Source organism: uncultured Algibacter sp. (assembly GCF_947487575.1).
Classification (GTDB): domain Bacteria; phylum Bacteroidota; class Bacteroidia; order Flavobacteriales; family Flavobacteriaceae; genus Algibacter_B.
In genome coordinates this window covers 173014-230684 of record NZ_CANKXG010000008.1, presented here as the reverse complement: position 1 = coordinate 230684, position 57671 = coordinate 173014, and the positions used below count along the sequence as shown (strand labels likewise).

At 32.5% G+C, this 57671-nt stretch carries 58 protein-coding genes and 1 tRNA gene (2 of these 59 only partly in view); 38 read left to right on the top strand and 21 right to left on the bottom strand.

The annotated features are described in order from the left end of the window. A protein-coding gene (locus Q0870_RS11065; protein WP_298555535.1) for a Pycsar system effector family protein crosses the window boundary here: on the bottom strand, window positions 1–36 show its beginning. Its footprint begins 1161 nt before the window's first position; 36 of the gene's 1197 nt are visible here — the first part of the coding sequence; its start codon is at window positions 34–36; its stop codon lies beyond the left edge, outside the window. A 213-nt stretch (window positions 37–249) separates the two neighbouring features. On the opposite strand from Q0870_RS11065, the gene msrB reads away from it, so the two are divergent. The 10 genes from msrB to trxA all read left to right on the top strand — a co-directional run bounded on the left by msrB (window position 250) and on the right by trxA (window position 10515). Then, window positions 250–711 (top strand): peptide-methionine (R)-S-oxide reductase MsrB, encoded by a 462-nt coding sequence (gene msrB / locus Q0870_RS11060; RefSeq protein WP_298555534.1) that lies wholly within the window; start codon window positions 250–252, stop codon window positions 709–711. Window positions 712–782: 71 nt separating this feature from the next. After that, a complete protein-coding gene (locus Q0870_RS11055; RefSeq protein WP_298555533.1) occupies window positions 783–1271 on the top strand; it encodes a TlpA disulfide reductase family protein in 489 nt (162 codons plus the stop codon). Window positions 1272–1274: 3 nt separating this feature from the next. Beyond that, window positions 1275–1523, top strand: a complete 249-nt coding sequence (locus tag Q0870_RS11050; RefSeq protein ID WP_298555532.1) for a glutaredoxin domain-containing protein — start codon at window positions 1275–1277, stop codon at window positions 1521–1523. A gap of 54 nt (window positions 1524–1577) precedes the next feature. Then, on the top strand, window positions 1578–3134 hold the full coding sequence (locus tag Q0870_RS11045) for a protein adenylyltransferase SelO (protein ID WP_298555531.1): 1557 nt from the start codon (window positions 1578–1580) through the stop codon (window positions 3132–3134). A 43-nt stretch (window positions 3135–3177) separates the two neighbouring features. After that, window positions 3178–3672 carry a peptide-methionine (S)-S-oxide reductase MsrA gene (gene msrA / locus Q0870_RS11040; protein WP_298555530.1) on the top strand — a complete coding sequence of 165 codons (495 nt, stop codon included), beginning with the start codon at window positions 3178–3180 and terminating at the stop codon, window positions 3670–3672. 11 nt (window positions 3673–3683) lie between these two features. Further along, window positions 3684–4226, top strand: a complete 543-nt coding sequence (locus Q0870_RS11035; RefSeq protein WP_298555529.1) for a peptide-methionine (S)-S-oxide reductase — start codon at window positions 3684–3686, stop codon at window positions 4224–4226. Beyond that, window positions 4195–5415 carry a bifunctional alpha/beta hydrolase/OsmC family protein gene (locus tag Q0870_RS11030; protein WP_298555528.1) on the top strand — a complete coding sequence of 407 codons (1221 nt, stop codon included), beginning with the start codon at window positions 4195–4197 and terminating at the stop codon, window positions 5413–5415. The genes Q0870_RS11035 and Q0870_RS11030 overlap by 32 nt, the downstream gene beginning before the upstream one ends. Next, window positions 5415–6377 carry an aldo/keto reductase gene (locus Q0870_RS11025; protein WP_298555527.1) on the top strand — a complete coding sequence of 321 codons (963 nt, stop codon included), beginning with the start codon at window positions 5415–5417 and terminating at the stop codon, window positions 6375–6377. The genes Q0870_RS11030 and Q0870_RS11025 overlap by 1 nt, the downstream gene beginning before the upstream one ends. Window positions 6378–6421: 44 nt before the next feature. Then, on the top strand, window positions 6422–10117 hold the full coding sequence (locus Q0870_RS11020; RefSeq protein ID WP_298555526.1) for a metallophosphoesterase: 3696 nt from the start codon (window positions 6422–6424) through the stop codon (window positions 10115–10117). 98 nt (window positions 10118–10215) lie between these two features. Then, window positions 10216–10515, top strand: a complete 300-nt coding sequence (gene trxA, locus Q0870_RS11015; RefSeq protein ID WP_298555525.1) for a thioredoxin — start codon at window positions 10216–10218, stop codon at window positions 10513–10515. Window positions 10516–10519: 4 nt separating this feature from the next. On the opposite strand, the gene Q0870_RS11010 is transcribed toward trxA, so the two are convergent. Then, on the bottom strand, window positions 10520–11314 hold the full coding sequence (locus Q0870_RS11010; RefSeq protein WP_298555524.1) for a hypothetical protein: 795 nt from the start codon (window positions 11312–11314) through the stop codon (window positions 10520–10522). An 84-nt stretch (window positions 11315–11398) separates the two neighbouring features. On the opposite strand from Q0870_RS11010, the gene Q0870_RS11005 reads away from it, so the two are divergent. From Q0870_RS11005 to Q0870_RS10965, 9 genes are all read left to right on the top strand, one after another. Beyond that, a complete protein-coding gene (locus Q0870_RS11005) occupies window positions 11399–12271 on the top strand; it encodes an acyl-CoA thioesterase II (protein ID WP_298555523.1) in 873 nt (290 codons plus the stop codon). Next, entirely contained in the window at window positions 12261–12947 is a 687-nt protein-coding gene (locus tag Q0870_RS11000; protein WP_298555522.1) for a glycerophosphodiester phosphodiesterase family protein, read from the top strand. Before Q0870_RS11005 ends, Q0870_RS11000 begins: the two co-directional genes overlap by 11 nt. Further along, the gene (locus tag Q0870_RS10995) at window positions 12944–14155 is read left to right on the top strand and encodes an NAD(P)/FAD-dependent oxidoreductase (RefSeq protein ID WP_298555521.1); all 1212 of its coding nucleotides are present in this window, start codon (window positions 12944–12946) and stop codon (window positions 14153–14155) included. Before Q0870_RS11000 ends, Q0870_RS10995 begins: the two co-directional genes overlap by 4 nt. After that, entirely contained in the window at window positions 14156–14686 is a 531-nt protein-coding gene (locus tag Q0870_RS10990; RefSeq protein WP_298555520.1) for a DUF1697 domain-containing protein, read from the top strand. Window positions 14687–14787: 101 nt separating this feature from the next. Beyond that, entirely contained in the window at window positions 14788–15897 is a 1110-nt protein-coding gene (locus Q0870_RS10985) for a diphosphomevalonate decarboxylase (protein ID WP_298555519.1), read from the top strand. Between the two features lie 28 nt (window positions 15898–15925). Next, a complete protein-coding gene (locus Q0870_RS10980) occupies window positions 15926–16855 on the top strand; it encodes a mevalonate kinase (RefSeq protein ID WP_298555518.1) in 930 nt (309 codons plus the stop codon). Window positions 16856–16908: 53 nt separating this feature from the next. Beyond that, window positions 16909–17811: a geranylgeranylglycerol-phosphate geranylgeranyltransferase gene (locus tag Q0870_RS10975; RefSeq protein ID WP_298555517.1), complete on the top strand. Its 903-nt coding sequence runs from the start codon at window positions 16909–16911 to the stop codon at window positions 17809–17811. Window positions 17812–17991: 180 nt separating this feature from the next. Next, window positions 17992–18834 (top strand): pseudouridine synthase, encoded by an 843-nt coding sequence (locus tag Q0870_RS10970; protein WP_298555516.1) that lies wholly within the window; start codon window positions 17992–17994, stop codon window positions 18832–18834. A 269-nt stretch (window positions 18835–19103) separates the two neighbouring features. Continuing rightward, window positions 19104–19412, top strand: a complete 309-nt coding sequence (locus tag Q0870_RS10965; RefSeq protein ID WP_298555515.1) for a hypothetical protein — start codon at window positions 19104–19106, stop codon at window positions 19410–19412. Window positions 19413–19494: 82 nt separating this feature from the next. Here the strand turns inward: Q0870_RS10965 and Q0870_RS10960 are convergent, their stop codons facing one another. Then, window positions 19495–20943, bottom strand: coding sequence for a mannosyltransferase (locus tag Q0870_RS10960; protein ID WP_298555514.1), 1449 nt, complete (start codon window positions 20941–20943; stop codon window positions 19495–19497). Window positions 20944–21099: 156 nt separating this feature from the next. Between Q0870_RS10960 and Q0870_RS10955 the strand changes: the two genes are divergently transcribed. Further along, window positions 21100–21636 (top strand): hypothetical protein, encoded by a 537-nt coding sequence (locus Q0870_RS10955; protein WP_298555513.1) that lies wholly within the window; start codon window positions 21100–21102, stop codon window positions 21634–21636. Window positions 21637–21932: 296 nt separating this feature from the next. Here Q0870_RS10955 and Q0870_RS10950 read toward each other — a convergent pair whose 3' ends face one another. The 6 genes from Q0870_RS10950 to Q0870_RS10925 form a co-directional block, all read right to left on the bottom strand. Continuing rightward, the gene (locus Q0870_RS10950; protein ID WP_298555512.1) at window positions 21933–23423 is read right to left on the bottom strand and encodes a cellulose synthase family protein; all 1491 of its coding nucleotides are present in this window, start codon (window positions 23421–23423) and stop codon (window positions 21933–21935) included. Continuing rightward, window positions 23420–24112 (bottom strand): glycosyltransferase family 2 protein, encoded by a 693-nt coding sequence (locus Q0870_RS10945; protein WP_298555511.1) that lies wholly within the window; start codon window positions 24110–24112, stop codon window positions 23420–23422. The genes Q0870_RS10950 and Q0870_RS10945 overlap by 4 nt, the downstream gene beginning before the upstream one ends. Further along, the gene (locus Q0870_RS10940) at window positions 24109–24585 is read right to left on the bottom strand and encodes a hypothetical protein (RefSeq protein WP_298555510.1); all 477 of its coding nucleotides are present in this window, start codon (window positions 24583–24585) and stop codon (window positions 24109–24111) included. Before Q0870_RS10940 ends, Q0870_RS10945 begins: the two co-directional genes overlap by 4 nt. Before the next feature lie 311 nt (window positions 24586–24896). Further along, window positions 24897–25046 (bottom strand): GIY-YIG nuclease family protein, encoded by a 150-nt coding sequence (locus Q0870_RS15430; protein WP_363317954.1) that lies wholly within the window; start codon window positions 25044–25046, stop codon window positions 24897–24899. Between the two features lie 91 nt (window positions 25047–25137). Continuing rightward, window positions 25138–26727 (bottom strand): 4Fe-4S dicluster domain-containing protein, encoded by a 1590-nt coding sequence (locus Q0870_RS10930; protein WP_298555509.1) that lies wholly within the window; start codon window positions 26725–26727, stop codon window positions 25138–25140. A gap of 2 nt (window positions 26728–26729) precedes the next feature. Beyond that, window positions 26730–28037 (bottom strand): FAD-dependent oxidoreductase, encoded by a 1308-nt coding sequence (locus tag Q0870_RS10925; protein WP_298555508.1) that lies wholly within the window; start codon window positions 28035–28037, stop codon window positions 26730–26732. Window positions 28038–28288: 251 nt separating this feature from the next. On the opposite strand from Q0870_RS10925, the gene Q0870_RS10920 reads away from it, so the two are divergent. The 6 genes from Q0870_RS10920 (at window position 28289) to Q0870_RS10895 (ending at window position 33936) form a co-directional block, all read left to right on the top strand. Next, window positions 28289–29002 carry a DUF547 domain-containing protein gene (locus Q0870_RS10920; protein WP_298555507.1) on the top strand — a complete coding sequence of 238 codons (714 nt, stop codon included), beginning with the start codon at window positions 28289–28291 and terminating at the stop codon, window positions 29000–29002. 70 nt (window positions 29003–29072) lie between these two features. Further along, window positions 29073–29942, top strand: coding sequence for a transporter (locus tag Q0870_RS10915; RefSeq protein WP_298555506.1), 870 nt, complete (start codon window positions 29073–29075; stop codon window positions 29940–29942). Window positions 29943–29978: 36 nt separating this feature from the next. Continuing rightward, the gene (locus tag Q0870_RS10910) at window positions 29979–30983 is read left to right on the top strand and encodes a glycoside hydrolase (protein WP_298555505.1); all 1005 of its coding nucleotides are present in this window, start codon (window positions 29979–29981) and stop codon (window positions 30981–30983) included. After that, entirely contained in the window at window positions 30980–31708 is a 729-nt protein-coding gene (locus tag Q0870_RS10905) for a hypothetical protein (RefSeq protein WP_298555504.1), read from the top strand. The genes Q0870_RS10910 and Q0870_RS10905 overlap by 4 nt, the downstream gene beginning before the upstream one ends. After that, window positions 31705–32976, top strand: coding sequence for a POTRA domain-containing protein (locus Q0870_RS10900; protein WP_298555503.1), 1272 nt, complete (start codon window positions 31705–31707; stop codon window positions 32974–32976). Before Q0870_RS10905 ends, Q0870_RS10900 begins: the two co-directional genes overlap by 4 nt. A gap of 231 nt (window positions 32977–33207) precedes the next feature. Further along, window positions 33208–33936 carry a metallophosphoesterase family protein gene (locus tag Q0870_RS10895; protein ID WP_298555502.1) on the top strand — a complete coding sequence of 243 codons (729 nt, stop codon included), beginning with the start codon at window positions 33208–33210 and terminating at the stop codon, window positions 33934–33936. Window positions 33937–33939: 3 nt separating this feature from the next. On the opposite strand, the gene Q0870_RS10890 is transcribed toward Q0870_RS10895, so the two are convergent. The 10 genes from Q0870_RS10890 to Q0870_RS10845 all read right to left on the bottom strand — a co-directional run bounded on the left by Q0870_RS10890 (window position 33940) and on the right by Q0870_RS10845 (window position 42378). Continuing rightward, window positions 33940–34725, bottom strand: coding sequence for a glycosyltransferase family 2 protein (locus tag Q0870_RS10890; RefSeq protein WP_298555501.1), 786 nt, complete (start codon window positions 34723–34725; stop codon window positions 33940–33942). Then, complete coding sequence (locus Q0870_RS10885) at window positions 34718–35575, bottom strand: DUF547 domain-containing protein (RefSeq protein ID WP_298555500.1); 858 nt, start codon at window positions 35573–35575, stop codon at window positions 34718–34720. Before Q0870_RS10885 ends, Q0870_RS10890 begins: the two co-directional genes overlap by 8 nt. A gap of 19 nt (window positions 35576–35594) precedes the next feature. Then, window positions 35595–36494, bottom strand: coding sequence for a sterol desaturase family protein (locus Q0870_RS10880; RefSeq protein WP_298555499.1), 900 nt, complete (start codon window positions 36492–36494; stop codon window positions 35595–35597). A 79-nt stretch (window positions 36495–36573) separates the two neighbouring features. Then, window positions 36574–37545: an arsenosugar biosynthesis arsenite methyltransferase ArsM gene (gene arsM / locus Q0870_RS10875; RefSeq protein ID WP_298555498.1), complete on the bottom strand. Its 972-nt coding sequence runs from the start codon at window positions 37543–37545 to the stop codon at window positions 36574–36576. Between the two features lie 75 nt (window positions 37546–37620). Then, on the bottom strand, window positions 37621–38433 hold the full coding sequence (locus Q0870_RS10870; RefSeq protein WP_298555497.1) for a purine-nucleoside phosphorylase: 813 nt from the start codon (window positions 38431–38433) through the stop codon (window positions 37621–37623). Then, window positions 38426–39055, bottom strand: coding sequence for a TIGR04282 family arsenosugar biosynthesis glycosyltransferase (locus Q0870_RS10865; protein WP_298555496.1), 630 nt, complete (start codon window positions 39053–39055; stop codon window positions 38426–38428). The genes Q0870_RS10870 and Q0870_RS10865 overlap by 8 nt, the downstream gene beginning before the upstream one ends. Continuing rightward, entirely contained in the window at window positions 39048–39542 is a 495-nt protein-coding gene (locus Q0870_RS10860) for a rhodanese-like domain-containing protein (protein WP_298555495.1), read from the bottom strand. The genes Q0870_RS10865 and Q0870_RS10860 overlap by 8 nt, the downstream gene beginning before the upstream one ends. A gap of 9 nt (window positions 39543–39551) precedes the next feature. Further along, a complete protein-coding gene (arsS, locus tag Q0870_RS10855) occupies window positions 39552–40607 on the bottom strand; it encodes an arsenosugar biosynthesis radical SAM (seleno)protein ArsS (protein WP_298555494.1) in 1056 nt (351 codons plus the stop codon). Window positions 40608–40750: 143 nt separating this feature from the next. Further along, window positions 40751–41086, bottom strand: a complete 336-nt coding sequence (locus Q0870_RS10850; protein ID WP_298555493.1) for an arsenosugar biosynthesis-associated peroxidase-like protein — start codon at window positions 41084–41086, stop codon at window positions 40751–40753. 149 nt (window positions 41087–41235) lie between these two features. Then, window positions 41236–42378, bottom strand: coding sequence for an acyl-CoA dehydrogenase (locus Q0870_RS10845; protein ID WP_298555492.1), 1143 nt, complete (start codon window positions 42376–42378; stop codon window positions 41236–41238). Between the two features lie 137 nt (window positions 42379–42515). Between Q0870_RS10845 and Q0870_RS10840 the strand changes: the two genes are divergently transcribed. The 11 genes from Q0870_RS10840 (at window position 42516) to Q0870_RS10790 (ending at window position 52452) form a co-directional block, all read left to right on the top strand. Next, window positions 42516–43574, top strand: a complete 1059-nt coding sequence (locus Q0870_RS10840; RefSeq protein WP_298555491.1) for an anhydro-N-acetylmuramic acid kinase — start codon at window positions 42516–42518, stop codon at window positions 43572–43574. 159 nt (window positions 43575–43733) lie between these two features. After that, window positions 43734–44960 (top strand): Glu/Leu/Phe/Val dehydrogenase dimerization domain-containing protein, encoded by a 1227-nt coding sequence (locus tag Q0870_RS10835; RefSeq protein WP_298555490.1) that lies wholly within the window; start codon window positions 43734–43736, stop codon window positions 44958–44960. A gap of 8 nt (window positions 44961–44968) precedes the next feature. Then, entirely contained in the window at window positions 44969–46369 is a 1401-nt protein-coding gene (nhaD, locus tag Q0870_RS10830) for a sodium:proton antiporter NhaD (RefSeq protein WP_298555489.1), read from the top strand. A 212-nt stretch (window positions 46370–46581) separates the two neighbouring features. Next, on the top strand, window positions 46582–47283 hold the full coding sequence (locus tag Q0870_RS10825) for a MotA/TolQ/ExbB proton channel family protein (protein ID WP_298555488.1): 702 nt from the start codon (window positions 46582–46584) through the stop codon (window positions 47281–47283). Window position 47284: 1 nt separating this feature from the next. Then, a complete protein-coding gene (locus Q0870_RS10820; RefSeq protein WP_298555487.1) occupies window positions 47285–47677 on the top strand; it encodes a biopolymer transporter ExbD in 393 nt (130 codons plus the stop codon). Between the two features lie 2 nt (window positions 47678–47679). Then, complete coding sequence (locus Q0870_RS10815; protein WP_298555486.1) at window positions 47680–48534, top strand: energy transducer TonB; 855 nt, start codon at window positions 47680–47682, stop codon at window positions 48532–48534. Between the two features lie 3 nt (window positions 48535–48537). Next, window positions 48538–49755, top strand: a complete 1218-nt coding sequence (locus tag Q0870_RS10810; protein WP_298555485.1) for a folylpolyglutamate synthase/dihydrofolate synthase family protein — start codon at window positions 48538–48540, stop codon at window positions 49753–49755. 62 nt (window positions 49756–49817) lie between these two features. Beyond that, window positions 49818–49892 (top strand) — tRNA-Val (locus Q0870_RS10805). Between the two features lie 98 nt (window positions 49893–49990). Next, the gene (locus Q0870_RS10800) at window positions 49991–50761 is read left to right on the top strand and encodes a helix-turn-helix transcriptional regulator (RefSeq protein WP_298555484.1); all 771 of its coding nucleotides are present in this window, start codon (window positions 49991–49993) and stop codon (window positions 50759–50761) included. Between the two features lie 194 nt (window positions 50762–50955). After that, window positions 50956–51903 (top strand): hypothetical protein, encoded by a 948-nt coding sequence (locus Q0870_RS10795; RefSeq protein WP_298555483.1) that lies wholly within the window; start codon window positions 50956–50958, stop codon window positions 51901–51903. A 9-nt stretch (window positions 51904–51912) separates the two neighbouring features. Further along, the gene (locus Q0870_RS10790; protein WP_298555482.1) at window positions 51913–52452 is read left to right on the top strand and encodes a hypothetical protein; all 540 of its coding nucleotides are present in this window, start codon (window positions 51913–51915) and stop codon (window positions 52450–52452) included. An 83-nt stretch (window positions 52453–52535) separates the two neighbouring features. On the opposite strand, the gene murF is transcribed toward Q0870_RS10790, so the two are convergent. Together murF and gldJ are read right to left on the bottom strand one after the other, a co-directional pair. Continuing rightward, window positions 52536–53816, bottom strand: coding sequence for a UDP-N-acetylmuramoyl-tripeptide--D-alanyl-D-alanine ligase (murF, locus tag Q0870_RS10785; protein ID WP_298555481.1), 1281 nt, complete (start codon window positions 53814–53816; stop codon window positions 52536–52538). A 94-nt stretch (window positions 53817–53910) separates the two neighbouring features. Beyond that, window positions 53911–55608 (bottom strand): gliding motility lipoprotein GldJ, encoded by a 1698-nt coding sequence (gldJ, locus tag Q0870_RS10780; RefSeq protein WP_298555547.1) that lies wholly within the window; start codon window positions 55606–55608, stop codon window positions 53911–53913. A gap of 260 nt (window positions 55609–55868) precedes the next feature. Between gldJ and porU the strand changes: the two genes are divergently transcribed. Next, a protein-coding gene (gene porU / locus Q0870_RS10775; protein WP_298555480.1) for a type IX secretion system sortase PorU crosses the window boundary here: on the top strand, window positions 55869–57671 show its 5' end (the start). 2082 nt of this gene lie beyond the right edge of the window; 1803 of the gene's 3885 nt are visible here — the first part of the coding sequence; it begins with the start codon at window positions 55869–55871; its stop codon lies off the right edge, out of view.

Sequence of the window (57671 nt, the reverse complement as noted above, 5' to 3'; positions counted from 1 at the left end):
ATTTATTACAAATTTTTCAGTAGCTTCAATCAGCATGTCTAGAAGTTATAAGTGTTTATTTAGTAAAAATACTAAACTTTAAGGATATTAAAATAAAGTATTAATAACGGTATTATTTGTCGTAAATTTCATTGATGCTTTCAAATGCTTTTTAGAAGATTTACATTGTAAGTTTTTGAATTTAATTTCGACTACCTTTATGTTGAAAAGCATATTATAATTAACTAAAAAAAGAAAGGAACCATAATTATGCTAACTTGGAAAGAGGTTATCAACTTTTCTGTAAAAGGAAACCCAACTCCCGACAAACGTGTCGAAAAAACAGAAGCCGAATGGAAGGCTCAATTATCTTCAGAACAGTTTAGAATTACAAGACTTAAAGGTACAGAAAGACCTCATAGTGGTGCTTTGTGTAGTATACATGAAGCAGGTAAATATAATTGTGTGTGTTGTAATACATCTTTATTTGACTCTACTATTAAGTTCGAATCTGGTACAGGCTGGCCGAGTTTTACACAGCCTATTAAAGAAAATGCTATTAAGTATATTCGAGATACCGCCTTTGGAATGGTGCGTGTTGAAGTGCTATGCAATACCTGCGATGCACATTTAGGACATGTATTTCCAGATGGGCCAGAACCTAGTGGTTTGCGCTATTGCATAAATTCAGAATCTATGCAATTAGAGAAAGATATAACAAATAGCAACTAGAACTTTCATAACTTCGTTAGCTTTATTGGGGTAAATTCATAACTAATTATTATTAAAGAAAGGGCAATAGAATGTCAAATCGAGTAAATCAAAAGCAAGTGTTTAAGGCACCAGAGTTTGAAGTAAAAGACTGGATTAATGCTAATGGAAATACAATAGCGCCAATTAAATTATCAGATTTTAAAGGAAAGTTTAAGGTGGTATATTGTTTTCAAAGTTGGTGTCCTGGATGCCATAAAAAGGGATTGCCAGATTTAAAGACAATGGTAGAGGCTTTGGAGGAAAATAAAAATATAGTTTTTCTAGCAGTACAAACTGTTTTTGAAGGACATGATTCTAATACTTACGAAAAGATGGTTGAAACCCAAAAACAATACAGTTTAAAAATACCTTTTGGTCATGATGCTGGTGATGATGGAAAATCAATTTCTAACATTATGAAAAATTACCAAACAGGAGGAACACCATGGTTTTTGTTTATAGATAAGCACGATAATGTGGTGTTTTCAGATTTTCATTTAAATCCAGATGCAGCTATTCAGTTATTAAAAACCATGTAAGTTATGGCAACAGAAATAAAACTTTATGGCGCCGAAAAGTGCCATAAAAGTCAATATTATAAAAGGTATTTTGAAGATTTAAATTTGAATTATACGTTTTTAGATGTTGAACTAAATGAAGTTGATGCTGAAGCGTTAAGAAATTTATATAAAAATAGAAAACTCAATTTTCCAACAGTAACTATTGGAGAAAAGAAACTAAGAAATCCGTCAGATACTGATTTGAAAAAATGGATTGAAAAATTACTGTAAAATTAAAAAGACCTGCAAGGTTTCAAAAACCTTGTAGGTCTAATACCAGAAGAAATGAAACTCAAAATAAAAGATAAATTTAATCAAGAATTACCTACAGACCCCATTTTAGAAAATTCTAGAAGGCAGGTTGCTAAAGCCTGTTTTTCGTATGTAACACCAAAGCAAACAGCAAAACCAGAGGTGTTGCATGTGTCTCCAGAAATGTTAAAGAATCTTGGCTTATCAAAAACTGATGCTAAAAGCGATGATTTTTTAAAAGTATTTACTGGAAATAAAGTGCTAGAAAACACAACCCCGTATGCAATGTGCTATGGCGGACATCAATTTGGTAATTGGGCAGGGCAATTAGGTGATGGACGTGCTATTAATCTGTGTGAAGTTGAACATAAAAATAAAAATTGGGCATTACAATTAAAAGGTGCGGGCGAAACACCATACTCTAGAACAGCCGATGGTTTAGCAGTATTACGTTCCTCAATTCGTGAATATTTGTGTAGTGAAGCCATGTTTCATTTGGGAGTGCCAACTACAAGAGCTTTGTCTTTGGTGTTATCTGGAGACGAAGTCATGCGAGATGTGATGTATGATGGCAATCCCGCTTACGAAAAAGGTGCGATTGTATGTAGAACAGCCGAATCGTTTTTGCGTTTTGGTAACTACCAAATTTTTGCCTCAAGACAAGATGATGAAAATTTAAAAAAGTTGGTAGATTATACAATAAAACACCATTTTTCACATTTAGGAGCGCCTTCAAAAGATACTTATATTGCTTTTTTTAAAGAAGTTTCAAAGCGTACATTACAAATGATTATTGAATGGCAACGTGTAGGTTTTGTGCATGGTGTGATGAATACCGATAACATGTCAATCTTAGGTTTAACTATAGATTATGGGCCTTACGGCTGGTTAGAAGGTTATGACTATGGGTGGACGCCAAATACAACTGATAGGCAACATAAAAGGTATCGTTACGGAAATCAACCAAATATCGGCTTGTGGAATTTGCTGCAACTAGCAAATGCAATTTATCCATTAATTGAGGAGGCAGAACCTTTGGAAGCTATTTTAAATCAATATAAAACTGATTTTGAATCGCAGAATTTACAAATGATGAAAGCTAAAATAGGGCTTTATGAAGAGGTTGATAACGATGAAGATTTTATTAAAAATCTGGAAGAAAACTTGCAATTAGTAGAAACAGATATGACCATATTTTTTAGGAATTTAAGCGATTTTAAAGATGAAGAAACAGGGTTTCAAGTTTTAAAAGATGCGTTTTATGACTTTGATAATATGCCAGATGAAGTAAAAAAAGAATGGGAGTTTTGGTTTTTAAATTATGAAGTTAGATTACAACAGGAATATACTAGTCCAACAGAACGAAAACAAAAAATGAATACTGTAAACCCAAAATACGTTCTCCGTAACTATATGGCACAATTAGCCATTGATGATGCTAATAAAGGTAATTATAAGTTGATAGATGAATTATTTCAAATGCTTAAAAAACCTTATAATGAGCAACCCGAATATGAAAAATGGTTTGAAAAACGACCAGAGTGGGCACGCCATAAAGTAGGCTGTTCTATGTTATCTTGTAGTTCATAATAGAGTTATTAGAAATTAAGTTAAAAAAAGAAAGATTAAAAAAATGAAAAATTATAAAAAAGCATATATAGCAGGAGGATGCTTCTGGGGAATGGAAGATTTATTTAGAACACGTCCAGGGATTAAAGATACAGAAGTTGGATACCAAGGTGGAGAAAACGATAACCCTACGTACAAAAACCATCCAGGACATGCCGAAGGCATTGAATTGACTTATGATCCAAACGAAACATCATTCAGAGAAATTCTAGATTATTTTTTTAGAATTCACAATCCAACAACAGTTGATAGGCAAGGAAATGATAGAGGGTCAAGTTATAGGTCTGCCATATTTTTTCAGAATGAAGAAGAAAAAAAAGATGCAGAAGACATTATTAAAATTGTTAATGATTCAGGTAAATGGGATGGTAGCGTTGTAACCACTTTAGAGCCTTATGCAACATTTTGGAAAGCAGAACCAGAGCATCAAGATTATTTAGTGAGAATCCCTAATGGGTATACATGTCATTTTGAAAGATTTGAAACCCCTTTTATATAATTTTTTTAAACTTGAATACGCAGAATAAAATAGCTTTAGGAGGTGGTTGCCATTGGTGTACAGAGGCTGTGTTTCAATCATTACTTGGTGTTTCAAAAGTAGAGCAAGGTTTTGTAGCTTCTATAAATGGTAATGCTAGTTTTTCCGAAGCGGTTATTGTTCATTTTAATGCTGATGATATTTCACTAAAAACATTAATAGAAATTCATTTATATACTCATAAAAGCAAGTCCAATCATTCTATGAGAACAAAATATCGCTCAGCTATTTATACGTTTTCTAATGAACAAAAGGAAAAGGTGGAGGCGATTATTAATGCATTTAAAGATGAATTTGAAAACAAATTGATAACTCAAGTATTTCCGTTTAATAGTTTTAAAAGGTCACGTGAGGGAATTCAAAATTACTATTATAGTAATCCAGAGAAACCTTTTTGTGAAACGTTTATCAATCCTAAATTGAAAATTCTGTTAAACCAATTTTCAAACTATGCAAATCAAAATAAATTAAAACATTTAAAAGATGAACAGTATCAAGCTAAATATTCAAAATAAAAAAGGGCATAAATTACAGGCTTTTTTAGAACTGCCTGCCGACCAAAAACCACAGTATTATGCAATTTTTGCGCATTGTTTTACATGTAGTAGTGCTTTGGGAGCCGTAAGAAATATTAGTAGGTCGCTTACTAGTCATGGATTTGGTGTACTTCGTTTTGATTTTACTGGTTTAGGAAGGAGTGAAGGTGAATTTTCAGAAAGTTATTTTTCTGCAAATGTTGACGACTTATTAGCGGTTAATGATTACTTAAAAGTAAACTATCAAGCTCCAAGTTTGTTAGTTGGCCACTCGTTAGGTGGAGCTGCCGTAATTGTTGCTGCATCTAAATTAGAAAACATAAAAGCTGTTGCTACAGTTGGAGCACCGGCTACTGTAAGTCATGTTACACATTTATTTTCGCATGGTATTGAAGAAGTTAAACAAAAAGGAGAAGTTGAGGTGAATATTGGTGGTAGACCTTTTAAAATAAATGAAGAATTTGTAGAAGATTTTGGTAAAATAAATTTACCAGAAATAACAAAAAACTTGCGTAAACCTTTATTAATAATGCATGCCCCTTTCGATACTATAGTTGGTATTGAAAATGCACATAAATTGTATCATGATGCTCACCATCCAAAAAGTTTTGTGAGTTTAGATGATGCCGACCACCTACTTACAAATTCAAAAGATAGTAGGTATGTTGGTAATATAATTGGTACATGGGTACAGCGTTATTTTGAGCAAGAAGATAATACCATGTTAGATACTAAAGGCGAACAATTGGTAGCGTATTTAAATTTGGTTGAGGATAATTTTACAACTTCTATTAAAACTAAAAAGCACAATTTTATAGCAGATGAACCAGAGAGTATTGGAGGAGACGATTTTGGGCCGTCGCCTTATGATTTTTTAAGTGCAGGATTAGCGGCGTGTACCGTAATGACTTTAAAGATGTATGCCCAACGAAAGCAATGGGATTTACAGGAAGTTTATGCCTATATTACCTATTCAAAAAAACATAGTGATGATTTGATGCTGGATTTTGATGAACCAAAACGAATCGATCATTTACAAAAACGATTGAAATTTATTGGTAATTTAGATGATACGCAAAAAGCAAAATTAAAAGAAATAGCATCAAAATGTCCAGTGCATAGAACCTTAATTTCCGATACAATAATTGAAACAGAATTAATAGATTAATGAGTAATTCAAATACGAAAATAGGCTTAGGATTAGCAGCTTTAGGGCGGCCAGAGTATATTAATATTAGAGATAATGATGCTATTGATAAATCAGAAAAAGCATTTAAAGAAAATTCACTTTCAGTTTTAGATGAAGCCTATAAATTAGGCATTCGTTATTTTGACACAGCACCATCTTATGGAAAAGGCGAAGCGTTTTTGAAAGAATGGAATGAGGAAAACAAACATAAAGATGCCATTTTAGGAACAAAATGGGGTTATACTTATGTGGCAAATTGGGAGTTAGGTTATAGCGGAAAACATGAAATAAAAGAACACTCACTAGAAAAACTACTAGAACAATGGCAAGTTTCAAAAGGAATGTTGCCAAACCTAAAATACTACCAAGTGCATTCAGCAACTTTTGAAAGTGGTATTTTAGAAAATGAAGATGTTTTGAATCAACTACATCAAATAAAAAATGAGACTGGTTTAAAAATTGGTATTACTACAAGCGGTGCTAATCAAAAAGAAGTTATTAAGGCCGCTTTAAAAGTTAAGATTGACGGGCATGAATTGTTTGATAGTTTTCAGGTAACTTATAATATTTTTGAACAATCTCCTTTTTCAATTTTAAAAGCTATTTTGAAACAAGGAAAAAAAGTTATTATTAAGGAAGCTTTGGCAAATGGTCGCGTTTTTCAAAATAAAAAATTTCAGCATTACTCAGAAGTATATAAAATTTTAAACCAATTGTCAAAAAAGTATGAAGCAGGTTTTGATGCCATTGCATTACGCTTTGTAATGGATAGTTTAGAGCCTACATATGTGTTGAGCGGAGCTTCAAGTAAAACGCAATTAACTCAAAATTTAGAGGCTTTAAATTTCAACTTGACTTCAGAAGAATTAAAATCACTTAAAGCTTTAAAAGTTTTTCCAAAAGCCTATTGGGATGAGCGAAGTGGCTTAAATTGGAATTAAATAGAATTGTAATTATTACCTTTAAAGAATTAATCCACCTCAATATGAAGTTTCAAAAAATAGCTTCCTTGCTTGTCGTTATAGCCGTTCTAAATGCCTGTGCGACTTATAAGACTCAATATAAAGATGTTTCAGCGCAAAATAATTTTCCAAGTAAGGAAATTGCACATTCATTTTATTTAATTGGCGATGGTGGTAATTCCCCAATCGATTCGTCTTCAGAAGCTTTAAAAGCATTTAAATCTGAATTAAGTAATGCATCAAAAAATAGTACAGCGCTTTTTTTGGGCGATAATATTTATCCTAAGGGATTGCCAAAAAAGAATGATGAAAATAGAGCTTTTGCAGAATATCAGTTAAAGGTTCAGACAGAGGCTGTAAAAGATTTTAAAGGTAAAACTATTTTTATTCCAGGGAACCACGATTGGTATAGCAATGGATTGAAAGGTTTAAAACGACAAGAAAAATATATAGAAAACGCTTTAGGGAAAAATACTTTTTTACCTGAAAATGGATGCCCTATTGAAAAAGTAGAAATATCTGATGATATTGTTATGATTGTAATTGATTCGGAATGGTATTTAACAAACTGGGATAAACACCCAACAATAAATGATGACTGTGAAATAAAAACAAGGTTCAGGTTTTTTGAAGAATTAGAAGGTTTAATAAAAAAAGCACGTGGTAAAACAACTATTATCGCAATGCACCATCCTATGTTTACCAATGGACCACATGGCGGGCAATACAGTTTTGGTTCACATTTAAAGCCTATTCCGGTTTTAGGAACTTTAAAAAATATATTAAGAAAAGCAAGTGGCATTTCTCCTGCCGATTTGCAGAATAAAAAGTATAACGCTTTTAAAAGGCGTATTGTAACTATAGCTCAAGAAAATGATAAAGTGCTTTTTGTTTCCGGGCATGAGCATAGTTTACAGTATTTAGTTCAAGATAATTTACCTCAAATAGTTAGCGGAGCAGGTTCAAAATCAACGGCAACTCGTAATGTAAGTGGCGAGTTTTCCTCAAGTGATTCTGGTTTTGCTAGATTAGATGTTTTTGTAGATGGGTCATCAGCAGTTCGGTTTTATTCAGCAAAGAATAATAAAGTTATTTTTCAAACAGAAGTATTTTCAGTAGACGAAAAAGATGGTATTGTAGATTATAAATCGTTTCCAAATGAAAAATTAGCATCAGTTTATTCTAAGGAAGAAATTACAAAAAGTGGTTTTTATAAATATATATGGGGAGAGCGTTACAGAGCATATTACGGTACTAAAGTAAATGCACCAACAGTAAGTTTAGATACTTTGTTTGGGGGTTTAAAACCTTATAGAAAAGGCGGAGGGCATCAATCAAAATCTCTACAATTAATAAATGAAGACGGGAAACGCTATGTTATGCGCGCCATTAGAAAAAGTGCAACGATATATTTGCAAGCTATGGCTTTTAAAGATCAATATATTGAAGGGCAATTTGACGGTACAACTACAGAAAAAATAATACAAGACTTTTATACAGGTTCACATCCATATGCACCATTTGTAACTGGCAATTTATCTGACGCCGTTAATTTATACCATACTAACCCTGTACTGTATTTTGTTCCAAAACAAAATGCTTTAGCGGCTTTTAATACAGATTTTGGTGATGAATTATATATGATAGAAGAACACGTTTCTGATGGACATGGAAATCTTAAAAGTTTTGGTAACTCCAATAAAATTGAAAGTACTGATGACTTAATAAAGAAGCTACGTAAAGACGAAAAATATATTGTTGATGACCAAATGTTTTTAAGAGCACGATTATTTGATATGGCTATTGGAGATTGGGATAGGCATATGGATCAATGGCGCTGGGCTGAGTTTAAAGAAGCTGGTAGAATTGTTTTTAGACCAATTCCTAGAGATAGAGATCAAGCCTTCTCTAATATGGGAGACGGTGCTTTAATGAATATAGCAACCCGAATTATACCACCTCTACAATTAATGGAAGGTTTTAATGAGGATGTTAGAAATGTTAAAGGATTCAATTCAAGTCCGTTTTCGTTAGATATGATGTTACTAAATGAAACTACCGAAAAGCAATGGAAAGAGCAAGTAGCATTCATTCAAAAGAACTTATCAGATGCTGTAATAGATAATGCGTTTAAGTCATTCCCAAAAGAAGTTCAAGACGAAACAATTTTAGAGATAAAACGTGTTTTTAAATTACGACTTAAAAACCTTCCAGAAATTGCAAATAGGTATTTTGAAGCCCTTAATAAAATACCATTAGTTCTGGGAACCGATAAAGATGATATGTTTGAAATTGAAAGGTTGCCAGATGGGAATACGAAACTATCTATATATCGAATTAAAAATGGGGAAAAGGGAATTCTTTTACATCAAAAAACTTATAATAAAGAAGTTACCAAAGAAATTTGGATGTATGGATTGGATGATGAAGATCTGTTTAAAGTTACAGGAGAAGGCGATAACCATATTAAATTAAGATTGGTTGGAGGGCAGAATAATGATACGTATTCTATTGAAAACGGAAAGAAAGTATGGATGTATGACTATAAGTCTAAGAAAAATAAGTTTACAACTAAAAAAGGTCATAAGAATCTTACTGACGATTATGAAACAAATATATATGACCATACTAAACCAAAAAATAGAATCAACCAGTTTATGCCATTAATAGGTTCCAATCCAGATGACGGCTTTAGGTTAGGTTTTGTAAATACGCTTTCAAATTATGGATTTGAGCGTAATCCGTTTGGGTCTCAACATACTATTTCTGGTTCTTATTATTTTGCTACAAGTGGGTTCGATTTTGAATATAATGGAGAATTTGCGAATGTTATAGGGGTGTGGAATTTGGGTTTAAATGCTAAATATACAAGTCCTAACTTTGCTATTAATTTCTTTGGGTATGGAAATAGCACACCAAATGAAGAGGCTAATGAAGGCGACGGTATAGATAGAGACTTAGATTTTAATCGTGTAAAGCTAAGCACATTAAAATTCGCACCGTCTTTAAATTGGAGAGGAGAACAAGGCGCGCATTTTAAATTAGGCTTAAGTTATGAATCTATTGGAGTTGAAGAAACTAACAATCGTTTTATAAATACATTTTATGTCACTAATGGGCAAGAAAACCACAAAGATTTTATTGGAGTTGAAGCTATGTACAGTTATCAAAATAAAGATAACGAAGCATTTCCTACTATAGGAATGCAAACAAGCCTTGAATTTGGTTATAAATCTAATTTAGAAGAGTCAAAAGGGTTTGCTTATTTTATTCCAGAGCTTGGGTTTGATTATAAATTAGTGTCAAGTGGGCAATTGGTTTTTGCTACAAACGCTAAAGCACATTTTATTTTTGGTGACAATTTTGAGTTTTATCAAGCAGCAAACATAGGAGCAAATAATGGGCTTCGTGGTTTTAGAAATGAACGTTTTTCTGGTAAGAATTCATTTTCTCAAAGTACCGATTTGCGTTTAAACCTTCGTAAAGTTAAAACAGGATTGCTGCCACTAAATATAGGTGTATTTGCTGGTTTTGATTATGGGCGTGTTTGGGTAGATAATGAGTTAGTTTTTGATAGTGCCTTTAATTCGAGTAAGTGGAATACATCAGTAGGAGGGGGCGTTTTTGCTAATGCAGCAGATATTATGACATTAAATTTATCAGCATTTAATAGTAATGATGGTTTACGTTTAGCATTTAAAGTTGGTTTTGGTTTTTAACGTAGTGTCACCCAAAACATGTTTTCAGAGCCTCAAAAATTAAAATTGTAATTCATGATTAAAATTTTCGTCTAATACGGTAGTAAGATAAATTAATTATGAAAAGTAGTTTTAAAGACATAGTGAATTCTGATAATGTTGTATTGGTGGATTTTTTTGGAACATGGTGTGGGCCATGTCAAGCACTAATGCCAATTTTAAAAGATGTTAAAGACGAATTGGGAGATGCAATAAAAATAGTAAAAGTTGATATTGATAAAAATGTAGAACTTGCAACTAAGTATCAAGTAAGAAGTGTGCCTACTATGATTTTATTTAAAAATGGTGTTCCAAAATGGAGGCAATCAGGAGTGTTGCAAAAAAGAGATATTGTAAACATTATTCAAACCCATGGGTAATGATTTAGTTGATATTAAATTTATACAGATTACCACCTTTATTTTTAGTTCTCTCATCCGTAATATAGACACTTGAATTGTTTTTAAAACAGACCCCTTCTTTTTGTGAATTATGGTCAAATTTTAGTTCTTGTATCTTTCCTTCAAAAAAAAGGTCGTTTTTAAAATTAGTTATTTTCCAAAGTTTATTATGATTTAGGAGAACAATTGTTTTGCCGTCTTTGCTAATGTCGGCAGATGTAATGCGATGGTTTTTACCATCTAAGTTAAATGCCTTTATTAATGTTGCAGTATGTAAACCTACTTGGTTAGGCACTTTAAAAAGCATGCTAGATTTATTTTCTTTACTAAACAAATAGAAGTAATCCTTAAAAAGAAAAAAAGCTTCAAAATCTTTTGGTTTTACTTTTTTTGGTAAAATAAAATTAATGCGTTGAGCCTCTGTTTTGTTAGTGTTGAAATTGGAAACTTTATATATAGTAAAATCATCTCTATTTTTACTATTATTACCAAAGTCGCCAATATATAAGTTTCCTTGATTGTCTGAGGTTAAGTCTTCCCAATCAATGTTACTGGAATTATTTATATCAATGTCTTTTATAATTTTTCCTTTTAAATTTAATCCATAAATATTGTTTTTGTTTCCAGAGTCTTCAATTGTCCATAATAAATTTGAGTTGGTTATTTTTTCTATCGCAGAGGCTTCTTTTAAACTATTTGGTAAATCAGCTATAACTATCAAGTTTTCAGTCTTGCAACTAGAAATAATTAAAAAAAATAAAATTAGGAGTTTGTTCATTTAGGTAGTCAAAATTTATAGTGTTAAATTTACAAGATATTTTTGGTAAAAAAGCTGTCAATAAATAAAGATTACTTAAAACTAATGACTACAGTTAACGACTTATTAGACCTTCTAGTGTTAGAAAAAATAAGTGAAAATGAATTTAATGGTGTAAGTAAAACCATTGGAAGTCCTATTGTATTTGGTGGGCAGGTTTTAGCACAAGCTTTAAATGCGGCAAGCAGAACAATTACCAATCAAAGAGTATTACATTCTATGCATGCTTATTTTTTAGAAGCAGGAGATTTAGAGTTGCCAATAACCTATAATGTGAGTTTGGTTAGGGACGGTGGTAGCTTTTCTGTTCGAAGAGTTACAGCACATCAAAAAGATATTACTATCTTTATTTTGTCGGCTTCTTTTCATAAACAGGAAGAAGGATACAATCATCAAATTGAGATAAACTCAAACATAAAAAAACCCGAAGAATTATTAAGTTGGACGGACTTATATGAGGAGTTTGGAGATTTTTTACCCAAAGGATTAAAATCTTTTTTAGCCATTGAGCGTCCTGTAGAATTTAAACCAACAGCATTTGCAAATCCAATGGATCCAAAAGATTTGCCTCCAAGTCATAATGTTTGGTTTAAACTAAAAGGAGATGTAAAAGAATTAGATTTAGTTACAAAACAGCAGATTTTAACTTATATTTCGGATTATAATATTTTAACATCAACATTAAATCCTCATGCAAGTAAGGCGCATTGGGGAAATACGTTAACAGCGAGTTTGGACCACTCGATGTGGTTTTTTAGAGATTTCGATTTTTCTGATTGGTTACTCTATGCTACAGAATCTCCAAGTACATCTAATGCAAGAGGATTAGCAAGAGGACATATTTTTACCAGAGATGGAAAATTGATAGCCACAGTGGCTCAAGAAGGATTAATAAGACCTATTAAAAATGGAAAGTAAAATTTTAAAAATTGGGCACAGAGGAGCCAAAGGACACTTAACTGAAAATACTTTAGAATCTATTAAAAAAGCTCTAAGCTTAAAGGTTGATGGTATTGAGATAGATGTGCATAGATGCGCTTCGGGTCAGTTAGTTGTGTTTCATGATTTTACAGTTGATAGAATTACTAATGGAACAGGAGAGGTAGCAAAACACACCCTTAAATCTTTAAAAAGTTTAAAAACCAAAGGAACTTATCAAATTCCATCTTTAGCAGAGGTCTTAGCTTTAGTTGATAATAAGTCTTTATTAAATATAGAACTTAAAGGTCAAGATACCGCAAAAGAAGCAGCTCGGATTATAACATTTTATGTAGATAAAAAAGGATGGGAATATGAAAATATTTTAGTGTCTAGCTTTCAAGAAGGTTTATTAGAAACTATACACAAAATAAATGATAAAATTCCTTTGGCTGTGCTTACAGATAGGAATTTAGGTAGAGCTGTTGAATTTGCTAAAACAATAAATGCAGTTGGTATTCATGCAGATTATACGATGCTAACAGAAGAAATTGTTACAGAATTAAAGGAAGAATTTAAAGTTTTTGCTTTTACTGTAAATAATTTGAATCCTTTAGCAAGAATAAAATCTTATGGTGTTGATGGTATAATTTCTGACTATCCAGATAGGATATGACATCAAAAGATGTTGTTGTAGTTGGTGGTGGTGCAGCTGGTTTCTTTGCAGCCATTAATATTGCAGAACAAAATCCGAATTTAAAAATTTCTATTCTAGAACGTGGTGCAACAGGTCTAGGTAAAGTGAAAGTTTCTGGTGGTGGACGTTGTAACGTAACACATGCAGAATTTATTCCTAAAGAATTAACACAACATTATCCACGAGGTGAAAAAGAATTACTAGGCCCTTTTCATCAGTTTATGACAGGTGATACTATTGAGTGGTTTGAAAAACGAGGTGTGGAATTAAAAATTGAAGACGATGGTAGAATGTTTCCTGTTTCTAATTCATCACAAACTATAATTGATTGTTTTTTAAATGAAGTAGAAAAGCATCAGGTTGAGGTGTTGTATAACCATTCTGTAAAATCAATAGAACTTCAAGAAGAGTTGTTCAAAATAGAATCATCACAAGGTGATTTTTTGTCAAAAAAAGTTTTAATAGCTACTGGTAGCAATCCTAAAATTTGGAGTTTGTTAGAAGGTCTTGGGCATACCATTTCACAACCTGTGCCTTCGTTATTTACATTCAATATAAAAGATGAGCGCATACAAGATATTCCAGGGGTTGTTGCTCAAAATGTAGAAATCAAAGTTCTTGATACAGACTTATGGAGTGAGGGGTCACTGCTAATAACACACTGGGGAATGAGTGCGCCTTCTATTTTAAAACTGTCTGCGTTTGGAGCTTTAGAATTAGCAAAAAGAAACTATAAATTTAAAATAGAGATTAATTTTATCAGGCATGCTTTTGAAGAGTGTTTAGAAATACTGAAAACCTTAAAACAAGATTTAGCAAAAAAAACAGTGTTTAAATCTACACAATTTGATTTACCAAAACGACTATGGCATAAGTTAGTTTTAGCATCTAATATGGCTATTGAAACCCGATGGGCAGATTTAAATAAAGGGCAATTAGAAAATTTGGCAGGCCATTTAACACAAGCCGTTTTTAAAGTTGATGGTAAAAGCACTTTTAAAGAAGAATTTGTTACCGCAGGTGGTGTTAACCTTAAAGAAGTGAATTTTAAAACCTTTGAGAGTAAGCGAATCAAAAATTTATATTTAGCGGGCGAAGTTATTAATGTAGATGCAGTTACGGGTGGTTTTAATTTTCAAAATGCTTGGACAGGAGCTTATATTGCCGCTCAAAATATTTCAAAATAAATGAAAATATATATTGCGCTTTTAAGAGGTATAAACGTAGGCGGGCATAAAAAAATCCCAATGGCAGACCTTAGAGAATTATTAACTAAGTCTGGACTTATTAATGTTAAAACCTACATTCAAAGCGGAAATGTTATTTTTCAAAGTAAAGAATTGGATAGTAAAGTTTTAGAGAATAAAATTCAAAAAGCCATTTTGTCTCATTTTGGTTTTGATGTGCCAGTTTTAGTAAAATCTAAAAACGAAATTGAATCGATTCTAAATAACTGCCCTTTTCCCGAAGAAAAGAAAATGAATAGCTATTTTATAATACTCAATGAAGCTCTAGAAAAGGATTTAATAAATGAAACCTCGCAACTTAAATTTCCAAACGAAGCATTTGTTATTACTAAAAACTGCATATATATTTTCTATACTCTGGGAGCGGGCAAAGCAAAACTAGGTGTTAATTGGTTTGAACGAAAATTAAAAATTACAGCTACAGCAAGAAACTATAAAACTATGGTAAAGTTATTGTCACTATCTAGCTAAAATAAAAAAGACCGTTAGATATTTACTATTTTTGCCAGAAATAAATTTAGCCAATTAATAAAGTCTGTTTTAAACAGTCTTTGTCAACTGAAATGTAACAAATGATAGCAGCAGGTTTTATTCCAAAAGCGTATTCAAATAGTATAGAAAAAGGCAGTTTCACATGGTCTTCACCAAGTAATATTGCTTTGGTAAAATACTGGGGGAAGAAAGAACATCAAATTCCAGAAAATCCTTCTATTAGTTTTACACTAAACAATTGTAAGACAAATACAAAGCTGAGTTTTACAAAAAAAGAAAACGATGGTAACTTGTCGTTTGAAGTGTTTTTAGATGACGAAAAAAAAGACGATTTTAAACCAAAAATTGAAACTTTTTTTAAGCGTATAGAAGCCTATTTACCTTTTTTAAAGGGGTATCATTTTAAAATAGAAACATCAAATACATTTCCACATAGTTCAGGTATAGCATCTTCTGCTTCAGGAATGAGTGCATTGGCGTTGTGTTTAATGAGCATAGAAAAGGAATTAATTAAGTCTGATGTTACCTTGAGCGCAGTCGAAAAGTCTTATGATGAAAATTATTTCATTCAAAAAGCATCATTTTTAGCACGTTTAGGTTCTGGAAGTGCTTGCCGAAGTCTTGAAGGTGATTTAGTAGTTTGGGGAAAACATGAAGAAATTAAAGGAAGTTCAGATTTGTTCGGCATAAAATATCCTTACGAAGTACACTCTAACTTCAAAAATTATCAGGATACTATTTTATTAGTTGATAAAGGTAAAAAACAGGTAAGCAGTACTGTTGGGCACAATTTAATGCATAATCATCCATTTGCTCAAGAGCGATTTAAACAAGCAGGTAAAAACCTTTCTGACATGATTTCTATATTGAAAAATGGTGATTTAAATGCATTTATTGCACTAGTGGAAAGTGAAGCATTAACACTCCATGCCATGATGATGACCAGTATGCCTTATTTCATATTAATGAAACCAAATACTTTGGAAATTATTAATAAAATTTGGAATTACCGTAAAACTTCAGGCTCAAAAATATGTTTTACACTTGATGCAGGAGCTAATGTACATGTGTTGTATCCTGAAAATGAGGCAAAATCAGTTATGGAATTCATTAATACTGAATTAGTTGTCTTTTGTCAAAAAGGTGAGTATATTAACGATAAAATTGGTTTTGGGGCAAAACTGTTGTAATTTTGCTAAACCAAGTCAAAAATTGCTTATGAAAGGACCTCTCTTTTACTCAAAAATATTACTCTTTGGTGAGTATGGTATCATTAAAGATTCCAAAGGTTTATCTATTCCTTATAGTTTTTATAATGGAGCTTTAAAGAAAGATGAAAACCCTACAGATGAGGCTGTCAAATCAAACACAAGTTTAAAGCAATTTGCAAATCACCTGCAAAGTACAGATGATGCTATTGTTCGTTTTGATATCGAACGATTATTAGAAGATGTAAATTCAGGAATGTATTTTGATTCATCAATTCCGCAAGGGTATGGTGTTGGTAGTAGTGGTGCATTGGTAGCAGCTATCTACGATAAATATGCTTTTGATAAAATTACCGTTCTTGAAAACTTAACTAGAGAAAAGCTTCTAAAATTAAAAAGTATTTTTTCTGCAATGGAATCTTTTTTCCATGGAAAATCCTCTGGTTTAGATCCTTTAAATAGTTATTTAAGTATTCCAATTCTTATCAATTCAAAAGATAATATTGAAGCCACTGGTATTCCTGCACAGCAAAGTGAGGGGAAAGGCGCTGTGTTTTTATTGGATAGTGGTATAATTGGAGAAACCGCACCAATGGTTAGCTTGTTTATGGAAAAAATGAAGCAAGAAGGTTTTCGTAGCATGCTAAAAAATCAGTTTATAAAGCATACAGATGCTTGTGTTGACGATTTCTTAAATGGAGATATAAAATCATTATTTAGTAATACTAAGCAATTATCTAAAGTGGTGTTAAATCACTTTAAACCAATGATTCCAAAGCAATTTCACGAACTGTGGAAAAAAGGAATTGAAACCAACGAATACTATTTAAAACTTTGTGGGTCTGGTGGCGGAGGCTATATACTTGGTTTTACAGAAGATATTCAAAAGGCAAAACAAGCATTGTCAGATTATAAATTAGAAGTCGTTTATAACTTCTAAACTTCATTACTGTCATCCTGAACTTGTTTCAGGATCTTATCAAACTTTTTAAGATGTTAACAAGAAGACAGAAACATATTCTACTTAAATTTTTCAGTATGTTTTCTGTGGTAAGAGGTTATAATGTTTTAATTGTAGTTATTGCTCAATACCTTACAGCAGTTTATATTTTGGCGTACGATAAGCCTTTAAAAGCCGTGGTTTTCGATTTAAATTTACTCATGTTGGTATTGGCATCTTCAGTAACCATAGCAGGAGGATATATTATAAATAGCTTTTACGATTCAGAAAAAGATTTAATAAACCGCCCAATAAAGTCTAGGTTAGATAGGCTGGTAAGTCAAAACACCAAACTATCATTTTATTTTGTGTTAAATTTTATCGCAGTAATCATGGCAAGTTACGTGTCGTTTAAAGCAGTTCTGTTTTTTTCAATTTACATTTTCGCCATTTGGTTTTACTCTCATAAGTTAAAAAGGTTGCCGTTTATAGGTAATTTAACATCAGCAATACTTACCATAACACCATTCTTCGCCATTTTCATGTATTACAAAAATTTTGAAACAGTCATTTTTGTACATGCCATATTTCTGTTTTTAATAATTGCAATGCGCGAACTCACTAAAGATTTAGAAAACATAAAAGGCGATATTGCCCAAAACTATGTCACTATACCTGTGGCTTTTGGCGAGAAAACATCAAAAATAATGTTGACCATTTTGGCAGCTTTAACCTTAGTGCCAACCTATTTGCTCTTATATCGTTTTGAAGTTGGTAACATGTATATATTCTTTTATTTAAGCTTTTTACTACTGCTTGTTTTTCTATTTATGTTATGGAGGTCAAAAACCAAAACGCAGTATCTTATATTACATAATATCTTAAAATTTATTATTCTCGCAGGTGTATTTAGTATATTATTAATAGACGTAAGTGTTATCTTAAATCGCATATAAATTTTTGGGCGTTACCACAAAGGTCAGGCTTTCGGTAGTCGCTTTTTTGTGTTGCATAGGTGCAACAACACAAAAAGAGCTTCAACAAATACCTCAATCCTTAACGCAGACCCAACAAATCGACAAGCTTTAAATCAAGAATCATAATTTTAAGTATATCTTTGCACAAAATTATAAGTAATGGACAAACAACAAGGAGGTAAAAGAAAAGGAAAGTCGTCAGAACGTGGTAGTGAAAGCAAACGTTTTAGAAGTAATGCTAAGGGAAATACACCTGTTAAAAAAAATAATCCAACTCCAAAAAAATCAGGTAACCCTGATGAAATTAGGTTAAATAAATTTATATCCAATTCGGGTATTTGCTCGCGTCGTGAGGCCGATGAACATATAGCTATTGGTTTAGTAAGCGTAAACGGTAAAGTAATTACCGAAATGGGTTACAAAGTAAAGTTAGTAGACGAGGTTCGGTATGATGGCGCAAGTATAAGACCCGAGAAAAAAGCCTATGTGTTACTTAATAAACCAAAAGGATTTGCAACCACTACCAGTGAAGGAAAAGGGAGAACGGTAATGGATTTAGTAGCTAATGCCACATCTTCACGTATTAAACCAATTGGACGTTTAGGGCGAAACTCAAAAGGGTTATTGTTATTTACGAATGACGATACAATATCCAGTAAATTCATGAACTCTAAGCATGGTGTAGCCCGTTTATTTCATTTAGAATTAGATAAAAACTTAAAACTAGAAGATTTAAAAAAGATTCAAGGCGGTTTTAAAGTGGAAGGTAAATTGATTGAAGTTGAAGAGATAAGCTATATAGATGGTGCCAGTAAAAAGGAAATCGGCTTAAAAATCAAGAATACAGGAAATACCATTATTCGTACCATTTTTGAATATTTTAAATACGATATTTTAAGCTTAGACTGTGTGGCAATTGGTCACTTAACTAAAAAAGATATTCCACGCGGGCATTGGAAACACTTAACCGAGCAGGAATTGAATACCTTGAAGATGCTTTAGAATAAAACCCATATTCAGCATCAAGTTTCTACCTTGCTCAGACTGGAGTTTGGGAAAACAAAAGTTCTAGATTATTATACCAATTACATTTCAAAATAGGTTCATGTTTAATAGTATGTATTTCTTGTTGAGACAACATACTATTAAACATGAACCTATTTTTTTAAAGACATATAGCACTTGAAAAATAATGTAATTTTATGTAGCGCTTTTAATTTTTGTGTATTTTTATTATATGAAAACCAACCAATATAAAAAAATACCTAGCGATGAAAAATAGGAATGAAAACTTAAAAAGAGTCATTGTAGATTTTAAGAAACTGACCCCGGAAATTTTAGCCTTATTAGTTGAAAAATATCCTGATGGTTATGATGATGATCATATTATATCCTTTAGAAATCAACATAATGATATGATTGAAGCCGTTGAAGTTATTACCCAAGACACCAAATATTTAGTAAAAGTGAGTTCTACATTATCGGTAACAATGGAGAATTATGATGTAGATGATTATGAGGATTTTGATAATAATGATCCAGAAGCGGTACAACCACCTAAAATGGATGAAGAAGAATAGGATAAAATAAATACAATTACTAAGTTAGAAAAAATGTAATTTTTGCTATACCGAATTTATTTTCAGTATGGCATAAAATAATTTAGGTTTCCAATGTTTTGGAAACCTTTTTTATGAATACTTCCCAAATAAATACGCCATAAACAATAACATATTCCAAAGCAATGACCCAAAGGTTTTCAGATTTATCGGCTTTGTTAAGGTTTATATATGCCAAGTAACTAAGTATAATTACAAAACTCCAGACTAAAGGAAATTTGTATTTAGTAAAAATTGAAAGTATTAATAGTGAGGCAACGTACCAAGGGTGTACTGTAGTGGTTGTAAAATAATAAAATGATAATACTAGTAGCATCGCTGTAATAAGTTGTATAGGCGTTCTATTTCTTCTAAAAAAGGTGATGATTAAAACAAACAGTATAACAAGTATGGGTGTTATAGTTCCAATAATAGCAATTTCGTTATAACCTCTAAACAAGTATCCAATTTCTCTGGCTATGTAGTAGATACTGCCATTAAACTCGAAGTTTTGAAACCAGAGTGCCACCGTTGTTGAATAGTTGTTTACAAATTCTGAGGAATAAAACGGCGCAAAAAGTAGGAGCGTAGTCAAGATGACTATGGTATAAAACCCAATCAGTTTTGTCATTCCCTTCCATAGGTCATTGCGAGGAGGTAACGACGTGGCAATCTCTTCCTTTTTAGCAGATAGCGACACTTTGTTCGCAATGACGTTTCGCTTTACAAACCACTGAAAAAACAAAGGCAAAAATATTAACGGAATCAATTTTACTGAAATAGATAAGGCTAAAACCACTGCAGCGAATTGCCATTTGCCAACATAAAGCAAATACAAACTCCATACTAAAAAGAAAATCATAACCCCTTCAAAATGCAGATTGCCTGTAAGTTCTATAATGATAAACGGATTTAAAATATACCAAAATATATGATGCGCAGGTAGCTTTAGTTTTTCTAATAGTTTTTTACCAAAGTGCAGCGTTCCAAAATCGGCAGCAATAATAAGCAAGCGTATAACTACTACCGAACCTAAAATGCTTTTTCCAGCAAATAGAGCAGCAATGGTAAAACAGAGTTGATTTATTGGCGGATAATTAGTGAAATGACTGGCATTTAAACTGCCCATGCCAGCGCGCAGTTCCAAAGCTTCTGCTACAGGAAATTCATCTTTGCTTATAAACGATTCTACGGTAAATAAATAAGGGTTTATGCCTTCTAATATCATGCGACCATCCCATATAAAACGATAAAAATCTTGTGACAGGTTAGGTATGGCTAAAATAAAAATAGCTCGAAACCCAAAGGCTAAATAGCTTAAAAATTGAATATTGCTTTTAAAACGCTGTACTAGTTTATAGAACAAAATAAACAACGCGCTATACAGCATGATGAGTTTTATGTAATCGGTTCTAATTAAATCGTAAGCAAAAGCCCAATAGAATAACACGCTTGATAATGCGATAAGTAATTGTGTTTTACTTAGTTTTAAAAATGTTGGGTTTAAAAGCATGTGGTAAATATATGATTATTTGTTTGTCATATTAAATACAAATTACTTACTTGATTTTGTCAGAAAAATTAACTAACTTCGTTTAACGTCTGATATAAATCATTAAAACGGATTTATATCATCGCATTACAAACAATTTAAACCAAACTTTACCAAATGAAAAAATTGAATTTAATATTTGGAGTTTTAATTGGATTATCTATTATTTCTTGTTCTTCTGATGATGTTTCTGAAAGTAGAAATGGTTTTACTTACAATGGTGTTTTCTATGAAACTAATTTTGCAAAATCTAACAGTCAAAGTTCAGCTTTTGACTTCATATTCTGCAACCCTCTTGACCACAACCTGCCTGAAGGCCAATTTGGTCGCTTTAGTTTAGATTCTGGGACAGATATAGAAGATGGTCCTCTTGTAAAAGGAAAATATTCAACTGAAAATGGTAGAAACCACAAATTTGGAATACATGGTTATTTACCTATTCATTTTCAAGATAATTCTAATCAAGATGAAGTAGACATTACTACTGGCTATTGGTTTCAAGACGAAAGATTTGTTTCTGGTGATGTGACAATTAATTCAATTACTTCTACAGAAGACAATCTAGTAAACGAAATTAATCTTGATTACAGTTTTAAATGGAACTCGGTAACTGTAGTTGGACATTATGAAGGAGTAGTCAATAATAACCTGTAGAACTTTATAATTATAAAAAACAGTTTGTAACAATGTATAACCGCAATTACGGCGGATTCGACTACGTCCGAATCCACTCGGAATTGCTAACGTCAGTGCTAAACTGAAAATTAACGCATATAAACCCGTAACTGACGGTTATACGAGACCGTTAAACGAACCTCTCAAGAAAACCTTCTCTTTCGATTTAAAAACAAAGTCAATAAACAAGCCCGACCCTTGTGGTAACGCCCAAAAATAATTAAGATGTGAGATGCTGAAACAAGTTCAGCATGACGATATTTTGTGTTTAGTGATTACACTTTTGATGTTAGGGACTTAAAAAACACATAGCCAAAGCCTACAAATAGCATGAGGTGGAATGGGAAGAGTCCGAAATCGCCGCCTTGGTTACCTACAATAAAGGCGCTGTACATACCGAAACCAAAATAGAGCATGAGGAGTCCCTCGAAAATAACGTGTACGGATACTGTTTTTTTTATGTACTTGTTATTTTTCCAGTTGTCTTTATACTTTTTGATATTGAATTTTGGTGTGCGTACAAATTCTGATTTTTTACCCATATGTCCTTCTAGTACCGCTATAGAATTATGCAATGAAAAGCCCATGGCAATAGAGAAAAATACGAAGAACATGCCTATGTAGCTTATAAAGTTTTTAAAGCCACTACCATAAATGTTTTTGTACATAAACCAATAGCATATAAAAAAGATTATAGTACTTAGTACGAAGAAACTCATAACGTAAAAATAAGGGCGTAAATGGGCGTATTCGTTTTTTATATATAACATGGGGATACTTAAAACACCTACAATTAGCACGTTTAAAAACATGGTACTGTTTAATAAATGCAGTAAGCCGTGTACTTTGGTTTTGGCTGATATGTTTTTACTTTTTACGACGCGCCCCATCATTTTACGGAAGTTCTCTGCGCCACCTTTATTCCACCTAAATTGTTGTGAGCGTGCTGCGCTTATAACTATAGGAAGCTCGGCAGGGGTTTCTACGTGTTCTAAATATTTGAATTTCCAATTTTTAAGTTGTGCGCGGTAGCTAAGGTCTAGGTCTTCGGTTAGGGTGTCGCCTTCCCAATTTCCAGCATCAATAATACATGCTTTTCGCCATAAGCCTGCCGTACCATTAAAGTTAATAAAATGCCCTTTACTGTTTCGCCCTACTTGCTCTAAAGTAAAATGTGCATCGAGGGCAAAAGCTTGAATTCGTGTTAAGATAGAATAATTGCGATTAATGTGCCCCCAGCGGGTTTGTACAACACCAACTGCCTTATCTTTAAAATACGGAACGGTACGTTTTAACCAGTCTTTTTGAGGGAGAAAATCGGAATCGAAAATGGCGATAATTTCGCCTTTGGCGGTTTCTAAACCTTCTTTTAGTGCACCAGCTTTAAAGCCTTTACGGTCTGTTCTGGTTATATGTGTTATATCTAAACCGGTGGTTTGAAGTTTTTGTATGTGTTTAAGTGTGCTTTCTACAGTCTCATCTGTGGAATCGTCTAAAACTTGAATTTCTAACTTGTTTTTTGGATAGTCAATTTCTGCAATATTATCTAACAACCGTTCCATAACATACATTTCGTTATATACGGGAAGTTGTATAGTGATATATGGGATTTCATCTGGATTTGATAAATCTAATTTTGCGCAATTGTCTTTTGCTTTTTTAGAAGATAGGTAGTTAAACAACAGGTTTAATTGCGCCAACGCATACATAAATATGAGTAAAAGTGACACGGTGTATATGACTATAACTGCTGTTTCTAAAATCATTTTTTAAAACTGTATTTAAAAATCCAACCTAAGATTTTTATGCCTGCAAATATAGCACCTTTTACTGTACCTGAAACTTTTGAGACCCCTATTCTGTTTCTATAATTTACTGGTATTTCGGTATATATAAATTTTTGTTTTAGCGCTTTAAGTTGCATTTCTACGGTCCATCCGTATGTTTTGTCTTCCATGTTAAGCTCTAAAAGCCTATTGTACTTAATGGCTCTAAAAGGGCCTAAGTCTGTAAATTTTGCTCTAAAAAACAAGCTCATTAATGTTGTAGCTAGCCAATTACCAAAAATTTGTGGTATTGTCATAGCTCCTTTTTCTCTGAGTTTTTTTATACGTGCACCGACTACAAAATCGACACCATCATTAATTATGGGCGCTACTATTTTGGTTAATTCTTCTGGGTAATCACTGTAATCACCATCAAGAAAAACAACAATATCTGGCTTTTCATTTTGATTTGCAATATGTTGCATACCTTTTAAGCAGGCATAACCATAACCTTTATTGTTTTCTTTTAAAACGGTAGCCCCAGCTTTTTTTGCATTAACTTCTGTATTATCAGTAGAATTATTGCTGACTACAATAACCTCGTTAACAATATTAGGAATATCGTTTATAACATGGGTTATAGAATCTGCCTCGTTATAAGCTGGAATGATGACTTTTATATGGGTCATTTAAGATCGCTAATTTTATTCTCCTTTTTAAAGGATGCAAAGGTAGTCCATTCTTTTATTTTTTTACCTGCTTTATATTTTGAGGCTGAGACTAGTTTTTCGTTTTCATACATAAGACAATACCCATTTTTTTGATTGTCCTTTAATTGGCACTTATGGTTTACTTTTTGCATCGTATCATAAAATAGCCACCAATCATTCTTCTTTCCGTTTTTAAAGTGTCCTTCTTTTTCTAAAGCACCACTTTTGGTGTAGAATTTCCAGTATTTAATTTCTTTACCTGCTAAAAAGTGTCCTTGTTTTTTTATGTTTCCGTTTTCATAATAGAATTTCCAGAACTTTGTTTTTTGATTATTTTCTGTCCAACCTTCAGATTTGATATTTCCATTTTCGAAATACGTTCTTTGATATTCTTTTTCTGCGAAAGCGTTGAAAGAGATTAATACAAATATTATAAAGACTATTTTTTTCATTTATATGGTATTGCACTTCGGTAAGCTCGGGGTGACATTTTTGGTTCTCATTTGTCTTAAAAACAATTTTTAAAAGATATCTAATATTATGCTTTTTTATCAAGCCAATTAATAAACGTGATGTTAGTCTGAGCATGTCGAAGACTTATTTTGATTAATGCGATTGCCATGTTCGGTATAGTTTTTTGAAAATTCAACTAAATCTTTCCAATTCTCATTAATTAAAGCTTCTTTTTTTTCTGCGTGACCAACCTTTTATTTGTTTTTCAATTTTAATGGCTTCTGTAGGGTTTATAAATTGTAAATACCACTTAAAGCTCAATTGGTCGTCTAGACTCCGTATAACTATCTTTTTTATATCCAGATTTATGTTGATTAATTCTTCTCTCTAAATCATTTGTCATTCCTGTGTAATAGGTATTATCTGCACAAAGAAGGATGTAAACGTAATAGAATCTCATTTAGTTATTGCATTTAAGTTTGCACTTCGACAAGCTCAGTGTGACATTATAATTCAGATTTGTCTTTTTAGTTAATATGATAAATCGAAAACTATTTCTTATTTACCAAATCCATTAAATCAACATCGTTTCCTAATAAGATTTCTGTTGGGTTGATACGTCCTTCCATGCCATCATTCTCTAGTTTTAATACACCTCTTGGGCAAACTGCAGAACAAATACCACAGCCTACACAACTTGAGCGTACTATATTTTCGCCTTTTTGCGCATAGGCACGAACATCAATTCCCATTTCACAACTATTTGAGCAGTTTCCGCAAGAAATACATTGTCCGCCGTTAGTTGTAATTCTAAATTTAGAGAATAAACGTTGTTGAAACCCTAGAATAGCAGCCATAGGGCAACCAAATCTGCACCAAGAACGACTTCCTAAGATAGGATAAAAGCCTGTGCCAATAACACCTGAAAATATAGAACCTATGTATAAACCATATGCAGATCTTAGCGCACCCGATTTAATATAAAATATTTGATTTGTTGTTCCTGTAAAATGCATGATAAGTAATAATGCAATGACAACAAAGAAACCAATAGCACCATATTTAGCATCTTTACCTAATTCTTGTCTTTTAAAATACATAACACCTGCAAAAACTAATGTTAGGAACCCGATGACTAAAGAAATAAAAACACCTCGTGTTAACCAGAAATCATTTTTATCATAACCTAAATAGGTATAAATCATAGCTACTGTCATCACTACAGAAAATACTAAAACAGTATGTATTAACCAACGTTCTAATTTCCAAGCAGACATTTTTTTAGAAGATAATTGTCTAAAAGAATCTCCAGCAGTTTCAGCTAAACCGCCACAACCACAAACCCATGAGCAATACCAACGTTTTCCGTATTTATAAGTTAAAATGGGTGTGATTACAAAAATGGAAATGATGCCAAACAATATTAAAGCTAAACCAATATTTCCGTTTGAAAGGAATCCGTTTACAGACCATTCATCAAAAATATAATAGTTAAGTGGCCATACACTTTTTAAATCGTAATAAGGCAAATCGTTGTTCATAACATACATGAACTCTGGAATTAAAAAAGCAAACCCTAATTGAAAAAACATTACAGAACCTGTACGTAATTGTTGGTAACGATTGTGCCTGTATTTTAAAATAAATTTATATCCAAAGGCTAAAATAGCAACCGTGTAAAGTGTACCGTAAACAAACCACTGGCTTGCAGGTCTGCCACTTAATAATTTGCTTAAAGGGTCGAACAAGCTAATTAATCCCGTGTTTTCTGCGCCGTCTGTTCCTAATCCTAAATATTTAGGAAAGAAATATAATATGATGTAAAATGCAGTGAGTATAACACCAACAATCCAACCCCAAGTACCTCGTGATGAAATAGATTTGAACCAAACACCATCATTTTTTATGCCTTCTAGCTTTGTTAAATAGGCTTCTCTTGAATAGATTATAATGCCGCCAGATATTAACCCTAAGGCAAGTGTTAAGAATAATCCTTTGTTTGGAAAGTTTGTGTTAAAAAGAGCTAGTGTTAAAATTAATAACCCAATAATGCCTATTGCAAGAGCTATTTTTTGTTTATTCGAAATGTCTACAGCATCTGGTTTTGCTAAAGACATACTATGATTTATTTTATTACTCATGGTTATACGGTTTGTAGTTGTTTGTTGTATGCTGAAAGAATATCAGCTTCATAATGACTGTAAAATTCTGGGTCGAAATTAGCTTCAGGAAGATGATTTATAATATAATCTACATCTCGTTTTTCGGTTAACCACATATCAAATATTTCATGGCGCATTCTAATTCCGAAGGTGTTAATACCTAGAAAAGTGTTAGTGTTTTTGTGATATGCAATGGTTATACATTTCGTATCATCTTCATGTTTCCAATGAAAATGTTTTTCGTATTCAGGTCTTCCACGTTCGCTAAAAACCCAACCATAAGTTTGATATTCAATATCCAAAAATTTGGCAGAGTTAAACCAATGCCCAGGATTATATTGTATTCTGTTTTCGCAGATGGTTTGTGCTAAAGTTTCTCCCATCATACGTCCTGTATACCAAACAGCTTCAATGGGTCTACGCCCATTTATACCTTCATGTTGTTCGGCACAATCTCCAATAGCATAAACATCTGAAACATTTGTTTCTAAATAACGATTTACTTTTACACCTCTTCCTGTTTCAATTTCAGAATCTTTTATAAAATCGATATTTGGAGTTACACCGGCGGTTAAACCAACAACATCACAAGCAATTTCTTCGCCCGTTTCTTGAATGATTATAGATTTGACTTTACCGTTTTCATCAGAAACTATTTCCTTTAAATTGTTTCCAAGTCGTAAATCGATATGATGATTTTTTATATGACGGTTAATCATTTCGCTTTCACCCGTTGGTAAAACACCATTCCAAAAACTATCTTCTCTTACTAAAAAAGTAACAGGAATTTGTCGCGAGTTTAGCATTTCAGCAAGCTCAATACCAATTAAGCCTCCGCCAACAATTACAGCTCTTTTACATGCTTTATTATTTGGAGCATACTTTTCAAGGTTTTCTAAATCTTGCTTGTGATACATGCCCATAACACCTTCTAAATCTTGACCTGGCCATCCAAACTTATTTGGTTTACTACCTGTGGCAATAATAAGTTTGTCGTATTTAAGTGTGTCTCCTTCTGCAAAATAAAGCGTTTTTGCATTGGTATCGATAGTTTTTACATATCCTTTTTTAAGGTTAATTCTATTTTTTTCCCAGAACCAATTTTCATATGGTTGCGTGTGCTCAAACTTCATGTGTCCCATGTATATGTACATGAGTGCAGTGCGTGAGAAAAAATATTCGGTTTCTGCAGATACAATGGTGATTTTTTTGTCAGACAATTTTCTTATATGTCTTGCAGCAGTTACGCCAGAAATTCCATTTCCTATAATAACGATGTGTTCTTGCATATTTTGGTTGTTAATTTCTAATTAGGTCGAAGCTAAAGATAAGAACTTAAATTATAGGTGTTAATTTAGAATAAGTTTAAATTGATTGTATTTTGTAAGGATTCATAATAGGATAAGACGTGAAAAAAGTTTTATTTTTTATGTAATTACCTGAAATTTAGTTCGACCTAATGGCAGTTACTTTGCAAAGTTTAAAATTTAAAATATGTCGGATATTAGAAAAGACATGTAAAACTATAAATAATTTAGAAATGAAAAAACAATTAATAATAGTACTTATAGCATTAATATCTTTTGAAGGGTTTTCTCAAGATTTAAATAAGTTTTTAAATAAAGCAGATGCTTTTTTTAAAACCAATGTAGCCAACGGAAAAGTGGCATACTCAAAAATTCATGCAAATCAAGATGAGCTTAATAGCATTTTAAAGATAGCTGAAGGTATTTCGGTCGTTAAAAGTGATGCTAATAATTATCAAGCCTTTTGGATTAACGCCTATAACCTTTCAGTAATAAAAGGTATTATAAATAATTACCCAACAAATTCACCACTTGATAATGCAGGTTTTTTTGATAAAACAACTTATAGCTTAGGAGGTAAAAGCATTACCTTAAATGATATTGAGCATAAACTTTTAAGAGGTAATTTTAAAGATGCACGCTTTCATTTTGTATTGGTATGTGGCGCAGTAGGTTGCCCGCCGTTAATTAGTAAAGCTTATTTGCCAAACACATTAAATGCCCAATTAGAAAAGCAAACTAAAATAGCTTTGAATGGTACGTTTTTAAGAATTAATTTAAAGAAAAAGCGTGTGCAAGCTTCTCAAATAATGGAATGGTATAAGGGAGATTTTACCATGAATGGTGAGACTGAGATTGATTTTATAAACAAATACAGAACAGAAAAATTAGACAGTAATTTTAAATTAAGCTACTTTCCTTATGATTGGAAAGTAAACAAACAATAATTAAAAAAATAACAAACCAAATAGAGTGAAAGATTTCTGCTTCAGTAGAAATAAAAAACAAAACCAAATTATGAAAAAGATTATAGCAATATTAGTGTTTACAACCTTAGCGTTCACAGGCTTTTCACAAGAAGATGAAGAAGCATCGCAAAAAAGTAATATTCAAACATATACACCTTCAAAACTTTTAAAGAAAGGTCAGTGGGATATTAAATGGTTTAATAATTTATATACAGAAACTCAAAAAATAGAAGGAGGTATTAAGAGTGATAAGCCTCGCGAAACATACTTTACTTCTAGTATTGATATTTTTACTGGGGTATCCGAAAACAGTAAAATAAATGTTGGGTTATTAGCAGAAATAAGATCTAATGTTGTGGGAGGAAGAGACGCATTGGATGTGTTCTCTTTTGATGGAGAAGCTGGTACGGCACGTTCAGGTTTAACCTCAATAGCTCCAGTAATTAAATTCAACCCATTAAAGAATGTAAGTAATTTTACAGTGCAATCAGCATTTCACATTCCTTTGATTAGTGCAGAATCTGACACTAATGGTGTTTTTCTAGATCAAACAGCTTTCACCTTTCAAAACAGGTTCTTTTATGATTATACTTTGCCTAGTGGCAATTGGCAATTATTTACAGAATTAAATACGGAGTATAATTTTGGTGATGATGATAGTTTTGCAAACAATACTTTTGTCTTAGCCCCTGGCGTATTTATGAGTTATTTTCCGAGTGATAAATCTACCGTTTTGGGTTTTGTACAACACTTTCAAAGAATAGGGGATTTTGACCAAGATTTTACGGCACTAGGCTTCGGAGGAAAGTATCAATTATCAAAAACTCTAAATCTTGAAGCACTATATAGCAAATTTATAAGAGGCGAAAATACAGGATTAGGGCAATCATTTAACATAGGTTTAAGGGCATTGTTTTAATGAATAATATTAAATTAGGGGCTTAAACTTCTTTCTATGAGATTATTTAAGTTCCTAATTTTTTCATTTATAGTATTTACTCAGTCTTGTCAAACTCAGACCAATAAAATTAATGGTGTGAGTTTTGTTGCGTCTAGAGAAGCTGTAAATGAAGTTCATATTAAGCCAGTAGTAAATGTTAATGCAAACTATGCAGCCATTATGCCTTTCGGATTTGTTAGAAATTTAGATCATCCAGAGATAGCTTATAATACGGATGGGCAATGGTTTGGAGAGACTAGCGCAGGAGCGAAACAATATATAAGTGAGCTTAGAAAAAAGAATATAAAAGTAATGTTAAAACCTCAAATTTGGGTTTGGCATGGTGAATTTACTGGGCTTATTGAAATGAAAAATGAAGCTGATTGGAAAACTTTAGAAGATTCATATTCAAGTTTTATTTTAGATTATGCAGAATTAGCAAATGAGGTGAAAGCCGAGCTACTTTGTATAGGTACTGAATTAGAGAAGTTTATTGAAAACAGGCCAGAGTTTTGGAATGATTTAATTAAAAAAATAAAAACAAAGTACAAGGGAAAATTAACCTATGCCGCAAATTGGGATGAGTTTAAAAGAACACCTTTTTGGAACCATTTAGATTACATAGGAGTAGATGCTTATTTCCCTGTAAGTGAAAGTAAAACACCCACAGTAGAAGAATGTTTAAAAGGTTGGAAAACGCATAAACAAGAGGTTTATAATATGAGTCAAAAGTATGATAAACCTATTTTGTTTACTGAGTATGGTTATAGAAGTGTGGATTATTCAGGTAAGACACCTTGGGAAAGTGATAGAAGTATGAATCAAGTAAATCTTGGAGCACAAACAAATACAACACAAGCCCTATTGGAAACGTTTTGGAAAGAAGATTGGTTTGCTGGCGGATTTATTTGGAAATGGTTTCATAACCACGAAAAAGCAGGAGGTAAGAATAATTCCAGATTTACACCACAAAATAAACCAGCTGAAGACTTAATAAGAAAACAATATAGTTTGAAATGAAAAAAATAGGATACATCATTATATGTTTTTTTGTTTTAATGTCTTGTTCAAAAGACAATGGTGAGGAAGTACAAACTTTAGCAAATTATCTATCTGGTAAAACTATTGAGACTGGTGCCGTTGTTGCTTGTGCTGCAAGTGATAAAAATACTGGAGATATACTTACTTTTTATTACCCAGAATTTGGAGCTTCCAATATTAGGTTCTACAAAACAAATACTACCGAAGTTGATGAAAATAATTATCAAAATTATACTAGAAATTTGCTTAGCAGCGAACCAGTTTTTAATGGACACCTAGGGAAGTTTACACAAAAAGCATCCAACGAAAAATGGATAATTGTTACTTTCGAGTTAGATGGAGAGGTGAAAATTTCCAATCCTATACAATCGAAGCAAATCTCTAAGTCTACGGTTTGGAATGATGAAGTTGTTGTAAATCAATCTGAATCAGGTATGCCAAGTTTTATATGGGAAGATAATCCAGTAGGTGATAATGCTATATATTTTCAGGTAGTTTCAGATGAAAATGATAATTTATTATCCGGAACGTATACCTATGAGAATCAGTTTCAATATTATAATTTAAACAATGTTGTTTTAAATGTTACTACCAATGCACCTCCCGATTTAATTCTAAATGAAAATTATAATTTTACATTAATGGATGTAAGTCTAGATAATTGGGTAAATTGGGTAATTCAAAAACCTTTTATTGCCGAATGAAAAAATTAGTATTCTTTTTTATATTATTAGGTTTTACTCTTCCCAATCTTTCTGCTCAAAATGCTGTTGTACACGATTTAAAAGTTCAGGGCAATAAAAAGTTAAAAGCGTCATTTATAAAAAACATATCTAAAATAAAACCAGGTGTTGTTTTAGATTCTACTATTATAGAACAAGATATTTTACGTTTAAAACGCTTGCCCTCGGTATCACATGCATATTATCAGGTGTTTCCATCAGAAGACAATCAGTATAACGTATTTTATAATATAGAAGAGAATTTTACACTTATTCCATCAGCAAATATTTATACCACTAATGATGATGAGTTTGCATATCGATTGGGGCTTTATGAGTTTAATCTGTTAGGACGAAATATAACGTTTGGAGGTTTTTATCAAAAGGATATTTACAGCAGTTATGCCATAAATTTCAGAGCACCTTATTTGTTTTCTAATAAATTAGGCTTAGCAGTAAACCATCAAGATTTAACAACTCTAGAACCCGTTTTTTTGATGAATGAGCCAGAACCTTCAGATTATAAATATAATAATAAGTCATTTGAGGTTTTGGGCTTATATGAATTTGATTTTAAGAATAGAATGGAACTCGGTATCAACTATTTTGTTGAAGATTATCAATATAAGTTTGGTGCTACTAGCTCTAATGTTCCTCAAGAATTAAATGTACATAAATGGCTTTTAAAAGGTGTTTATGAGTATAATAAATTAGATTACTTCTACCAATACGTTTCAGGATTTAAAAGTCAGTTTAACTTTCAATATGTTACATCAACAAACGATATGTTACCCGATTTTTTTATTGGCTGGAATGACTTTTTTCTTTTTAAACGTGTGGGAGAAAAAGGAAATTGGGCTAATAGATTACGTTTAGGACTATCCACAAATGATGACACCCCTTTTGCGCCTTTTTCTGTTGATAATAACCTGAATGTTCGTGGAGTGGGTAACACCATTGACAGGGGTACAGGGGTAATTGTTTGGAATACCGAATACAGACACACACTCTATGAAAAAGGCTGGTTTGTTTTACAAGGAAACGCTTTTGTTGATGCTGGTACATGGCGAAACCCAGGAGGTGATTTGGGAGATTTTAGTAAAAATGATAATATAAAAGTACATCCTGGTTTAGGACTTCGTTTTATTCATAAAAAAATATATAACGCTATTTTTAGAATCGATTATGGCCATGGAATCACAAAAGGAACTACTAATGGTTTTGTATTTGGAATTGGGCAATACTTTTAAAATCTTAATTTGGGCGTTACCCTAAAAATGGGTCGGGCTTTCGGCAGTCGCTTTTTTGTGTTGCATAGGTGCAACAACACAAAAAGAGCTTCAATAAATACCTCAATCCCTAACGCACTTAACCGCCAACAATTTAGTTAAAATGATTTTTCAGGCTAGAAACCAATAAAATTTTCTTCAATATTTTCATTATTAAAGTAATCTATTAGTTTTGTCAAAAATTAATTAGGTATGCGCATTTTAGCAATTGGAGATATTCACGGCGGATTAAAAGCTTTAATACAAGTTTTGAATAAGGTAGAAATTAAGGATAATGACACCTTAATTTTTGTAGGAGATTATATTGATGGGTGGAGCGAGTCTGCTCAGGTTATTCAGTTTTTAGTCGAACTTTCTCAAAAAATAAAATGCGTTTTTATAAAAGGAAATCATGATGTTTGGTGCGAAGAATGGTTAAGAAGTGATGATGTTAATCCAACATGGTACATGCACGGAGGGAAAGAAACTATGGAAAGCTATCAAGGCTTTTCAAAAGAAGATAAAAAACAGCATTTAGAGTTTTTTGAAAATATGCCATTGTACTATTTAGATAATGAAAATCGACTATTTCTTCATGCTGGTTTTACATCTATGCATGGTGTGAGTAAAGAGGTTTTTGAAACTACTTTGTATTTTGATAGAACACTTTGGGAAATGGCTTTAACCATGGATAAACGTATTGAAAAAGATTCGGCAATTTACCCAAATCGATTAAAACATTATAAAGAAATTTATATTGGGCATACACCAACAATAAATTTTAATAGTGATGTGCCTATGAATGCCATTAACGTATGGAATATTGATACAGGAGCAGCCTTTACAGGGAAATTATCAATTGTTGATGTGAATACAAAAAAAGTATTCCAAAGTGATAACTTACCAGCTTTATATCCAAATGAAAAGGGGAGAAATAAGTAGAATTTAGCCAATATATTTTTTGTAATAATTGTGAAGTTCATCCGCATCTGCCCCAAGCCATTTTTTTATATAAATGGACCAATAGAAATATTGTAATTTCCAAACACCATGTTTGCGATACATTCGTGCAGAAGATTTTAGTTTCTCATTAATAACAACAAATTGTTTTCTGGCATACAGTTCGTTTATTAAAATATTGTCTTCGTAAATAGTATAGTTTTCATTAAAGCCTCCAATGTCATCAAATAAGGATTTAGTAATAAACTGACTTTGGTCTCCGCCTCTACAAGCACGCCAACTAAATTTTGTTAGCTGACTTGCTAAACGCAACCACCAATGGTTACTATCAAACTGCATTCTGAAACAACCAGCTTCGTTTCCTTTTTCAATTTCATCTATAATTAATTGGTCAAAGTTTTTAGGAGGAAGCGAATCGGCATGCAAAAAATATAAAATGTTTTCAGATGCAGATTTAGCACCCAAATTCATTTGTACTGCGCGTCCTTTTTCAGAATTTAAAAGCAGAATTTGGGTTTTTAATTTTTCCGTCGAAATCAGTTTGTCACCAAAGGTCGAATTTTCAATATAGTTAAAGGCTTTTTTATTGGGAATACTTGTAAAATTTGAAAAATCTCCAACAATGTCTTTGGTGTTATCAGTGCTTCCACCATCTATAACTATAATTTCTGAAATATTTTTAGATAAAGAATTGGCTAGTAAATGCTCTAACAGTTTGCCTATGTATGCATCTTCATTTAAAACAGGAATTATGATTGAAATTTTATTCATTTAGCTTCCAGTTATAGTCTTTAAAACTTTTTTTCGCTTTCGCGGAAATAGTAATTTCAGAATATGTGTTTAAGAAATCAATTAAACTTCCATCTTGTTTGAAATCTTTAGCAAACCATTGAAATATTTTTGATAGTTTAATATTGTTTTGAGAAATTTCATTTCGATTAGAATCACTTAAAAATTCTCTAGTAACCTTAGTTAATTGGTTATCTATATTTTCAGACCTAAAAGCTTTATTCAAAAGTTTTGGACAAGAAAAAGAGGCGCAAACTATAGCAAAATGAATCCTAGGTTCATTCATTTTTCTTAAAATGTTATGTTCAATTTCATTTAAATTATACCATTTTTCGCCTAATTTCCAATAACGTAGGTTCCAAGGTTTTTTAATGTCTTTTATGCTTTTAACAGGGTAATGCCTAAGGATTAAATCTATAGTCATAGCATTATAAGCATTTATCCAATACGCTAATTTGTCTTGATTACTCCAAGTATCGTTAGGAATGTTTTTGCTAAGGCTGGTAATATAATTTGTTAGTTCTTTTCTATTGCTTTTAAAACCTTTGTAATTTACGTTACCAGAGTTTGTAACGTATTTTTTCAATAGAATGTTCCATGAATAATGATTAAATGCTTCAGGCGTATAATCATCAACAACATCAACTTCAACTATTTTTGGTGGTTTTGGTGGTTCTATTTCAGTAGTAGTTTCAATTTCAGTAGTAATAGAATCTTTTGTGATTTCTATTACTTCAGTTTTTGGTTTATCAGAAGATGATTCAGTAATGCGTTTTGTGCTACAACAAGATGAGATAAAAATGAAGAGTGCAAATAATTGTAGGTATTTCATTTGAAGCTTAAGTTTATTATCAATCGGGTTTTGGCTTTTGTGAAAACGCGGGATAAAGTTCTTGTTTTATAAAATCTTTAGGAAAGGTTTCATCTCCAGAAAAACCCAGTTCAATATCTTTTCCGTTATGCGGGATATAATTTGTTTTAAAAATATAATCCCAAATGCTTAAAGTTAGTCCGTAATTAACGCCAAACCTAACATGTTTGGGTAACGCTTTGGCATGATGCCAAATGTGCATCTTCGGGTTATTGAAAATATATTTTAAAAAACCGTAATCCCAACCTAAGTTAGCATGGTTTAAATGCCCAATGGTTATAGTGAAAAAGTAAACTATGGCCACATCTTTAGCATCATAATTCCCGATAATAGCTATAGGGATATAGAGTAACGATTTGTATACTACAGGTTCCATCCAATGGTAACGCAAATGTGCGGCAAATCCCATTTCTTTAACAGAATGGTGTACTTTATGAAAATTCCATAAAAAAGGTACGCGATGTAATAAGCGATGGGTATTCCATTGCACAAAATCTGAAACGATAAAGAAAACAAACAATCCTAGCCATTTTGGTAAATTATCTACATCAAAAAGTTGAAAGTTTTTAATGGATAAACCGATACTTCCTAAAATATCATTAAAAAATGAAGCTGCTGTATTTGAAAGTGCTATCAGAATAATAAGATTTAATAAAAAGAAGTTGAAGAACATATAAAAGGTGTCCAGCCAAAAATCTTTCCTGAAAATAGATTGATTCTTCCGCCAAGGAAATAGAATTTCTAATACCCAAACCAAAAGTGAAATAATAATTAAACCATAAAAATAATTGTTCCACTGGTTTTGGAAAAGTATCTCATTTTTGAGATAATTCCAATATCCAGAATAGGAGCTTTTTATAATGTCTAAATACTTATCCATCTGTCATTCCTGTGAAGATAGGAATCTATAATATTATTAAATTCTAAGACCTATAATTTTATAGGAATTATAATATTGCTTAACAACATCCACCACCATCATAGTGATAAGTGGACTCACTAAAGTAAATATCATTTCTATTTAGCGCTTTTAAAGTCGCGGCTGTTTTATCGCAAATAGCAAGTGGTTGGTTTTTAAGTAAAACGTGTCCTAATTTGTCATCAAAATAGTCTTCATCTCCATAATATATAGCGGCTTTCCCTGTAAAAATACAAGGGCCGTCTTCTGGCATTGGGTCTTTAATTGCTGCAACTTCAATAGATTCTATATAAATTAACTCGTCTGTTGGATAGTTCTTTGGGTCTAAAATTCTATATGGTTTTCTAGCTCTAATCTCAATAGTTCCAAAACCAGCATCGGTTAATGCTTTAACATATTCAGCAATTGGTAAGCTTCCACTTAAACATAAAGCACGTAAACGTTCATCGTTACGTAATGTATCGTTCATAGGTTGCTCGCAAGTTGGATCGCTCATTACTAAACGCCCATGAGGTTTTAAAACACGATGCATTTCTTCAATAGCTTTTTTTAAATCATCAGCTTTAAAAATGTTAAACAAGCAATTTTGAGCAGCAACATCAATGCTATTATCTTCAACAGGTAAATTCATAGCATCTCCTTTTCTAAGGTCTACAAATTCACTTTTAAACCAATCATTTTGTGCTTCTGCTTCTTTAAAATTTTTTCTTGATGCTTCTAACATTTCATCAACCACATCAATTCCAACAACACCACCTTTTTGACGATTAAAATAAGCGAATTGTAATAGCTCCATCCCACCACCAACACCAACATAAAGCATTTTTGGGTTGTTTGTTAAATCGCGTGCATGTACTGTAGAGCCACAACCGTAGTTCATCTCTTGCATGATTTTTGGGATTTTTAAACCCGGTAATTCCCAAATAGGGTTTGTGGTGCAACATAAGCCAACATCGGGAGTTAAGGCTGCTTCTTTATATACGTCGTGGGTTGTTTCTAAATATGTGCTCATGGTATATTTTTAGTAAAATTTTTCTATATAAAAATAGTTGTTTTATGTTGTTACTATGTAACTGATATTACACAACTAAAGTGTTTTAATTAATTCTTTGAAAAGTGTAACCATATTTGGTTCTGCTTTACCAGCCATGGCTATAATTTCGCTTATATTGACAGGTTTTAAGTTATCTGGGTTGCATTCATCAGTTAAGACAGATACTGCTGCAGCTTTTAATTTTAAATGATTAGCAACAATAATTTCTGGAACAGTACTCATGCCTACAGCATCGGCTCCTATAGTTTTTAACATACGATATTCTGCTCTGGTTTCCAATTGCGGACCAAAAACGCTAACATAAACGCCTTCATGTAATTTGATGTTATTGATTTTAGCTATGCTTTTGAATTTTGAATTGATTTCAGCATCATAAGGTGCACTCATATCGGTAAAACGTTCGCCTAAAAGTTCAACACCTTTAAAGGCTAATGGTGAACTACCTTGAAGATTAATATGGTCTTCAATTAACATCAATTCTCCTTTTTTGAAGTTGAGATTAATAGCGCCTGAAGCATTGGAAACTAACAGGGTGTGTATGCCTAATTTCTCCATGATGCGAACTGGGTAAGTGACATCCTGTAGCGAGTAGCCTTCATAAAGATGAAAACGCCCTTGCATGATAATAACTTTTTTGCCAGCCATAGTACCATAAATAAGTTTTCCTTTATGAAACTCTACCGTAGCAGTTGGGAAATTAGGAATATGGTTATAACTTACTTCTTTTGTTATTTCTACATCGTTGATTAATTCACCTAATCCTGTGCCTAAAATGATGCCGATTTCAGGACTATCAAAACCTTTGTCTTTTAAATAATCAACTGTTTCTTCTATAAACTTAATCATGTAATTGTTTGATTTTTTCTTGTAATTGTATGTTAGATTGATAAAATTTTGAAGCTATTAAATCTTCATAAGTATCAATATCATTTAAAGTATCTAAAGTAGTAAATGTAACTTGTTTTTTATTCAATTCTTGAAGTGTTTCCTCTAATAAATGGGCTTGACTCCAAGGCTTGTTTTCAAAAACGGACTTATTCATTTTTGAAAGTCCAATTAAGTAATAGCCACCATCTTCTGCAGGTCCGAAAACCACTTCATTTTCTTTCAAAACGTCAAGACCTTTATTGATATGATTTGCTGTGATATCTGGCAAATCTGAGCCTATTAGAACGATACGCTTATAACCATCCTTAAAACCTTTTTGAAAAGCATTTTTCATGCGTTCGCCTAAACCTATACCTTGTTGAACTGCTTTATAATCGTTTTTCCATTTCGTGTCAACTACAGCATCAGAAAAATAAATACGTTTATCTGCTGATACATTTTCGGTAGCTTGTTCGGTAACTTTTACGAGTTCGCTATAAACATTATAAGCGCCTTGATTGCCAATGGTTTTGGCTAGTCTGGTTTTTACTTTTCCAAGTTTTATGTTTTTTACAAAAACAATAACTAATGTTTTACTCATATACTTTTACGCCTTTTTTTAACCATTTACTCCATGCTTTACTAAATGTATGAATGGAATCTGTTGGTTGTTCTTGTAAATTTAAGACTTCTAAATCGTTATTTTTCCATTCAAAAATGCCTCCATATAAATTGTAGACATTTGAATAGCCTGCTTTTTTAAGTTTTTCTGCAACATCTTCAGAACGAATACCTAAAGAGCAATACACTACTATTTTTGAGTTTTTATTTGGTAGTTTAGGTTTTACAATATCCAAGTTAAAGGAATCGTAACCTACACAAATAGCATTTTGTAAGTGACTTGTATTAAACTCTTTTTGTTCTCTTGAATCTAATAGAATAATAGACTCTTTCTCAGTTTTTAAATCTTCGACAGAAATATAAGGAATACTCTCTTTGTTTTGCTGCTTCAATAATTTTGAAAGCGTTTTTTGAGCAAATCCGGAGATTGAAACCCCAATACAAATAAAGAGTAATACCTTTTTCATGTGGTTGTTTTATGCTACTGTTCCTTGACAACTACTCCCTGCTCCTGCAGTACACCCGTAGCAATGTTGTGAAATAACAATGTTTCTACCTTCTAGTAAATCTTCGTTATATTCTGAAATGTGTTTTGCTTTGCTATTTACAGGAAGTTCAAGCATTTGGTTGAAATCGCAATCGTATAAATATCCGTCCCAACTTACTGAAAGCGTGTTGGTACACATGACATTTTCAACAGCTGTTGGGTTGTAGGCTTCAACAAGTGCATGCATATAATCTTCATAGTTTTCTGAAGCTATTAAATAATCGAGAAAACGAGAAATAGGCAAGTTTGTTATGGCAAACAAATTATGAAACTGAATACTAAAGTCTTCCATTAAAGCTTTTTTGAAATCTTTTTCCATGGACATTTGATCTCCTGGTAAAAAGGCCCCTGAAGGATTGTAAACCAAATCTAATCTTAAATGACTATTTGGTATACCATAACCTACAGCGTTTAATTCTTGAAGCGCTTTTATAGATTTATCAAAAACACCGTCGCCACGTTGTTTGTCAGTTTTTCCTCGTGTCCAATGTGGCATAGAGCTAACCACATGAACATTATGCTTTTTGAAAAACTCTGGCAAATCGTAATATTTTTTATTGGCTCTGATGATTGTTAAGTTAGAGCGTACTATAAAATCTTTAATTCCGGCTTTTGCTGCTTCTTCAACAAACCAACGAAAATCTGGATTCATTTCTGGTGCGCCTCCAGTTAAATCTAAAGTATGAGCGCCTGTGTTTTTTATAACATCCAAACATTGCTGCATAGTGTCGCGCGTCATGATTTCTTTTCGGTCTGGGCCAGCATCTACATGACAATGGTCACAAACTTGATTACACATGTAACCTACGTTTATTTGTAGTATTTCAAGTTTTTTCGCTTTAAGTGGAAATTGATTGGTTTCGGCAATTTTACTTTTAAAGGTTGGTAATTCTCCATTTTGAAAAATACCGTTTGATAGAATTTCTAACTGCCTGTTGCTGTTTGCTAAATCGCTTTCTCGTTTATGTAGAGACTTTGTTGCCATTAGTTATTTTTTACTAATATATAGTTACTACGGAAAAATTTGAGTTCTGGTTTTGCGTTAGGGATTGCAGTGGAAAGCCCACAGCGACGAAGGAGCGAGGACTTGTAACGTAAAGCCCGACCCTTGTGGTAACGCCCAAAATATTATCCGTCTAACTTATTCACTTTATTCATCATTTGTACGCCATGTACCAAAGTTGCGCCGCTTTTTATAGCTGCGCCTACATGTATGGCTTCCATCATTTCTTCTTTTGTAACACCGCGTTGCAAACCATCTTTCGTGTATGCATCAATGCAATATGGGCATTGCTCTGTATGGGCAACGGCTAGTGCTATTAAAGATTTTTCTCTTGTGGAAAGCGCGCCTTCTTCGAAAACTTTGCCATAATAATCAAAGAATTTGTTTCCTAGCTCCTCACTCCATTCTGTTATTTTTCCAAACTTTCTTAAGTCGGCTGGATCGTAATATGTTTTTGACATTGAAAATATTTTTGTCTAAAGATAGAAATCTAATTTATTAAGTCGGAAGGTTTAACGCAACTTAACAAAAATCGCCAAATAATATAGAAAATATATTAAATGACGATTTTTTTTTAAAGTAGATAATAGTTTATGGAGAAACTATATGTTTATTCTTTAATTAAACTTCTAGAAATTACAATTTTTTGTATCTCTGAAGTCCCTTCGTATATCTGAGTGATTTTTGCATCACGCATTAAACGTTCTACATGGTATTCTTTTACAAAACCATTACCGCCGTGTATTTGTACGGCTTCCACTGTGTGTTCCATAGCTACTTTCGAGGCGTATAGTTTTGCCATGGCGCTAGATTTATCGTAATTTTTGCCTTGGTCTTTATCCCAAGCAGCTTTCATGACCATCATTCTTGCAGCTTCAATATCAGTATACATATCGGCTAATTTGAATGCTATGGCTTGATGGTTGCAAATTTCTGTTCCAAAAGCTTTTCGTTCTTTGGAATATTTTAATGCTAATTCGTATGCGCCAGAAGCTATACCTAAGGCTTGTGCCGCTATACCTATTCGCCCTCCAGAAAGTGTTTTCATAGCAAAGCGAAATCCAGAACCGTTAACCCCAATTCTATTTTCTTTAGGCACTATTACATCGTTAAATTGTAGGGTGTGTGTGTCGCTTCCGCGGATACCAAGTTTATCTTCTTTTGGGCCAATATCAAAACCTTTCATGCCTTTTTCAACAATAAAAGCATTAATGCCATGAGAGCCTTTATCTCTATCTGTTTGCGCAATAACTAAATAAACATCAGCACGTCCACCACTTGTAATCCAGTTTTTTGTGCCATTAATTATGTAATGGTCGCCTTTGTCTATGGCTGTTGTACGTTGTGAAGTAGCATCACTACCAGCTTCAGGTTCGCTTAAACAAAATGCACCAATAAATTCGCCAGTAGCCAATTTGGTTAGATATTTTTGTTTTTGTTCTTCTGTTCCGTAAGCTTCTAATCCATAACAAACTAAGGAGTTGTTTACCGAAACTATAACAGAGGCTGAGGCATCAATTTTAGAAAGTTCTTCCATAATTAGTACATATGAAATAGCATCCATTCCACTTCCTCCATATTTTGGGTCTACCATAACACCTAAAAAACCTAAATCTCCCATTTTTTTAACAAGCTCTTGCGGGAATTCTTGTTTGTTATCACGCTCAATTACTCCAGGAAGTAATTCTGTTCTGGCAAAATCGCGAGCCGCATCTCGTATCATTATATGTTCTTCCGAAAGGTTAAAATTCATAATTCGTAATTAAAATCTTGTTTTGGTAAAAAATGTTTACAAATATAGCTTTTAAATGTGAATACTTAAAAACAATGGCTCAATTTCACGGGTTGATTCTTTTATATATTTAAGTAAGTTGATTACATTTACTTTCTATGATGAAAGATGAATATTATGTAATTGGTGTAATGTCTGGTACATCTTTAGATGGAATTGATTTAGTTTATACTAAGTTTTATTTAAATGATAATTGGGGTTTCGAGATTCTGAATGCTGAAACTGTTGAATATTCTTCTAAATGGTATAAAAAACTCAAGAATTTAGTCAATAATTCTTTGGATGAATTAAAAATTATAGATGTTGATTATACTGAATATTTAGGAGGTGTTATTAGAAATTTTATAGATAGATATGGTATAGAAAATATTGACGCTGTTTGCTCTCATGGGCATACGGCGTTACACCAACCAGATAAAGCATTAACTTATCAAATAGGTAATCTGCCATTTTTAGCTAAAATATTGCAACAAATGGTTGTATGCGATTTTAGAGTACAGGATATTGAACTAGGAGGTCAAGGTGCTCCACTTGTTCCAGTTGGGGACAAATTGTTGTTTTCTGAATACGATTTTTGTTTGAATTTAGGAGGATTTGCAAATGTTTCCATGGATTTGAATGATAAACGGGTTGCTTATGATATTTGTCCAGTTAATATTGTCCTTAATAAATATGCTAAACAATTAGGGTTTGATTATGATGATAAGGGTGAAATTGCAGCATCAGGAGCATATTTGCTGACTTTGGGAAATATGTTAAGTGAGTTAGATTTTTATAGTGAAAAACCACCAAAATCATTAGGGTTAGAGTGGGTTAATAAAAATATTTTCCCGCTTATTGAAGCTGCAAGAGGTGAAGAGAAAGATATTCTTAAAACATTTTCAGACCATATTTCAAAACAAATAGCACGAGTTTTAAAAAAGAATTCTAAAGTACTAGTTACTGGTGGTGGCGCATATAATTCTTATATCATTTCAAAAATCAAATCGAATAAAAAAGTTGATATTTTAATTCCTGATAATGATTTAGTAGAATTTAAAGAAGCCCTTGTTTTTGCTTTTTTGGGGATATTAAAACTTAGAAACGAAGTAAATTGTTTGAAAAGTGTTACAGGAGCTTCAAAAGACCATAGTTCTGGTAGAATATTTCTCCCATAAAAATCATAAAAAATTAATCTTAATAGCTTTTTAGTTTTTTATATTTGTTAGATTAATAATTAAAATTTATTTTCCTAATGACTCAATTATAACTTCGCTTAAACTTATCTCCGTATAGATTATAGGAATGTTGTATAAATGAGTCATTAGGAAAGTAGAATGAAAAAATTATTAAGAAAGTATGAGAAAAAAGCACCTGAGATAATCTTTAACTGGAAAGATTCTAAAACAGAAGCAGAAGGATGGGTGGTTATTAATTCACTTCGTGGGGGAGCTGCAGGTGGTGGAACAAGAATGCGTAAAGGACTTGATATGAACGAAGTTTTATCTTTAGCAAAAACTATGGAAATCAAATTTACGGTTTCTGGTCCTGCTATTGGTGGCGCTAAGTCAGGTATTAATTTTGACCCTAAAGATGCTCGTAAAAAAGGTGTTTTAGAGCGTTGGTATGCAGCTGTTTCCCCATTATTAAAAAGTTATTACGGTACTGGTGGTGATATGAATGTTGATGAAATACATGAAGTAATACCTATTACAGAACAAAGTGGAGTTTGGCATCCGCAAGAGGGGGTTTTTAATGGGCATTTTAAACCCACCGAAGCCGATAAAATTAATAGAATAGGGCAGTTGCGTCAAGGTGTAATTAAAGTTATTGAAAACCCAGATTATTCACCAGATGTTTCAAAAAAGTATACCGTAGCCGATATGATTACAGGATTTGGAGTCGCCGAAGCTGTAAAGCAGTATTATAATATTTATGGAGGTTCTATAAAAGGTAAACGGGCCGTTGTTCAAGGATTTGGAAATGTAGGGGCTGCTGCTGCTTTCTATCTATCTCAAATGGGAGCTAAAATTGTTGGTATTATAGATATAGTAGGAGGTGTTATAAATGAAGACGGTTTTACTTTTGATGATATAAGTCATTTTTTTCTTGCTAAGAGAGATAATACCTTAGTGGCGGATAATTTAATTCCTTTCGAAGAAATTAATAGAAAGATATGGGCTTTAAATACCGAAATTTTCGCACCTTGTGCTGCATCACGATTAATCACAATTCATCAAATTGACGAAATGATTGATAATGGACTAGAAGTTATATCCTGCGGTGCTAATGTGCCTTTTGCAGACAGAGAGATTTTCTTTGGGCCAATCATGGAGCATACTGATTATAAAGTAAGTTTAATTCCAGATTTTATTTCAAATTGTGGAATGGCAAGAGTTTTTGCGTATTTTATGGAGCGTAAAGTGCAAATGACAGATGAGGCCATTTTTAATGATACTTCGAATAGAATAAAAGACGCCATACAACAAGTTTACAATAAAAATAAGTCAAAAACCGAAATGAGTGCAACAGCATTTGAAATTGCACTAAAACAACTAATTTAATTAAATTTATGGAAGCAGCAATCATCTTAGTGTTTGTAATGGGCTATTTAGCCATTACTTTAGAGCATAGTATTAAAATTGATAAACTTATTCCGGCACTAGTCATGATGGCAATTTGTTGGGCATTAATAGCTTTAGGTATTGATGGCTTTACACAATGGTTTGACTCTGGAAACCATTCCTTAATGGAAAATTTTGGTGGTTTAGCTTCCGAAGAAAAGATGCATTTAATGGAAGAAACCCTATTGCATCATTTAGGTAAAACTTCTGAGATTTTAGTATTCCTTCTGGGAGCTATGACTATTGTTGAAATCATTGATTATTTTGATGGTTTTTCAACTATTAAAGACTTTATTAAAACTAAGAAAAAAAGTAAAATACTTTGGATTTTTGCCATACTGGCTTTCATCTTATCAGCAATAATTGATAATCTTACAGCAACCATTGTTTTAATTTCTATTCTACAAAAAATAGTAAAAGACAGAAATGTGCGTATCTGGTATGCGGGTTTAATAATAATTGCCGCCAACGCAGGTGGTGCTTGGTCTCCAATTGGCGATGTTACTACTACCATGCTATGGATTGGGAAAAAAGTAACCACAGGGCATTTAATTGGGTATTTACTATTGCCATCATTTTTATGTATGGCAGTACCAACATTTATAGCATCATTTTTACCAGCCTTTAAAGGGGATTTAGAAATGGAAGAAGTTGAAGAAAAAAAGAAATCTAAGTTTAGCGGTACCATGCTGTATTTAGGTTTAGGTGCTATTGTATTTGTTCCAATATTTAAAGTAATAACGCATTTACCACCTTATGTTGGTATGATGTTGTCTTTAGGTGTAGTGGCTATTTTTGCAGAAATTTATAGTAGCTCTAAGTTTAGTATGACTGAGCATGGTGCAGAAGAAAGCGATGCACATGCCATGCATAGCCCTGTACATTACTCATTATCTAAAATAGAATTACCAAGTATATTATTCTTCCTAGGAATTTTAATGGCCGTAGCTGCTTTAGAATCTTTAGGAATCTTATTCAATTTTGCTGGGTCATTACAAGATACAATGCCAATGTTAGGAACAGAGTTACATCAAGAAGGGCACACAGGAGTTTCAGACTTAGTGGTATTATTGTTAGGTGTAGGTTCTGCTATAATAGACAATGTGCCTTTAGTAGCAGCTAGTTTAGGTATGTTTCATGAACCTATAGATAATGAGTTATGGCACTTTATTGCTTATTCTGCAGGAACTGGAGGAAGTATGTTAATTATTGGTTCTGCTGCAGGTGTTGTAGCCATGGGTATGGAAAAAATAGATTTTTTCTGGTACTTAAAAAAAATAGCATGGTTGGCTTTAGTTGGTTTCTTAGTAGGTGCAGTAGCATTCATGTTTACAAGAACTTGGTTTTAAAATTTAAATAAAAGTTATTTGGGCGTTACCACAAGGGTCGGGCTTTACATTACAAGTCCGCGCACCTCAAAAACATGAGGTGCTGTGGGCTTTTCATTGCAATCCCTAACGCAAATCCAGCAACCGTTAAAACATTTAAAGTGCATATTAAAATATCAATTATACTTTAATAAAAAACAAAACGTTATACATTTGCAATAAATCAATATTATATGCTAAGTACATTATTACAAGACACACAAGAAGGTACAGAAGTACTAACTGATGGTGAATCTGTTGAAAAATCACTTTCAATAATAGAGTTAATTAGTAGTGGAGGCCTTGCAGGACAACTGATAATCGCCATTTTGTTTTTACTTTTAGTAGGCGCTATTTATATTTATTTTGAACGCATTTTTGCAATAAAAGCCGCATCGCAAGTTGATGCTAATTTCATGAATCAAATTAAAGACCACGTAAGTAATGGTAAAATAGATTCAGCTCAAATGCTTTGCGCACAACAAAACACTCCAGTATCAAGATTAATTGGGAAAGGGATTTCTAGAATAGGCAAACCATTAGCTGATATCAACACAGCTATCGAAAACGCTGGCCGTTTAGAAATTTATGGACTAGAAAAAAACGTGAGTATTCTAGCAACCATTTCTGGTGCTGCTCCAATGATTGGGTTCCTTGGTACGGTAATTGGAATGATATTAGCAATATTCGAATTGGCTAACGCAGGTGGTTCTATACAAATGGACGTTTTAGCAAGTGGTTTATATACCGCTATGACGACTACCGTTGCTGGTTTAATTGTAGGTATTGTAGCATATATGGCTTACAATCACTTAGTAGTTAGAACAGATAAAGTGGTATATCAAATGGAAGCAAATTCGTTAGAGTTTTTAGATCATTTAAACGAACCTACTTAGTATGAACTTTAGAGGAAGAAATAAGGTTACACCAGAATTCAATATGTCATCCATGACAGATATTGTGTTTTTGTTACTTATCTTTTTTATGATTGCTTCAACTTTAGTAACCACAAATGCTATTGATATTTTATTACCAAAAGCAAGTGGAAAAACAGAAAATAAAAAGTCTGTAGCAGTTAGTATAAAGAAAGATTTAACCTATTATATAGACCAAAAACGAGTTGGCGAAAGTGTTTTAGAAAACGAATTGTTAGCTGCGTTATCTTCTCAAGAGAAGCCAACTATTATACTAAGAGCAGAAGAGTCAGTTCCTGTTAAAAACGTTGTAAAAGTGATGGATATCGCTAATAGAAATAAATTTAAGGTTGTTTTAGCTGTAAAGCCAAAATAGGGATGAAGTATTTTAAAACAAAACATGAAAAGAATTCAGCAAAATTAACAGCTTTGATAGCCGTAATTCTGTTGCTTTTGTTGTTTGTGGTTGGTACAACATATATGGATCCGCCTGAAGAGTACGGTGTTGCCGTAAATTTTGGTAATTCAAGTTTTGGTAAAGGGAATATTCAGCCATTGAAACCTGTAAAGTCTGAGCCTCGTAAAATTGAAGAACCACCACAACCAGATGTTTCAAAAGCAGAACCAGAACCTGCAAAGTCATCAGAAGTTAAAGAAGAAGTTTTAACACAAGAAAACGCAGAAGAAATTGCTATAAAAAAGCAAAAACAAGCCGAAGCAAAAGCAAAAGCTATTGCAGATGCTAAAGCTAAGGCCGAGGCGGATAGAATTGCTAAAGAAAAGCGTGAACAAGAAGAAAAAAGAAAGAAGCTGGATGCTTTAATTGGTGGAGTTAGTAAATCTGAAGGTTCTGAAACTGGAAGTGAAGGTAATGATAATACAGCTGGAGATAAAGGTAGCTTAGATGGTAATCCTTATGCGCCAAGTTACTTTGGGGATCAAGGCACCGGAAGTGGAGGCGTTGGTTACGGTTTAAATGGTAGGGGTAAGGCTTCTTTTAAAAGATTGAAACAAGATTGTAATGAGTCAGGAATGGTCATCGTAAAAATTATTGTTAATCAAAATGGTAATGTAGTATCTGCAGACCCTGGCCAAAAAGGTACAACAAATACGGCTCAATGCTTATTAGAGCCAGCAAAAAAAATTGCTATGTCTCATAAATGGCCATCAGATTCTAAAGCACCATCGCGTCAAATAGGATTTGTTAGTGTTAACTTCAAATTAAGTCAGTAGTCAATGACATATCAAGATACACTCAATTGGATGTTTTCTCAACTCCCAATGTATCAAAGGCAAGGTAAAACAGCTTTTAAAAAAGATTTATCAAATACTATAAAGTTAGCAAAGTACTTAGCTAACCCAGAAGAAAAGTTTAAATCAATTCACGTTGCTGGAACTAATGGAAAAGGGTCTTCAAGCCATATGTTGGCCTCCATTTTACAAGAAGCCGGGTATAAAGTTGGGTTGTATACATCGCCACATTTAAAAGATTTTAGGGAGCGTATTAAAATTAACGGACAAGAAGTAAGTAAGCAATTTGTTATTGGTTTTATCGAGCGAAACAGAGCCTTTTTTGAAGCTAATAAGCTGTCTTTTTTTGAAATGACAGTAGGCATGGCATTTGAATATTTTGCTAAACAAAAAGTTGATTTTGCTGTTGTTGAGGTTGGTTTAGGAGGAAGATTGGATTCTACTAATATTATTACTCCAGAGGTTTCTGTAATTACAAATATTGGTTTAGATCATACACAGTTTTTAGGAGATACACGTGAAGCTATTGCTTTTGAAAAGGGAGGGATTATCAAGAAAGGTGTTCCAGTAGTTATTGGTGAAACTCAAAAAGAGACAATATCGGTTTTTAAGGGTTTAGCCAAAACTAATAATTCCAAGATTGTTTTTGCAGATAAAGTCATTTCTAAAAAATATAAATCAGATTTGATTGGAAGTTACCAGTCTAAGAATATAAAAACTGTTGTTCAAACAATACATGAACTTCAAAAATTAGGATTTAATATTTCTGAAAATAATATAACTCAAGGTTTGTTAAAAGTTGTAAAAAACACAAGGTTGTTAGGACGTTGGCAAGTTTTAAATGCGGTTCCAAAGGTAGTTTGTGATACAGGACATAATAGAGAGGGCTTGCGTCATGTAATGCAGCAGCTTTCAAATGAGTCTTTCGAGTCTTTGCACATTGTTTTTGGAGTGGTAAATGATAAGGATTTGAGTACGATAGCCGATTTGCTACCTAAAAATGCTACTTATTACTTCTGTAAACCTAGTATTTTAAGAGGATTAAATGAAAAAGAATTAAAACAAAAATTATCTAAGTTTGGTATATTAGGTAAGGCATATGGTACTGTTAATGAAGCTTATAATTCGGCTTTAAAAAACGCAAAAAACAATGATTTAATTTTTATTGGAGGGAGTACATTTGTTGTAGCAGAAATAATTTAATTTTTTATTGAAAAAGTTTTTGCAATATTAAAAACTAGGTTATATTTGCAGTCCAATTTAGAGGGCGCGTAGCTCAGTTGGTTCAGAGCACTTGGTTTACACCCAAGGGGTCAGGGGTTCGAATCCCTTCGCGCCCACAAAAATCCTAAGATTTTTCTTGGGATTTTTTTATGCTCTTAAATTAATAAGGTTCTTCTTAATTTTTTTTATCTATATTTAAGAAAATCTCTCATCTATGAATAATGGAAGTATCAAAGAAGCCTATAAAGAAATTTTTAAATCGCATGATAATCCTTCACTAAAAAAACACATTGAAAAAATAATAGAATTAGATACATACTTACCTTATAATTCTACTTTTTTCTGTATTACTAACACGCAAGATTTATCATTTGAATACATAAGTAAAAATTTGAATGCTTGCTTAGGTATGGATAGAGTGGAGTTAAAGGCAAAGGGTATGCGGTATTTATGGAGTAAAATGCATCCAGAAGATTTAGAAGTATGGTTAAAAGCTTTGAACGAACTTATGAATTTTACTTTAAAAGAAATTGCTGTTAGAGATAGGAGTAAGATGACATATACATGGAATTATCGATTAAAGAATGGAAACAATGAATATGTAAACATTATACAAAATACAACGCCACTAGAGTTTGATAGGGAAAACAAACCTATAATAGGTTTGGCTCACTACACCGTATTATCATCTAATATCGAAATGCAAGTATGTGCTTCAGCTAAATTATTAAACGATAAAAATGAGTATGAAACGGTTTATTTTAATAATTTTTCTCAAAAATTACTTTCTGATGGTGTTAGTAATAGAGAACGTGATGTTATAAGGCTATTAGTTTTAAACTATTCAAGTAAAGAAATAGCTGAGAAGCTTAGTATAACGGCAAATACAGTTGATACGCATAGGAGAAATATTCTTAAAAAATTAAACATATCCTCAACAGGAGAGCTTATTGGGATGCTTAAAATTAATAGAAACCTTATTTGAAAAGGTTGTACTACTCAATTTGAGTATTGCATTAATCAAACTAATTATTGATATTTACATCGCTATTAATTAGTTCTTAGGGAGAATTATATTAACCAACAAAATGTCAGTTTTATATGTAAGTATATTTCGGACATTTTTGTTTTAATATCCGTTAATAGTTTTTAGTATAACTGCTAACCAAAATCAAAATTATGAAAACCAATTATTTATTTATCGTTCTTATGATGGTCTTATTTACATGTGGAGAGGATAGTGTTGATAAAATTTCGGATGAAGCTGAAGTTGCATTACAAATGAATGAAAAATTAGTATTACCTCCAGGAGCCTTTCAAGTTAACCCTGATGATGTTGAAATAGACAATAGTGTAACTATTAATTCAAATGGTAGTGGAACTGTACCTATTTCAGCTGGAGCGACGATGAATAATTATATTTCATTTAATGCGCCTAATGGAAATGTAACTGCTGTTGGCATGCGATTTGGTACATCAGGACCTATAAATTTTGTTCCGATAAATACAAGCGGAGCTACCGCTGGAACAGGCAGTTTTTCATTTCAAATTACTCCAGAGATTTGTGATAATCTTTCAAGTATTTGCCATGATATTAAATGTTATGAATTTGCGCAAACAGATGAAGGGAAAATATCAAAATCAAATATTCAAGAGGTAGCTATGTTATGTGGTAATTGCGATGAGCCTTCATGTGCAGGGTTAGTAAGTCAGGCTGATTGTTCAGGTGATACAGGTTATGCAACTATCAGCTCAAGTTTAACGGGGGATTTAACAGCTTCAATATTTATAAACTGTATTTATAATCCTCCGACTAATCAGAGTGATATAAGTACTTGTTTTGATGAGGATGATCGTTGGTGTGCTTCAGTTAGAGATGTCGGTGAGTCTGGGAATGTTACTTTTAATCCTGATGACCCTTTTGATTTTGAAAATGATCCTTATTTTACATTAACAAATTATGGTGATACAGAAAATGCATCAGATGATATAACATATAGATTACAGAGTGGAACTGGGTCATGGAATGATGGAACTTTTTCTTATAATGTTATGGTTAAATCGGATGAAAATCCAACAATTTATAGTGTAACAGGAACTTTTATTTGTCCAAGTGACGATAATTAACCAAAAATCATGAAATTAATTAAATATTTATTTTTTGTAGGAATAATTTCTTTTGCATATGCGTGTAGCAGTTCAAGTGGAGATGATGATGAATCAGGTTCCGGCTTAGAGAGAATTCCTTCTGGGGAAATTGTGGCTAAAGAATTGAGAAATGAAACCTTGACAGGGTTTTCTAGCTTATCTGGTAAATCTTCAAGTAAGATGGGTGATACGCAAAAATGGTGGACTCACGTTACAAGTGATTTTAGTTTCAATGATAATGATGTTTGCGATGAAGATGATGAAAGTTACAATAGTCAAGGCTATGCGGCATTATATCCTAATGGTAAAAGATATCAAAAAACCTCAAAAGATGGTAGTCCATTTGAAGTAGGAACTTGGCAATGGACTGATAGTAATAAAACAGCTCTCCATATTGATAACGAGACAGATATTGTTTTTAAAATTACTTATTTAAATAATGGTAATTTGGTTTTCGGATACACAGCTTCTCAAGGTGGTTGTACACTAACTACCTATGAGGAATTTAACGCGCCTTTTTTTGAGTAGATTATTAATAAGAAGCTTTTATAAAAGATAATTTTTAAAAGAAAACTAAAGTGTTATTATTAAAATCAGAATAGTGACACTTTTTATAATAGTTCTAAAACCCGCTCTAAAGCCATTCCACGTGAACCTTTTATAAGAAGTGTTGAGTTTTTAATTTCAGATAAAATAATACTATTTTTTAAATCATCAAAAGATTTGAATAGTTTTGGTTTGTTTGATTTTGCTTCAGCCTTATGAAAATTATCCCCAACAAAAACTACTTCATCAATATTCATAGAAATAGCCAAATCCATAATATTTTGGTGTTCTTCTTTAGCTTCTTCACCTAATTCAAACATATCTCCTAGAATAGCAATTTTATGACCTTTTTGCTTTTCAAAATTCAATAAAGCGGCATGCATACTGGTAGGATTGGCATTGTATGCATCTAGAATTATTTTGTTTGAGCCTTTTTCGATAATCTGTGACCTGTTGTTTGTTGGTATATAACGCTCTATGGCGGTTTTAATAGCATAATCATTGACTTTGAAATAGTTGCCTATAGCTACTGCAGCTGCAATATTATTAAAGTTATAATCACCAATAAGTTGGCTTTGAATTTCTAGTCCATTATATAGGCACTTCACAAAAGGTTGGGCTTCAATAAAACTTACCAAAACATCGACTTCGTTAGTTTTATTTCCAAAGCGATATAGGTTTGCATTTTTGGTTTTAGCAACCTGAATGTTATCATTAGTATTAACAAAAATGTGTTTATTTTCAGAAATCAAATAATCGTACATTTCACTTTTTCCTTTAATAACACCTTCTATACCGCCAAAACCCTCCAAATGGGCTTTTCCAAAGTTTGTAATATAACCAAAGTCGGGTTTTGCAATATTACACAAGAATTCAATTTCTTTTTGATGGTTGGCACCCATTTCCACAATACCAATTTCAGTGTGCTCAGTCATTGAAAGCAGAGTTAAAGGAACGCCAATATGGTTGTTTAGATTCCCGATAGTTGCGGTAGTAATGTGTTTTTCTGATAATACCGCATTAATCAACTCTTTAGTAGTTGTTTTTCCATTACTTCCTGTAAGTGCTACTATAGGAACTCTTAAATATTCTCTGTGATAGGCCGATAATTCTTGAAGTGTTTTTAGAGTGTTTTTAACTAGAATAGTTTTATTAGATGTGTTGTATATGGATTCATCAACTATGGCGTATTTAGCACCGCTTTTTATAGCTGCATCTGCGTAACTATTTCCATTAAAATTGTCGCCTTTTAAGGCGAAAAACATATCACTAGGTTTTATTTTTCTTGTATCAGTAGATACTGAATTGCATTCTAAAAATAAGGTGTGTATATCTGCTGCTTTCAAAAAATTATTTGTTTTCAATTTCTAAACTAAATGTAAATAAAAAAGTCCTAACAAATGCTAGGACTTTTTTATTATTTATAAATAACTAAATGGTTTAGTTTTTCTTTTTACCTTTTCCTTTGCTTTTAGATCCAACTCTAGACATTGCACATCTAAAGCCAATGTAGTCTGTTGCCATATCTTGCGGAAAGTAGCGTCTTTGAGCTGGGTCTAACCAATACTCTCTATCTTTCCAAGACCCACCTTTGTAAACTCTAACTTCGTCGTTAATTAAAGATGTTCTGTTGCTCCCTTTGTCGTATTCTCTAACAATATTCCCTAAAGAATCTCTAGAAATAGAATGTTTGGGAGAATTATACATTTGTCTAGTTGAAGATGTTTTTTCTCCATCTACGCTTTCGTCATCATCATTAAAGCTTTCAAAATTACGAGAAGATCTTCTGTCTCCATCTCTAAAGTTTATTACATTACTTTTGTCAAAATTAGTACGTAAATACGTTTCATTTTCATCAATAGGAACTTGAAGAATTTCGCCTGGTAAATTTCTAGCTACTACTTTTCCGTTAGATAAAGTATCGTAAACAATTTCATCAGAAGTAACAACTTTCACGGTACCATCTTCATTTAAGGCATTTTTTGTGTAAACATTTCCGCGATAATAGTTAAAGTCGTTAAACTCGTCATCAATTATAGGTCTGTAAACATCTGCAACCCATTCAGCAACATTACCAGCCATATCGTATAAACCAAAATCATTTGGGTCATAAGATTTAACTTCATTAGTTATATCAGCACCATCATCAGACCAGCCAGCAATTCCACCGTAATCACCTTTACCTTGTTTAAAGTTAGCTAATTGATCTCCACGAATTTTTCGTTTTCCAGAGCGTGTATATTGCCCATCCCATGGATATTTTTTACGACCACGGTATAGGTTATAGCTCCTAAGTTCACTTAATCCTAAAGCGGCATATTCCCACTCAGTTTCAGTTGGTAGTCTGTATTTTGGTGATATAATTCCAGTTTCGCGAGTAGCGTATAGACCGCTTTCGTTTCCATCTTCATCAACTTGTACATTCCTTCTTCCTCGTCCTTCAGGGTTTACAATTTCTTCATTGCCACCATAAGTTAAGGTTGGTGCATTAATGTATGTATCTGTACTAAAGGTTTGTTCTGAATCTACATCTGTAATTTTAGCTCCACGTTTTATGTAACCAGCTTTTTCTAAGTTAAACTCATTAACACGGTCTGAACGCCAACCAGCAAATTCAACAGCTTGAATCCAACTTACACCAACAACAGGGTATTCTCCATATCCTGGGTGACGTAAATAGTTTTCTGTCATTACTTCGTTAAATCCTAAACGATTTCTCCAAACTAATGTATCTGGTAAAGCACCATGATAAATCGCTCTGAAGTTTTCATCAGAAGGCGGATAAACACGTTTAATCCAATCTAAGTATTCCATATACATAGCATTGGTAACTTCTGTTTCATCCATATAGAATGATTGAACGTGTTGTTGATTTGGGCTATTGTTCCAATCATGCATAACATCATCTTGAACACGGCCTTTGGTAAATGTTCCTCCTTCAATAAAAACTAATCCAGGGGAAGTTTCTTGTTCTTTGAAGTCTGTATTGTACTGGAAACCACCATCTCTATCGTTGATGTTCCATCCAGTAGCTCTGGAGCTGTTTTTTGAACTCGAAGATTTTTTACAACTAGTTGAAGTCACTACTAGTGCTAAAACTAATAAAACCTTGAATGCTACTACTTTTTTCATATCCATACTTTTAAGTAAGCTAATTAATTTTGGAGCTGCAATATAAGAATTAAACCCAATAACGCAAGCTGTTTTATGCATTTTAACCAAAAAATAGTGTATTTCGTCCTATTTTTGTGCATTACAACGATGATTTTAGCCTTTTAAACCATAGTTTTGTGTTGTATAAACGTGTGTTTTACTAATTTATTATTGTATTTTTGAATCTGTTTTTAAAATTGTTGTTTTTTTGATAATAACAATTGATTAACGACGTTATTTTAGCAATGAAGAAGAAGATTTTATTTTTACTGTTGGTTATTTCGGCAGGTGTTTTTGCACAACAAAAAAGATATAGTATAAACTGGAGTGACTCTCAAACGTTTTCTATAGGAAGTTTTTCAATTGAAGTTCCATCTTTTAATCAAGAATATTTTAATTATGATTTAGAAAGGGGACTTTTTTTTAATGACCAATGGGAAACTAAAGTTGAAATTAATGAATCTTCGGCTTTTGTGAGTAATGTTATATATAAAACCATTTCTAAAAGCGATTTAATGGATTTGGATTTAAGTAAACTTCCAAGTGAGTTAACATTCAGTTTAAAAAACTCAATAGCTAGAAATATAAAATATGCTTTTTTTCAATTTTCTCCCATTATTAAAGATAAGAATGGAACTATTAAAAAGGTTATTTCATTTCAATTGAATTATAAAAACAGCTCTAATATTAACAGGCCTTCTATTTTTGAAAAAAATAGGGGTTCAAAAGTTATTTCTAATTCCGTTTTAAGTTCTGGCGAGTGGTACCGGTTTTATATTGATACGACAGGTGTTTTTAAATTATCTAAAAGTTTTTTACAGAGTCTAGGTGTTAAAGTTAATAGTGTTGATCCTAGAACAGTAAAATTATATGGTCATGGTGGCCGCATGATTCCGTATTCAAACGCAGAAGCTTATCCTTATGATGTTCCAGAAAATGCCATAAAGTTTGTTGGAGAAGCTGATGGTGTAATTGATGATAATGATTATATTCTATTTTATGGTCAGGGGCCTAAAGAATATAATGCCGAAAGTAGAACCCATATTAATTGCTATGCTGATAAAACATATTATTACATTAATGTAAGTTCAGGTAATGGAAAAAGAATACAACCTTTTGACCAGCCTACAGGAGCAATTGATATGATTATTGACAGTTATGACGACTACCAATTTCATGAAATCGATAATTATAATCTTGTTTCTTTAGGTAGACGTTGGTTTGGTGATCGATTTGATATTGATAATAATAAAGAGTTTGAGTTTGACTTTACAGATTTAATAACGTCAGAGCCAATACGATTATCAGTTCTCGTAGCTACCGCATCCAAAAGTAGAAGCCAAATGAATGTTAGTGTTAACGGAGTCAACGTATCAACATTAGTGATTAATGGAGTTTCAACTCCAAGTCTTGCTAGTGGGGCATCTTATAACGGTAGCTTAAATGTTAATTCGTCTACTATTAAAGTTGGTCTAGACTTCGATAATCTTGGTAATCCTAGTGTTATAGGGTATTTAGATTATATTTCTGTAGAAGGAAAAAGAGCTTTAAAATTTAATGGAAATCAATTTCTGTTTAAAAATAATGAAGTGGCAGCTGCAGCAGGAATTGCTCAATACAACATTAGTAATACTTCAAACCTTGATGAGATTTGGAATGTAACCGATATTTATAATGTTTCAAACTTTGAAAACTTAGATAATAATCCTTCAGTAAGTTTTACTTCCTCATTAGGGACATTGAAATCTTATGTTGCTGTGTCGTCAAATTATTTTGCACCAAAAACAGATTCAAAAAAAGTAGTTAATAATCAAAATATCAAAGGGACTATTTTTCAAAATAACCAAGGAAATTTTCAAGATATAGACTATATTATTGTTAGTCCAAATAATATGATTAATCAAGCTGAACGCTTAGCTGAGATAAACAGAAATCAAAACGGATTAAATGTAAAGGTTGTTGGTTTAGATGAGATTTATAATGAATTTAGTTCAGGAAATCAAGATATAGGAGCTATAAGGAATATGGTTAAGTACGTTTATGATAAC

Excerpts from the sequence above, each read along its gene's own strand:
- msrB (WP_298555534.1), top strand. The coding sequence starts at position 250 with ATGCTAACTTGGAAAGAGGTTATCAACTTTTCTGTAAAAGGAAACCCA.
- Q0870_RS11055 (WP_298555533.1), top strand. The coding sequence starts at position 783 with ATGTCAAATCGAGTAAATCAAAAGCAAGTGTTTAAGGCACCAGAGTTT.
- Q0870_RS11050 (WP_298555532.1), top strand. The coding sequence starts at position 1,275 with ATGGCAACAGAAATAAAACTTTATGGCGCCGAAAAGTGCCATAAAAGT.
- Q0870_RS11045 (WP_298555531.1), top strand. The coding sequence starts at position 1,578 with ATGAAACTCAAAATAAAAGATAAATTTAATCAAGAATTACCTACAGAC.
- msrA (WP_298555530.1), top strand. The coding sequence starts at position 3,178 with ATGAAAAATTATAAAAAAGCATATATAGCAGGAGGATGCTTCTGGGGA.
- Q0870_RS11030 (WP_298555528.1), top strand. The coding sequence starts at position 4,195 with ATGAACAGTATCAAGCTAAATATTCAAAATAAAAAAGGGCATAAATTA.
- Q0870_RS11025 (WP_298555527.1), top strand. The coding sequence starts at position 5,415 with ATGAGTAATTCAAATACGAAAATAGGCTTAGGATTAGCAGCTTTAGGG.
- Q0870_RS11020 (WP_298555526.1), top strand. The coding sequence starts at position 6,422 with ATGAAGTTTCAAAAAATAGCTTCCTTGCTTGTCGTTATAGCCGTTCTA.
- trxA (WP_298555525.1), top strand. The coding sequence starts at position 10,216 with ATGAAAAGTAGTTTTAAAGACATAGTGAATTCTGATAATGTTGTATTG.
- Q0870_RS11010 (WP_298555524.1), bottom strand. The coding sequence starts at position 11,314 with ATGAACAAACTCCTAATTTTATTTTTTTTAATTATTTCTAGTTGCAAG.
- Q0870_RS11005 (WP_298555523.1), top strand. The coding sequence starts at position 11,399 with ATGACTACAGTTAACGACTTATTAGACCTTCTAGTGTTAGAAAAAATA.
- Q0870_RS11000 (WP_298555522.1), top strand. The coding sequence starts at position 12,261 with ATGGAAAGTAAAATTTTAAAAATTGGGCACAGAGGAGCCAAAGGACAC.
- Q0870_RS10995 (WP_298555521.1), top strand. The coding sequence starts at position 12,944 with ATGACATCAAAAGATGTTGTTGTAGTTGGTGGTGGTGCAGCTGGTTTC.
- Q0870_RS10990 (WP_298555520.1), top strand. The coding sequence starts at position 14,156 with ATGAAAATATATATTGCGCTTTTAAGAGGTATAAACGTAGGCGGGCAT.
- Q0870_RS10985 (WP_298555519.1), top strand. The coding sequence starts at position 14,788 with ATGATAGCAGCAGGTTTTATTCCAAAAGCGTATTCAAATAGTATAGAA.
- Q0870_RS10980 (WP_298555518.1), top strand. The coding sequence starts at position 15,926 with ATGAAAGGACCTCTCTTTTACTCAAAAATATTACTCTTTGGTGAGTAT.
- Q0870_RS10975 (WP_298555517.1), top strand. The coding sequence starts at position 16,909 with ATGTTAACAAGAAGACAGAAACATATTCTACTTAAATTTTTCAGTATG.
- Q0870_RS10970 (WP_298555516.1), top strand. The coding sequence starts at position 17,992 with ATGGACAAACAACAAGGAGGTAAAAGAAAAGGAAAGTCGTCAGAACGT.
- Q0870_RS10965 (WP_298555515.1), top strand. The coding sequence starts at position 19,104 with ATGAAAAATAGGAATGAAAACTTAAAAAGAGTCATTGTAGATTTTAAG.
- Q0870_RS10960 (WP_298555514.1), bottom strand. The coding sequence starts at position 20,943 with ATGCTTTTAAACCCAACATTTTTAAAACTAAGTAAAACACAATTACTT.
- Q0870_RS10955 (WP_298555513.1), top strand. The coding sequence starts at position 21,100 with ATGAAAAAATTGAATTTAATATTTGGAGTTTTAATTGGATTATCTATT.
- Q0870_RS10950 (WP_298555512.1), bottom strand. The coding sequence starts at position 23,423 with ATGATTTTAGAAACAGCAGTTATAGTCATATACACCGTGTCACTTTTA.
- Q0870_RS10945 (WP_298555511.1), bottom strand. The coding sequence starts at position 24,112 with ATGACCCATATAAAAGTCATCATTCCAGCTTATAACGAGGCAGATTCT.
- Q0870_RS10940 (WP_298555510.1), bottom strand. The coding sequence starts at position 24,585 with ATGAAAAAAATAGTCTTTATAATATTTGTATTAATCTCTTTCAACGCT.
- Q0870_RS15430 (WP_363317954.1), bottom strand. The coding sequence starts at position 25,046 with ATGAGATTCTATTACGTTTACATCCTTCTTTGTGCAGATAATACCTAT.
- Q0870_RS10930 (WP_298555509.1), bottom strand. The coding sequence starts at position 26,727 with ATGAGTAATAAAATAAATCATAGTATGTCTTTAGCAAAACCAGATGCT.
- Q0870_RS10925 (WP_298555508.1), bottom strand. The coding sequence starts at position 28,037 with ATGCAAGAACACATCGTTATTATAGGAAATGGAATTTCTGGCGTAACT.
- Q0870_RS10920 (WP_298555507.1), top strand. The coding sequence starts at position 28,289 with ATGAAAAAACAATTAATAATAGTACTTATAGCATTAATATCTTTTGAA.
- Q0870_RS10915 (WP_298555506.1), top strand. The coding sequence starts at position 29,073 with ATGAAAAAGATTATAGCAATATTAGTGTTTACAACCTTAGCGTTCACA.
- Q0870_RS10910 (WP_298555505.1), top strand. The coding sequence starts at position 29,979 with ATGAGATTATTTAAGTTCCTAATTTTTTCATTTATAGTATTTACTCAG.
- Q0870_RS10905 (WP_298555504.1), top strand. The coding sequence starts at position 30,980 with ATGAAAAAAATAGGATACATCATTATATGTTTTTTTGTTTTAATGTCT.
- Q0870_RS10900 (WP_298555503.1), top strand. The coding sequence starts at position 31,705 with ATGAAAAAATTAGTATTCTTTTTTATATTATTAGGTTTTACTCTTCCC.
- Q0870_RS10895 (WP_298555502.1), top strand. The coding sequence starts at position 33,208 with ATGCGCATTTTAGCAATTGGAGATATTCACGGCGGATTAAAAGCTTTA.
- Q0870_RS10890 (WP_298555501.1), bottom strand. The coding sequence starts at position 34,725 with ATGAATAAAATTTCAATCATAATTCCTGTTTTAAATGAAGATGCATAC.
- Q0870_RS10885 (WP_298555500.1), bottom strand. The coding sequence starts at position 35,575 with ATGAAATACCTACAATTATTTGCACTCTTCATTTTTATCTCATCTTGT.
- Q0870_RS10880 (WP_298555499.1), bottom strand. The coding sequence starts at position 36,494 with ATGGATAAGTATTTAGACATTATAAAAAGCTCCTATTCTGGATATTGG.
- arsM (WP_298555498.1), bottom strand. The coding sequence starts at position 37,545 with ATGAGCACATATTTAGAAACAACCCACGACGTATATAAAGAAGCAGCC.
- Q0870_RS10870 (WP_298555497.1), bottom strand. The coding sequence starts at position 38,433 with ATGATTAAGTTTATAGAAGAAACAGTTGATTATTTAAAAGACAAAGGT.
- Q0870_RS10865 (WP_298555496.1), bottom strand. The coding sequence starts at position 39,055 with ATGAGTAAAACATTAGTTATTGTTTTTGTAAAAAACATAAAACTTGGA.
- Q0870_RS10860 (WP_298555495.1), bottom strand. The coding sequence starts at position 39,542 with ATGAAAAAGGTATTACTCTTTATTTGTATTGGGGTTTCAATCTCCGGA.
- arsS (WP_298555494.1), bottom strand. The coding sequence starts at position 40,607 with ATGGCAACAAAGTCTCTACATAAACGAGAAAGCGATTTAGCAAACAGC.
- Q0870_RS10850 (WP_298555493.1), bottom strand. The coding sequence starts at position 41,086 with ATGTCAAAAACATATTACGATCCAGCCGACTTAAGAAAGTTTGGAAAA.
- Q0870_RS10845 (WP_298555492.1), bottom strand. The coding sequence starts at position 42,378 with ATGAATTTTAACCTTTCGGAAGAACATATAATGATACGAGATGCGGCT.
- Q0870_RS10840 (WP_298555491.1), top strand. The coding sequence starts at position 42,516 with ATGATGAAAGATGAATATTATGTAATTGGTGTAATGTCTGGTACATCT.
- Q0870_RS10835 (WP_298555490.1), top strand. The coding sequence starts at position 43,734 with ATGAAAAAATTATTAAGAAAGTATGAGAAAAAAGCACCTGAGATAATC.
- nhaD (WP_298555489.1), top strand. The coding sequence starts at position 44,969 with ATGGAAGCAGCAATCATCTTAGTGTTTGTAATGGGCTATTTAGCCATT.
- Q0870_RS10825 (WP_298555488.1), top strand. The coding sequence starts at position 46,582 with ATGCTAAGTACATTATTACAAGACACACAAGAAGGTACAGAAGTACTA.
- Q0870_RS10820 (WP_298555487.1), top strand. The coding sequence starts at position 47,285 with ATGAACTTTAGAGGAAGAAATAAGGTTACACCAGAATTCAATATGTCA.
- Q0870_RS10815 (WP_298555486.1), top strand. The coding sequence starts at position 47,680 with ATGAAGTATTTTAAAACAAAACATGAAAAGAATTCAGCAAAATTAACA.
- Q0870_RS10810 (WP_298555485.1), top strand. The coding sequence starts at position 48,538 with ATGACATATCAAGATACACTCAATTGGATGTTTTCTCAACTCCCAATG.
- Q0870_RS10800 (WP_298555484.1), top strand. The coding sequence starts at position 49,991 with ATGAATAATGGAAGTATCAAAGAAGCCTATAAAGAAATTTTTAAATCG.
- Q0870_RS10795 (WP_298555483.1), top strand. The coding sequence starts at position 50,956 with ATGAAAACCAATTATTTATTTATCGTTCTTATGATGGTCTTATTTACA.
- Q0870_RS10790 (WP_298555482.1), top strand. The coding sequence starts at position 51,913 with ATGAAATTAATTAAATATTTATTTTTTGTAGGAATAATTTCTTTTGCA.
- gldJ (WP_298555547.1), bottom strand. The coding sequence starts at position 55,608 with ATGGATATGAAAAAAGTAGTAGCATTCAAGGTTTTATTAGTTTTAGCA.